The organism is Pseudomonas sp. G(2018) (assembly GCF_005502415.1).
In the GTDB taxonomy this organism is placed as follows: Bacteria; Pseudomonadota; Gammaproteobacteria; order Pseudomonadales; family Pseudomonadaceae; genus Aquipseudomonas.
On sequence record NZ_SCOO01000006.1, the window covers coordinates 227,647 to 269,302 of the forward strand.

Genomic DNA, 41,656 nt, shown 5'->3' on the forward strand with positions numbered 1-41,656 from the left:
GAGTGGGCCAGCAGGATCCCGGTAAACGGGATTGCCCCCAGACCTTCGGTACTGTTGTAGTTGCCTTCCTGGGTGGCGGTCAGCAATGGGTGCAGCACCTTGATGGGCGCCTTGAACATTTCGACGAATTCCATCAGGCCCTGGTTGGCCCGGCACAGTGCGCCCGAGTAGCTGTAGGCGTCGGCGTCGTTCTGCGGGAATTCTTCCAGTTTGCGGATATCGACCTTGCCCACCAGTGCCGAGATGTCCTGGTTGTTTTCATCTCCCGGCTCGGTTTTGGCCACGGCGATCTGGTTGAGGATCGACGGATACAGTTTGACCACGCGGAACTGGCTGATGTCGCCACCGAATTCAGCCAGACGCTTGGTTGCCCAGGGCGACATGATGGTGTTGAGGTAACGCCGTGGAATGCCGAAGTCTTCCTCGAGGATTGCGCCATCTTCAGTGGCGTTGAACAGTCCCAGAGGCGATTCGAAAACCGGCGAGCCCTTGATCGCATAGAAGGGCACTTTTTCCATCAGTTGCTTGAGCTTTTCGGCCAGGGACGATTTACCACCACCGACGGGGCCAAGCAGATAGAGGATCTGTTTCTTCTCTTCCAGACCCTGGGCGGCATGGCGGAAATACGACACGATCTGGTCGATGCATTCTTCCATCCCGTGGAAGTCTTCAAAGGCCGGATAACGGCGGATCACCTTGTTGGAAAAGATTCGCGACAGCCTCGAGTTGGTCGAGGTGTCGAGTAGCTCCGGTTCACCGATGGCCAGGAGCAGACGCTCTGCGGCGGAAACGTAGGCGCTACGGTCCTGTTTGCACAGTTCCAGATACTCTTGCAGCGTGAGTTCTTCCTGGCGTGTGGACTCGAAACGTTGTTGGAAGTGGCTAAAGATACTCATGACGTCACCTCGCTCGATACGTGGAGCCGACGCCGGATCACTCAGTCGATGCTGGCAGCAACCGAACAGGCAGTTGCTGTTTACCCCCCAGAACTCTCTCGGAGCTGACGACTCCGAAAGCTACTCCCGATGATCCGCGCGCCGGTGTACCGGCTCTCCCCTGTTTTGGATGGCCTGCGCTTAAGGATAGTTGGGAATTTGGCAGGTAAAGGCGAGATACGTAATTAGTTGTGGCAGACCGTTCGTCTGCCACCGCGCTAGCCCGCGCATGCCGGGGGCTTGCGCGTTACAAAAAAATTATTCGGAAGAGCCTTGCGCCGTTTCCGAAGGAAAAGTCGTACGCCACAGCTCAAAACCGCCATCCATGCTGTAGACGTCGGAGAAGCCCTGGCTGATCAGGTAAGCGGCAGCGCTCTGGCTGGAGTTGCCGTGGTAGCAGACCACAACGGTCGGTGCCTCCAGGTCGGCAGCGTGGATGAAATCCGAGATCGAATGATTGTCCAGATGCTTCGACCCGCTGATGTGCAGGGCGGCATAGGTGGCAGGATCACGGATATCGACCACTACCGCGCCTTGTTCGCGCAGGGCATGGGCCTGTTCCGGGGGGATGCGTTTGAATTCGCTCATGGCGGGCTCCTGTGGCTCGGATGAAAGCGCAGTCTAGCGCGGGGCGCTGACTGACGATGGTTCGGAATTGAGTGGAGGGGCTGGAGGTTTGGTGGCATGGCCATGCTCATCGCATTTGCAGGACAGGCGTTCGCCGTTGTCGACATTCATCAGGGTCAAGGCACCACCCCAGACGCAGCCGGTATCGAGGGCCGAAATACCTGGCTCGAGGACTTTGCCTTCCAGTGCGGCCCAGTGGCCAAAGATGATTTTCAGGTCCTTGGTCTTGCGCTCCTTATGCAGGAACCAGGGCTTGTATCCCGGTGGCGCGCTGTCGAGACCTTCCTTGCTCTTGAGGTCCAGCTTGCCTTCGGCCGTACAGAAACGCATCCGGGTGAAATAGTTGGTGATCACCCGCAGTCGCGTCACGCCTTTGAGGTCATTGTCCCATTTTGCCGGATCGTTGCCGTACATGCCGTCAAGGTAGGGCGGAAACAGGTTGTCGTCGCGCAGGGCGGTCTCAACCTCGGCGGCGTACTTCAGGGCTTTTCGCAGTGACCACTGCGGCGGGATCCCGGCATGCACCAGCGCGACATTGCGCTGCTCGTCGTAATGCATGAGCTTTTGCTGGCGCAGCCATTCCAATAACTCGGCGCGATCCGGTGCTTCGATGATTTCGCGCAGGGTGTCGGCTTTCTTCAGGCGTTCGATATTTTGCCCGGCGGCCAGTAGGTGCAAGTCGTGGTTGCCGAGTACGCAAACCAGCGATTCGCGGATGCTATAGAGGAAGCGCAGGGTGTCGAGCGATTGCGGACCACGGTTGACCAGGTCGCCGACTAGCCACAAGCGATCTTTTGCGGGATCGAACGCCACTCGTTTGAGCAGGCATTGCAGAGCCTCCAGGCAGCCCTGCAGATCGCCAACGGCATACGTCGCCATCAGTGCAAGGCTCCAGGCACCGCGAGACGGAATGGCGCAATGATGGCGTCGAATTCCTTGCCGTCGTCGGCAATCATCTGATAGCTGCCTTGCATGGTGCCCACCTTGGTGGTCATGACCGTGCCGCTGCTGTAGGTGTGACTCTTGCCAGCCTCGATCAGCGGTTGATGGCCAACCACGCCCGCACCGCGAACCTCTTCGACATGTCCGTCGCCATCGGTGATTACCCAGTGCCGTGACAACAGTTTGGCCGGTATCAGTCCATTGTTTTGCACGGTGATGGTGTAGGCGAAGGCAAAGCGGTCGTGTTCGGGTTGCGATTGTTCTGCCAGATAGCGGGTGACGACGCTGACGTCGACCTGATAACGAGGATCGGACATGCAAGAGGCCTTAAAAACGAAGCGGGACGCGGGGCGTAGCTGATGGAGTTCAGTCTAGGCCAAGTATCGGGTAGTAAACCAGACATGGGCGCTGGTGTCCTACCCGATAACGCTTCGACCCTCTCAGGCGTCCGCAGGCTTGTGCAGGGGTTGTTCGCTGAGTTTGTCTGCCAGGCGCACGAAGGCGGCCAGATCGAGTTGTTCGGGGCGCAAACTGCCGTCGACGCCGGCGGCTTCGATTTCGGCGTTGCTCAGCAGCAACTTGAGGGTATTGCGCAGGGTCTTGCGACGCTGGTTGAAGGCTTCGCGTACGACGCGCTCCAGCAACCGGTGGTCCTTGGCCGGGTGCGGCAACACGGCGTGAGGCACCAGGCGCACGATGGCCGAATCGACTTTCGGCGGCGGGTTGAACGCGCCCGGGCCGACGTTGAACAGATGCTCCACCCGGCAATGGTACTGGACCATTATCGACAAACGGCCCCAGTCACCGCCGCCAGGCCCTGCCGCCAGACGCTCGACCACTTCCTTTTGCAGCATGAAGTGCATGTCGCGAATCAGGTGGGCGTTGTGCAGCAGGTGAAAAATCAGCGGTGTAGAGATGTTGTACGGCAGGTTGCCGACCACGCGCAGGCTGTTCGGCGCGGCGTTCAGGCTATTGAAGTCAAACTTCAGCGCATCACCCTGATGCAGGTTGAAGTTGTCCCTGCCGGCGAATTGCTGATTGAGGATCGGGACCAGGTCTTTGTCCAGCTCCACTACGTCGAGTTGGGCGCCGCTATTGAGCAGGCCTTGAGTCAACGCACCCTGGCCCGGGCCGATCTCCAGCATCCGGTCGTCGGGTTTGGCGTGGATGGAGCGCAGGATGCGGTCGATAACGCCGGCATCGTGCAGAAAGTTCTGGCCGAAGCGCTTGCGCGCACGGTGTTGGTATTGCTCAGTCATAAACGGGTCTCGGCCATCTGGTAGGCAGTTTCCAGGGCGACTTGCAGGCTGCCGGTGTCGATTTTGCCGCTGCCGGCCAGATCGAGAGCGGTGCCGTGGTCGACCGAAGTGCGGATGATCGGCAAGCCAAGGGTCACGTTGACTGCTGCGCCGAAGCCTTTGTACTTCAGCACGGGCAGGCCCTGGTCGTGGTACATCGCCAGCACTGCATCGCAGTGCTCCAGATATTTGGGGGTAAACAGAGTGTCGGCGGGCAGAGGGCCACGCAGGTCCATGCCTTCGCCGCGCAGGCGCTCTAATGTGGGTTCGATGATATCGATTTCTTCATGGCCCAGGTGTCCACCTTCACCGGCATGGGGGTTGAGCCCGCACACCAGGATACGTGGCTGGGCGATGCCGAATTTTTCCTGCAGGTCGGTGTGCAGGATTCGCGTGACCCGCTCCAGGCGCTCTGGCGTGATCGCATCGGCAATTTCGCGCAGGGGCAGGTGGGTGGTCACCAATGCTACGCGCAATCCGCGAGTGGCGAGCATCATCACTACTTGCGCGGTATGGGTCAGGTCGGCGAGAAATTCCGTGTGCCCGGAGAAGGCGATTCCGGATTCATTGATCACACCCTTATGCACCGGGGCAGTGATCATCCCGGCAAAATCTCCGTCCAGGCAGCCTTGGCCGGCGCGAGTCAGGGTTTCCAGAACAAAAGCAGCATTGGCTTTGTCCAGTTGCCCGGCGACGACGCCGGCGTTCAGCGGTGTGTCCCAGACATACAGGCTGTTGGCGGGTGCGGGTACGTCCGGCCAGTTGTCCGGTGTGACCGGCAGCAAGTCGACCGCCACACCCAGCTGCGCGGCCCGCTCAAGGAGCAGGTCGCAGCTGGTAATGGCAATCAGGGGATGTGGCTGGGCTTGCGAGGCGAGCAGCAGGCACAGGTCGGGACCTATGCCGGCCGGTTCGCCGGGTGTCAGCGCAAAACGTTGGGGTTTCACTGCGCTGCCTGGTCGGCGCCAGGGAGTTTGATTTCTACGTACGCTTCGTCACGGATCTGACGCAGCCAGGTTTGCAGCTCTTCGTCGTATTTGCGGTTGCGCAGTACGGTCATCGCTTGTTGCTCGCGAGCCTGGTTGGTGCTGTCGGTGGCACGACGGCCAAGGACTTCCAGAACGTGCCAGCCATATTGCGTCTGGAACGGCTTGGACAGCTGACCTTGCGGGGTGTTGGCCATGACTTCGCGGAACTCGGGGACCAGTGCGTTCGGGTCGATCCAGTTCAGGTCGCCGCCGTTGAGGGCAGAACCCGGATCTTCCGAGAAGCTTTTCGCCAGCTCACCAAAGTCTTCGCCCGCTTCGATGCGGGTGTAGAGCGACTCAGCCAGAGCCTTGGTTTTCGCTTCGTCGCGGATCGGGCTCGGCTTGACCAGGATGTGCCGCACATGCACTTCGTCACGTACCTGGGCTTCACCGCCACGCTTGTCGGTGATCTTCAGGATGATGAAACCACCTGGCGTACGCATCGGCTGGGTGATATCACCGACGGCCATGGTACTCAACAGGCGATCGAACGGTGGTGGCAATTGAGCAGCTTTACGCCAGCCCATGTCACCACCTTCCAGTGCCGTTTCGCTGGCGGACCTGGCGATGGCCAACTGACCGAAGTCGGCGCCTTGCTTGAGCTGCTGGTAAACCGCGTCAGCCTGCTTGGCGGCATTCTGAATTGCGTCGGAGTTGGCGCTTTCCGGCGTAGGAATCAGGATGTTGGCCAGGCGGAACTCTTCGGACAATTGCATCTTGCCAAGGTCGGAAGCCAGGAAGTTTTTCACTTCCTGCTCGGACACCTGGATGCGCTCGGCCACTCGGCGCTGGCGCACACGGCTGATAACCATCTCGCGACGGATCTGGTCACGTGCGTCGTCATAAGACAGGCCGTCACGAGTCAGGGCCTGGCGGAACTGATCGACCGTCATGTTATTGCGCTGGGCGATGGTGCCGACAGCCTGGTTCAGTTCTTCATCGGTAATGCGGATGCCGGAGCGTTCGCCGATCTGCAGTTGCAGGTTCTCGACGATCAGGCGCTCAAGCACCTGTTGCTCCAGTACGCTGGCCGGCGGCACGGCAGTACCGCGCTTGGCGATGGTTTGCTGAACTTCATGAACGCGCTGGTCCAATTGGCTCTGCATGACCACGTCGTTGTCGACGATGGCCACCACTTTATCGATGGACTGTACCGCGGCGTTGGCCGCGGTACCCAGGAACAGCGCGCCCAGCAACAGCGGGCGCAGACAATCAGAAAGCTTGGTCTTCACGTTCACGATAACCTTGGATGCCTTTGTCGAGGAAGCTCTCTACCTTGGCGCCGGTGAGGCCGCCGAGTCCCTTCAGAACAATTTGGAGGAAGACGCCATGGTCGCCTTTTTCGTTTTGCGGTGCTTCCTGACTGAATTCGTCATAGGAAACCCAGTAACGGTTGATCAGGCGCAGTTTCCAGCAGCAGCTGTCGTACTCGAAGCCACCGAAGGCTTCCAGTGTACGGTTGCGGTTGTAGTCGTACTGCCAACGGCTGATGGCGTTCCATTGCGGCACGATCGGCCAGATCACCGAGAAGTCGTGCTGTTGGATCTTGTAGTAATCCTTCACGTAGCCAGGCTGGCCCGGGGTGCCGTAGTCACCGCCGCCCACTTGCCATTGACCGGTGTTCTGGTCGTAGCGGATCTGGTCATTACGATAGCGATAGCCGGCGTTGATGACCTTGTTCGGATTGTCTTCAGGCTGGTAGTGGAACATCGCGCTGCCCGAGCGAGGGCTGCGGCTGTCCGGGTCCCAGTTGTAATCGGCGGTCGCGCGCCAATCGCGGTTCCAGCGGTATTCGTATTCCAGCGCATAAGGGGACACGTCGGAGTGCGCGTCTTCGCGGGTCTTCGCATCGATGCCCGGCAGCTGAACTTCGCGATCCTTGAAGTACAAAGCCTGGCCGACGCTGATGCGTTGACGTTCGAAACCGTTGTCTTCGATCCAGCGGCTGGTCACGCCCAGCGACAGTTTGTTCTCGTCGCCGACACGGTCGGAGCCGGAGAAGCGGTTATCGCGGAACAGCGACGCATAGTTGAAGGTGTATTCGCCGGTATCGAACACTGGAATGTCTTCCTGGTCCTTTTCCGGTACATAGAGATAGAACAGGCGGGGCTCAAGGGTCTGGCGATAGTTCTTGCCGAACCATTGGGTGTTGCGGTCGAAATACAGGCCACTGTCGATGCTGGCAATAGGTACGCCGCGATTCTGGTTCCGGCTATAGGTACCATTCAGGCGGTCACCCTCAGCGCCCTGAATAGCGATGTCGGCTTTGCCTTGGCTATCCAGGTCCAGATCGTATTGAGTGTATTGATACTTGAGCGATGGTTTCAGGAAACCGTACGTCCAGTCCAATGGCAAGCTCACTGCTGGTGCGACATTCAAGCGGTTACCGTTGGCACGCGCCAGACCAAAAATGTTGTTATCGAGGCGTGGCTCAACAGTGCCATCCTCGTTAACGTAATCTCCATCCCTCAGATCTCGCTCGAACCGGACGATTTCAGTCTGGTAGTCGAAATCAAGCCCGCCAGGGTGGTAAGGCAGTTGACCATTGAAGGTGATCTGCGGCAAGCGGTCATACGGCGTGATGTTCGACACGGTCGCCAGTTGATAAGCCTGTGCGTTGATACGCGCGGTGTAGCTGTCGCCGCGATAGCTGACAGAACCTTGCTGGTTCACGTAGTCGGAGCTTGTCACACCGATCTGATCGGTCTGCAAATCCTGGAAGTAGTAAGGATCGCTGATCTTGGTGTAGTCGACTTGCGTGAAGACGCGCGAATCGAGGCCGCCCTTGTGTTGCCAGTTGTACATGTAGCGCGTTTTGTCGTAGTCGCTCTGCAGCTCACGCTCGTTGTCTTCGTCGTTGAGGTACGCCGCGCCGAACTGACCTTCGGTGGACTTGGTCAGGTAGCGGAATTCGCCTTCCATCAACAGGCCGTGCTTGCTCATGTAGCGCGGATACAACGTGGCATCGTAGTTCGGTGCCAGGTTGAAGTAGTACGGCGTGACGAGCAGGAAGCCAGTATCGCTGCCGGTGCCGATGGTCGGCGGCAGGAAACCGGACTGACGGCGGTCGTCGATCGGGAAGTAGATGTACGGCGTATACAGGACCGGGAAGTCCTTGACCCGCAGGGTCACGTTGGTCGCGGTACCGAAGCCGGTGGCCGGGTTCAGGGTGATGTTGTTGCCCTTGAGCTGCCAGGCGTTGCTGTTCGGTTCGCACGTGGTGTACGTACCATCCTTGAGGCGGATGATCGCGTTTTCGGCACGTTTGGCGTATAGCGCGTTACCGCGGATACGGGATTTGTGCATCACGTATTCAGCGTTGTCGACCTTGGCTTCACCGGTATCGAGCTGCACGTCGGCATGGTCGCCGACGATCAGCGCACCGTTGTCGCGAATGCGCACGTTGCCGGCCAGTTCGCCACGGCTCTCTGCCTGGTAAAGGTTGGCTTCGTCGGCTTCGACCTGCATGCTGCCCTGGCGCATGACCACGTCACCGGCCAGGGTGGCGACTTGCTCATCCTGCTTATAGCGAGAAGCTTTTGCGCCGATAAAGGTTGGCGCGTCACTTTTGCTCGTCTTGTCATTCATGCCAGGACGAATCGGTTCGATATAGGAACCGGAGCAGTAAGGGCCGGTTTCGGCCAGCTGTGCTGCAGTGAGTTGTTCGCGGGGAACCCAATCGAGGTGGCTGTAGTCTTCGCTACGCGACTTCAGACCGCGGCCCTTGGACTCGGTAACCAGCACGGGCTTGGCGCCAGTGTCTTCACTGGAACCGCTTTCGGCCGGGGTTTCGCCGGTTGCGGAGACTGCGCTACCGTCATGGACGGGACGCGGAGGCAAGGCTGCGGCCGGTTTTTTAGGTGCACAGTCCCAGGCACCCGAAGCAGAGACTGAGCAGTCATACTGTTCCGCGGCGACCACGAAGGAAGTGGCTAGTGGTTGCAAGGCCAGCAGACTGCCGGTTACCAACAACGGAAATTTTTTACGAAACGCGGGGGATTTCAATGCCATCTTATTAGTCCGGGCTTCCTGCGTGCCATCTGCCCGCGGTGTGGGCCGCACGCCTCTCGATGGTCTGAAAAAGATGCTGGATAATAAAGCATGACCCGCTTGACGGCTAGCGCCGTCGGAGACCCTTGCAATGCCTGACCAAGATGTACGTTTGCAACACCTGAAAGTTTGGCTCGATGAACAATTGGCGATCCTTTTTGCAGAACAGGGTTGGGGTGCCATGCCCCCGGCCACATTGACCGCAGCCAGTAGCGACGCGAGTTTTCGGCGTTATTTTCGGTGGGAGGGCGCGGATAAAAGTTTCATCATTATGGACGCGCCGCCACCCCAGGAAAACTGTAAACCCTTCGTGGATATCGCTTTTTTGCTGGCGAAATCCGGAATAAATGTGCCGAAAATTTATGCCGAAGATCTCGAGCGCGGTTTTCTTTTGCTTAATGACCTGGGCAACAAGACGTATCTGGACGTGATCGACAGCGAAAACGCCGAAGATTTATTCAACGATGCCCTGCAAGCGCTATTGGCTTTTCAGCAGTTGCCGATGGTGGCACCGCTGCCGAGCTATGACGTGGCACTGCTGCGCCGGGAACTGGAACTGTTCCCCGAGTGGTATGTGAAGCGTGAGCTGGGCATCGAGTTCGATGCGGCGCAGCAAGTACTCTGGCAACAGGTCAGCGATCTGCTGATCGACAGTGCCCTGGCCCAACCGAAGGTCCTGGTGCACCGCGACTACATGCCGCGCAACCTGATGCTCAGCCAGCCGAATCCCGGTGTGCTGGATTTCCAGGATGCGGTGTATGGCCCGGTGACTTACGACGTAACCTGCCTGTTCAAGGATGCATTCCTCAGCTGGCCCGAAGAACGCGTACGCGGCTGGCTGGAAAGTTATTGGCAGCAGGCCGCGGCGCTGGATATTCCGGTGCAGCCGGATTTCGAAGACTTCCTGCGCGCCAGTGACCTGATGGGCGTGCAGCGTCACCTGAAAGTAATCGGCATTTTCGCCCGCATCTGCCATCGCGATGGCAAGCCGCGTTACCTGAGCGATGTGCCACGCTTCTTTGATTATATAGAAGCCGTGATAGCACGCCGTCCTGAACTGGCGGAACTGGATGTGTTGCTGGCCAGTCTGCGGGCCGGGGTGAAGGCATGAAGGCGATGATTCTGGCGGCGGGTAAAGGCGAGCGCATGCGCCCGCTGACCCTGACCACGCCAAAACCGCTGGTACGTGCAGGCGGGGTTCCACTGATCGAATACCACCTGCGCGCGCTGGCCGATGCCGGGTTTACCGAGATCGTGATCAACCATGCCTGGCTCGGTCAGCAGATCGAGGACTATCTGGGTGATGGTTCGCGCTATGGCGTGAGCATCCGGTATTCGCCGGAAGGGGAACCGTTGGAAACCGGCGGCGGAATTTTCCGTGCGTTGCCGTTGTTGGGCGATGAGGCTTTTGTCGTGGTCAATGGCGACATCTGGACCGATTACGATTTCAGTGTGCTGCATCAGCCGATCGTCGGCCTTGCTCATCTGGTGCTGGCCAACAACCCGGCCCATCACCCGACCGGGGATTTCCAGTTGATCGACGGCCTGGTCTCTGACGGTGTGCCCGGCGCCGCGAACCTGACGTATAGCGGCATCGCCGTGCTGCATCCGCAGTTGTTCGAAGGGTGCTCTGCCGGGGCTTTCAAGCTGGCACCGTTGCTGCGTACTGCAATGGCGAACGGACAGGTGTCCGGTGAGCGCCTGAACGGGCAGTGGGTCGATGTCGGCACTCACGAGCGTCTGGCTGAAGCGCAAGCCCTGATCGAAGTGAGTCGCTGACATGTTGTGGCCAGGGACTCTGATCGGAGCCGGAGCGGGCTTTGCCATTGCCAGCATTCCGGGGGCCATGCTCGGTGCCTTGTTGGGGCAGGCGCTGGATCGACGCCTGCATTTGCAAAGCTGGGCGCATCTGCGTGAAAAACTCGGTGGTCGCCCTGTACTGCGCAACGATGAATTGCTGTTCGTCTTGCTGGGGCGTTTGGCCAAGTGCGACGGGCGAGTGGTTGATGGTCATATCCAGCAGGCACGTCAGGAAATGCGCGCGTTGGAGATGAACGAGCCGGCTCAGCGTCGGGCGATTGCCGCGTTCAATCGCGGCAAGTCGGGCAACGACCGGTTACGCGGCTACTTGCGTCGCCTGAGTGCCCAGCCCCATGCGGCCGAAGGGGTTTTGCGTGCCTGTTGGCGGATGGTTTGGGCCGATGGCCGGGCAGGCACCAGCGAGCGCGAACTGATCGCTCAGTGGGGCAAATGGCTGGGCTGGACGCCGCATCAGGTACAGGCATTGGCGACGGACTATGAGCCGCATAAGCGTCCACAGGTCAGCAATGCCGTGACTTATCAGGACGCATTGCGCCTCTTGGGTGTGTCCGCAACCAGTGAGCCGTCGCAGATCAAGCGCGCCTATCGGCGTCTGCTCAGCCGTCATCATCCGGACAAGATTGCCGGCAGCGGGGCGACGGCGTCCCAGGTGCGGGAGGCAACCGAGAAGACCCGGGAATTGCATAGTGCCTATACGTTGATTCGTCAGCGGCGGGATTTTCGTTAGCGGGGTAGATTTGTGTCGTTCGTGATGCCGCTTTCGCGAGCAGGCTCGTTCCCACATTTGATCTCCAGTGTCACAAGATCGAATGTGGGAGCGAGCCTGCTCGCGAATGGGGCGGACCCGGTCTATCAATCCGCCACACCCTGCGGATTCAGCCAACCCCGCACCCGGCGAACCAGTTGCTCCTGCTGTGCCTTGTTATCACCCGGCAACGCCTTGAGCGATACCTGGCTGAATGCCGAGGTTTTCAAGCGTTTGCTCGCTTGCAACCGGGCCAGCGCGGCGTTGCGATCCAGCGGTTTGTCCATATAGAAAATGTCTGCGGTTGGCAGTTTCAGGTTCGGCGCGAGTTCGTCCAGTTCCGGTTTTGCCTGAATGGGTGTTTGCGCGGCGACCATGAGGAACCGCTCGACTTGCGACGGTTGCTTTTCGCTCAGGTAGCGCGCGGCCCAATATGCGCCGGTGCCATGCCCCAGTACGACGATGCTGCGAGCGCTTTGCTGTTCGGCGAACGCGATGGCTGCGTCGATACGGGCAAAGATCCGCTCAGCGTCGGCCTTCGACTGTTCTTCGCTGGTTTCGGCGACAGGCTTGTCGACTACGTCTGCTTCACCGCCGGCGGCCTGTTCGATGGGGGCGGCGGTGGTTGAGTCCTTGCTGCCGACGTCCGGCGTTTTGGGCGCAGGCGGCACTTCGACAACGCGTGGTGCAATGGCATCGCTTTGCAAGTCCGGCAAGGTGATACTCAGGCTGCTCCATTCGGCGTTCGGCAAATTGCGCCGCAACGGACCGATTGCTTGCGGCCAGTCAGCGGTTTCGCCAGCGCCCGGGATGATAATGACCGCGCCTTTGGGCTCGGCGGTGTTGGCCGGCTTCCACAAGGCCAGGAAGTTGTCGCTGCCCGCCTGCAGTTGTTGCTGTTGCTGGGCCGGGATTTTTCGCTCAAGTGCTGCTGCTTCTTCCTGACTACGTTCAGGCAGCGGCTGACGTTCCACCGGTTTTTCTTCGGCGGCCTTTTCTGTGGCTTCAGCCGGGGCGGAAGGTGCCAAGTCGGCAGCCTCAACGGAAAAAGCCCATGGCAGAATCAGCGACAGGCACAATGCTGGCAGTGCCAGGCGGTAGACAGGGGGCATCGGATATTCCAGGCCAGAAGTTATTCCGGCAGCCTAATGGGTTGGTCAGTATTTGTCAGTGTGTGAGAGTTCGATGATGCGTTTTCGCTGCCTGTGGGTTATCGGCTGTTTGTGGTTTCCCTTGATGGGCTGGGCGGCGGCCGCGCCCCCGGCGCATGTTGCCGTCTTGTCGCCCAAACAACAGCAGTGGCTGGCGCAGCAGAGCGAGCTACGAGTGGGGCTGGTATTGCAAGCGCCCTACGCGCAATACGATCGCCGTTTGCAGCGTTTGTCAGGGGTCAACGTCGAGCTGATGAAATGGCTGGCCAGGGCGCTTAAGGTCGAGCTGAGCTGGCGCAACTTTCCCGACGTTGAACAATTGGAAGCTGCGGCGCGCGCGGGTGAAATCGACATCGCGCCCGGGCTGACCCAGACCCCCGGCGGATTACGTCTGTGGCAGTTCTCCGATCCGTATATGCGGGTGCCGCAACTGGTGGTCAGCGACCAGAAAAGCACCGGGACGGTGGAGCTGGAAAAACTCGACAGCCAGACCCGTGTCGCCGTGCGCATGCCCAGTGCCACCGCCGATTACCTGCGCGGCAACTATCCACACCTGAACCTCCAGGGCGTTCCGATGGAGCGTCAGGCGTTGCAACTCTTGTTGAGCCAGCAAGCCGGTTACGCGGTGGTCGATGAGGCGCAGCTGGGGCGACTCTCTATCGAGCCGGAGTTCGCCGGATTGGTGGTAGTGGGTGACATCGGCTTGCCGCAATTGCTGAGGGTGGCCACCCGGCGCGACAAGCCGGAGCTGGCGGGTATCGTCGAAAGCGCATTGCGGGCTATTCCGGCCAAGGATCTGGAAAACCTTCACAACCAGTGGCTGCAACCCAAGTACCCAAAACTCACCGAATCTCCAGGTTTTTGGCAAAACCTCTGCCTGCTGCTGTTGGTACTGGCACTGAGCTGCATGGCCATCGTGTTCTGGCAGCGACGCCAACAGCACAGTCTGGAGCAGCGACTGGCGGCGGCGCAGGAAGACATTGCCTTGCGTGCCGCCAGCGAGGAGGCGTTACGACTCACGCAGTTTTCCATCGACCAGAGTACCGTCGGCATCCTTTGGGTCAACTGGGACAGTCACGTGCGCTACGCCAATCGTGCCGCCGAGACCATGCTGGGGTATCCACCGGGCGGGATCATCGACCGGCCTTTGATCGACTTCGAGCCCGGCCTGCACATGGATCGCTGGTTGAACCTGTGGAAACGCGCCCGGGCCAGCGATGAGTCGCCCCAAAGCTTCGAAACCAATTGTCAGCGAGCCGATGGCAGCATCCTGCCGACAGACGTCTCGCTGAGCTTCCTGCGTTTTCGCGGTGGTGAGTATCTGGTGGTCTACCTCACCGACGTCACTGAACGCCGTCGCGCCCTGGCCGCTTTGCAGGAAAGTGAAGCTCGGCTGCAAGGGATCGCAGCGAATGTTCCCGGACTGGTCTTTCGCCTGGAGCGGGCGCCGGTGACAGGTCAAATCGACTTTGCCTACATCAGTGAGGGCAGTGAAACTCTGGTGGGTTATTCGCCGGCCACCTTGGCCCACCGTGACAAAGGCCTGCGCAGCCTGGTGCATCCGGACGACAAGGCCAGTTATCACCAGACTCAGGATCATGCGCTGGACACCGACAGCGATTGGTCGTGGCAAGGGCGAATTCTCACGCGCCAAGGGGAGCAACGCTGGGCGGAAATCAAGGCGATTACCCGGCAGCTTGAGGACGGTGCCTACGTCTGGGACGGAATTGTCTGGGACATCAGCGAAAGCAAGCGCATTGAACTGGAACTGGCCAGCTCCCGGGAGCAACTGCGGGAACTGTCCGCGCACCTGGAAAGCGTGCGCGAAGAGGAAAAGGCCCGCATTGCCCGGGAAGTTCACGACGAACTGGGTCAGATGCTGACCGTGCTCAAGCTGGAAACGTCCATGTGCGAACTGGCCTACGCGCAACTCGACCCCGGGTTGCACGAACGATTGAACAGCATGAAGCGCTTGATCGCCCAGCTGTTCCAGTTGGTGCGTGATGTGGCGACGGCGTTACGTCCGCCGATTCTCGATGCCGGTATTGCATCGGCCATCGAGTGGCAGGCCCGTCGCTTCGAGGCGCGTACGCAGATTCCGTGCCTGGTGCAGGTGCCGGACAATTTGCCGGTACTCAGCGATGCCAAGGCGATTGGTCTGTTTCGAATTCTTCAGGAAGCGCTGACCAATGTCATGCGTCACGCCCAGGCGCATACTGTAGAACTGACGTTGGCCCTTGAAGGCGACGAGTTGTGTCTGACCGTCAGCGATGATGGCGTAGGATTTGTCGCTGCGGCAGGCAGGCCGACATCCTTTGGGGTAGTTGGCATGCGCGAGCGGGTGTTGATCATGGGCGGTGAGTTGTCGCTGGAGAGCGAGCCGGGTGAGGGCACGACGTTGATCGTGCGAGTGCCGTTGGATGAGGCCTGAAAAATTGTGTTGACTGGTCTGACGCCTTCGCGAGCGGGCTCGTTCCCACACTGATTCGGGTGTGACAAATATTTGTGCAGCGACCCAAGACTCTGTGGGAGCGAGCCTGCTCGCGAATGATCTTGAATCTGGAGAAGAACGTGATCCGTGTACTGGTAGCCGAAGACCACACCATCGTCCGCGAAGGCATCAAGCAATTGATCGGCCTGGCCAAGGACTTGCTGGTGGTAGGGGAGGCGAGCAATGGCGAGCAGTTGCTTGAGACCTTGCGGCATGTGCCCTGCGAAGTGGTATTGCTCGATATTTCCATGCCGGGCGTGAACGGCCTGGAGGCAATTCCGCGGATCCGCGCGCTGAACAACCCGCCGGTGATCCTGGTGTTGTCGATGCACGACGAGGCGCAGATGGCGGCACGAGCGTTAAAGGTCGGCGCTGCGGGCTACGCGACCAAGGACAGCGATCCGGCCCTGCTGTTGACAGCCATCCGCAGGGTTGCGGCGGGCGGGCGTTATATCGACCCGGACCTGGCTGACCGCATGGTTTTCGAAGTCGGCTTGACCGATTCGCGGCCATTGCATTCATTGCTCTCGGAACGTGAGTTTTCCGTGTTCGAACGCCTGGCCCAGGGTGCCAATGTCAACGACATCGCCCAGCAATTGGCCTTGAGCAGCAAGACAATCAGCACCCACAAGGCGCGGTTGATGCAGAAGCTCAACATCACCTCTTTGGCTGAACTGGTGAAGTACGCGATGGAGCATAAGCTCCTCTGAAGAACATCGATCTAAAATTGTGGGCTCCCCGCATCGTTGGCGATAGCAGACTTATCCAATAACGACAGTCCTTTCCGACCGCTTTTGCTCATTCCTGCAGCTTGCGGCTATCCGTTTGTCGCTGCATTTACCAAATCCCGCCATCCTTGTAGGGCAATCCCTACCCCCAACCTTCCATCCGGCTGAGGCGATTCTCTCCTGCGTCCCGATTTGCGCGGTCCCCGGCGTCCACTAGGCTTAGTCCACAGCAGTCATCAACAACAAAGGTGTGGGTATGAGCCAGGTCGATTCAAGCGCAGGGGCCAATGATGTTTTGGTCAGCTTTCGTGGAGTGCAGAAGAGCTACGACGGCGAGAACCTGATCGTCAAAGACCTCAACCTGGATATTCGCAAAGGCGAATTCCTCACCTTGCTCGGACCATCCGGTTCCGGCAAGACCACCAGCCTGATGATGCTCGCCGGTTTCGAAACCCCGACTGCGGGCGAAATCCTGCTGGCCGGGCGCTCTATCAACAACGTGCCGCCGCACAAGCGTGACATCGGCATGGTGTTCCAGAACTACGCGTTGTTCCCGCACATGACCGTGGCCGAGAACCTGGCGTTCCCGCTAACCGTGCGCGGCTTGAGCAAGAGCGATGTCAGCGATAAGGTCAAGCGCGTGCTGAGCATGGTGCAGCTCGACGCCTTTGCTCAGCGTTATCCGGCGCAACTGTCCGGCGGTCAGCAACAGCGTGTGGCTCTGGCCCGCGCATTGGTGTTCGAACCGCAACTGGTGCTGATGGACGAACCCCTCGGCGCACTCGACAAGCAATTGCGTGAACACATGCAGATGGAAATCAAACACCTGCACCAGCGACTGGGCGTGACCGTGGTCTACGTGACCCACGACCAGGGAGAAGCCCTGACCATGTCCGACCGGGTAGCAGTGTTCCACCAAGGCGAGATCCAGCAAATCGCCCCACCGCGCACGCTCTATGAAGAGCCGAAAAACACCTTCGTCGCCAACTTCATCGGCGAAAACAACCGTCTCAATGGCCGCCTGCACAGTCAGACCGGCGACCGCTGCGTGGTGGAACTGGGGCGTGGTGAAAAAGTTGAAGCGCTGGCCGTGAATGTCGGCAAGACCGGTGAGCCGGTGACCTTGTCCATTCGACCGGAGCGCGTGAGCCTCAACGGCGCCACCGAGCAGTGCGTCAACCGCTTCTCGGGAAGGGTGGCGGAATTCATCTATCTGGGCGACCACGTCCGGGTTCGCCTGGAAGTCTGTGGCAAGACCGACTTCTTCGTGAAGCAACCGATTGCCGAGCTCGATCCCGGGCTGGCGGTGGGTGATGTGGTACCGCTTGGCTGGCAGGTCGAGCACGTTCGTGCGCTCGACCCACTTCTAGAGGCGCATTGATCGCCCCCTGCTTCAACAACACCAACCCTGCACGTGGAGAGAACAATAAATGTTGAGATCCCTGAAATTCACCGCTCTGGCACTGGGCATGATGGGGGCAGCGAGCGCTATGGCCGCTGGCCCGGACCTGACCGTGGTGTCCTTTGGCGGGGCGAACAAGGCCGCGCAGGTCAAGGCCTTCTATGCACCGTGGGAAGCGGCAGGTAACGGCAAAATCGTGGCAGGCGAGTACAACGGTGAGATGGCCAAGGTCAAAGCCATGGTCGACACCAAGAGCGTGTCCTGGGATCTGGTAGAGGTTGAATCGCCAGAACTGTCCCGTGGTTGCGACGAAGACATGTTCGAACAACTCGATCCTGCGCTGTTCGGCAAAACCGAAGACTACGTCAAAGGCGCTATTCAGCCATGCGGCGTGGGCTTCTTCGTGTGGTCGACCGTGCTGGCCTACAACGCCGATAAGCTGAAAACCGCACCGACCAGCTGGGCGGATTTCTGGGATACCAAGCAATTCCCGGGCAAGCGCGGCCTGCGTAAAGGCGCCAAGTACACCCTGGAATTCGCACTGATGGCTGACGGCGTTGCGCCCAAAGACGTCTACAAAGTACTGGCCGGCAAGGACGGTCAGGACCGCGCGTTCAAGAAACTGGATGAACTCAAGCCAAGCATTCAATGGTGGGAGGCCGGCGCACAACCTCCGCAATACCTTGCTTCCGGTGACGTGGTCATGAGTTCGGCCTACAACGGCCGAATCGCTGCCGTACAGAAAGAAAGCAACCTGAAAGTGGTATGGAACGGCGGCATCTACGACTTCGACGCATGGGCCATCCCGAAAGGTCTGGATAAAGCGCGCGCTGAAGCGGCGAAGAAGTTCATCGCGTTCTCGGTGCAGCCACAGCAGCAGAAGACCTATTCGGAAAACATCGCCTACGGCCCGGCTAACACCCAAGCCGTACCGTTGCTGGCCAAGGATGTCCTCAAAGACATGCCGACCACCCCGGAAAACATCGCCAACCAGGTGCAGATCGACGTCAGCTTCTGGGCTGATAACGGTGAGCAACTGGAACAGCGCTTCAATTCCTGGGCTGCCAAGTAACCAGAGGGCTCGCCCTCTTGTGGGAGCGAGCCTGCTCGCGAAAGCGGTGTATCAGTCAGCATCAGTGTTGAATTTGAAAACGCATTCGCGAGCAGGCTCGCTCCCACATTATCGATTGATCAAAGATTTCCGGAGTACGCCATGGCCATCGCCATTCCCGTGAACGCGGGCACTGACCCCACCTTGAAGCAGCGGCTCAAGCACGCCGAGCGGGTCAACCGCTGGAAGGCCCAGGCCTTGATCGCGCCGCTGGTGCTGTTTCTGTTGCTGGTGTTCCTGGTGCCGATCGTGGCGCTGCTCTACAAAAGCGTCGGTAACCCGGAAGTGGTCGGTGGCATGCCGCGCACCGTGGCCGCCATCGCCAGCTGGGATGGCCGCGGCCTGCCCGCTGAACCGGTTTACAAGGCTGCCAGCGAAGATTTGGCTGAAGCCCGCAAGAATCAGACCTTGGGCGATTTGTCCAAGCGCTTGAACATGGAGTTGGCCGGCTACCGCAGCCTGCTGACCAAAACCGCCCGCGCCTTGCCGTTCGCCACTGAGCCGGCTTCTTATAAAGAAGCACTGGAAGGTCTCGACGAGCGCTGGGGCGACCCCGCCTACTGGCAAGCGGTGCGCCGCAATACCAGCAGCATCACACCGTATTACCTCCTGGCCGCCGTCGATCACCGCATCGACGACCTCGGCGAGCTGGCTCCAGCCACACCCGACCAGGCGATCTACCTCGACATCTTTGCCCGCACCTTCTGGATGGGCCTGATCATTACCGTGATCTGCCTGGTGCTGGCCTATCCATTGGCTTACCTGCTGGCGAACCTGCCGTCGCGGCAAAGCAACTTGCTGATGATTCTGGTGCTGTTGCCGTTCTGGACGTCGATCCTGGTGCGTGTCGCGGCATGGATCGTTCTGCTGCAATCGGGTGGCTTGATCAACAGCGGCCTGATGGCCCTGGGCATCATCGATAAACCGGTGGAGCTGGTGTTCAACCGCATCGGTGTCTACATCTCCATGGTGCACATCCTGCTGCCGTTCATGATCCTGCCGATCTACAGCGTGATGAAAGGCATCTCGCCGACCTACATGCGCGCAGCGATTTCCCTGGGCTGTCACCCATTCGCCAGTTTCTGGCGGGTGTACTTCCCGCAAACCTATGCCGGTGTCGGCGCCGGTTGTCTGTTGGTGTTCATCCTCGCCATCGGCTACTACATCACCCCGGCATTGCTGGGCAGCCCGAACGATCAGATGGTCAGCTATTTCGTCGCCTTCTACACCAACACCAGTATCAACTGGGGTATGGCGACCGCGCTGGGCGGGCTGCTGCTCCTGGCGACCGTGGTGCTTTATCTGATTTACAGCTGGCTGGTGGGCGCGAGCCGCCTGCGCCTGAGCTAAGGGGAGAATGAAATGCTGAGTCCTTATATGTCGCCCATCGAGCGGGTGTGGTTCTACAGCTTGCGGATTCTCTGCGGCCTGATTCTGTTGTTCCTGATCCTGCCGGTACTGGTGATCATTCCGTTGTCGTTCAACTCCGGCAGTTTCCTGGTGTACCCGCTGCAGGGCTTCTCGTTGCAGTGGTACCACGACTTCTTCGCCTCGGCGGAGTGGATGCGGGCACTGAAGAACAGCATCATCGTTGCCCCGGCGGCTACGGTGCTGGCCATGGTGTTCGGAACGTTGGCAGCGATCGGCCTGACCCGCGGCGATTTCCCCGGCAAGGCGCTGGTCATGGCCTTGGTGATTTCACCGATGGTGGTGCCGGTGGTGATCATCGGTGTGGCCAGCTATCTGTTCTTTGCGCCCTTGGGCCTGGGCAACAGCTTCTTCTCGCTGATTGTGGTGCATGCGGTGCTGGGTGTGCCGTTCGTGATCATCACGGTTTCGGCGACCTTGCAGGGCTTTAACTACAATCTGGTGCGTGCTGCTGCGAGTCTCGGTGCCTCGCCGCTGACCACATTCCGTCGAGTCACCTTGCCGCTGATTGCTCCCGGTGTGATCTCCGGAGCGTTGTTCGCCTTCGCCACTTCGTTCGATGAGGTGGTGGTGACGCTGTTCCTCGCTGGCCCAGAGCAAGCAACCCTGCCACGGCAGATGTTCAGCGGTATCCGCGAAAACCTCAGCCCAACCATTGCTGCCGCGGCGACGCTTCTGATCGCCTTCTCGGTGATTCTGCTGCTGACCCTGGAATGGCTGCGTGGCCGTAGCGAGAAACTGCGTACCGCGCAGGTCTGAAATCGCACACCATTTCTCTGTAGGAGCGAGCTTGCTCGCGATGAAGCTGAGAACGACGCGGGCATCCAGAATACCCGTGTCATCGTTCACCTCCATCGCGAGCAAGCTCGCTCCTACAGGTGTTTTATTTGGTTTTGGGGATTACCGGCCATTCACGGCCTGAATACCAGCCAATCCAAAATCCCCAGCTACTATTGTGCCCAGCTCCCCTACCTATAAGAGGCTGCGCACATGAGTCTTTCTTCTTTCAAAATCGCTCACAAACTGATCACCGGCGCAGGGGCTATCGAGCAACTGGCGGCGGAGCTGACCCGTCTGGACATCGACAATCCGCTGATCGTCACCGACGCCGCCCTGGTCAAGTCCGGCACGGTCGAACTGGCGCTGGCGCAGCTCGGGGAGCGCAGCTACGAGATTTTCGACCGGGTACTGCCCGACCCGGAAATCGCCATCGTCGAAGACTGCATGCGGGTTTATCGTGAGGGCGGGCACGACGGATTGATCGGTCTGGGGGGCGGCAGTGCCATCGATATCGCCAAGAGCGTTGCCGCCTATGCCGGATATCACGGGGCGCTGGAGGATTTGTTCGGCATCGACCAGGTCCCGCGCAAAGGCCCGCCACTGATCGCGATTCCAACCACCGCTGGCACCGGTTCGGAAGTGACCAACGTGGCGATCCTCTCCGACAAGGTCGCGCAGTTGAAGAAGGGTATCGTCAGCGACTACCTGTTACCGGATGTGGCGCTGGTCAGCCCGCAAATGACCCTGACCTGTCCGCGCGGTGTCACCGCAGCCAGTGGCGTCGACGCGTTGGTGCATGCCATCGAATCTTACCTGTCGGTCAACGCCTCGCCGATAACCGACGCCCTGGCCATCGGCGCGATCAAGCTGATCGCCAAGGCTTTACCCAAGGCCTACGCCAGCCCGTCCAACCTGCAGGCGCGTGAGGACATGGCCACCGCCAGCCTGATGGCCGGCATGGCGTTCGGCAATGCCGGCGTCGGCGCGGTGCATGCGCTGGCATATCCGCTGGGTGGGCGCTTCAACATTGCCCATGGGGTGAGCAATGCCTTGTTGCTGCCCTATGTCATGACCTGGAACAAGATGGCTTGCATCGAACGCATGCAGGATATTGCCGAAGCCATGGGGGTGAAGACCGCTCATCTGAGTGTTAACGAGGCGGCCGATAAAGCCGTGGAGGCCATGAGCACGTTGTGCGCGGCTGTGGAAATCCCCCCAGGGCTGCGCAGTTTCGGGGTGCCGGAGGACGCCATCCCGGCCATGGCCGTTGAAGCCGCGGGGATCGAGCGTCTGATGCGCAATAATCCGCGCAAACTCAGTGCCGTCGATATCGAGAAGATCTACCGCGCGGCTTATTAGAACCTCTGCCGTTGAAACTGATGGCAAAGCCCAATCATCGCGCTCACGGTGCGCGCGTCAAAGCATGAGGTATACAATGCGCGCCATCGTGATTTAGCTCAGAAAAGGTGCGTCATGCAGCCCTTCGTAATTGCTCCGTCGATTCTCTCCGCCGACTTTGCCCGCCTGGGCGAAGAAGTGGACAACGTCCTGGCCGCTGGCGCCGACTTCGTGCACTTCGATGTCATGGACAACCACTACGTTCCAAACCTGACCATAGGCCCGATGGTGTGTGCGGCGCTGCGCAAGTATGGCGTAACCGCGCCGATCGACGCGCACCTGATGGTCAGCCCGGTGGACCGCATCGTCGGTGATTTCATCGAGGCCGGCGCGACCTACATCACCTTCCACCCGGAAGCCACGCAGCACGTTGACCGTTCCCTGCAACTTATTCGCGAAGGCGGCTGCAAGTCGGGCCTGGTGTTCAACCCGGCAACGCCGCTGGACGTACTCAAGTACGTGATGGACAAGGTCGACATGATCCTGCTGATGAGCGTCAACCCGGGCTTCGGCGGGCAGAAGTTCATTCCCGGCACGCTCGACAAGCTGCGCGAAGCGCGGGCCTTGATCGATGCGTCCGGTCGCGACATCCGCCTGGAAATCGACGGCGGCGTGAACGTGAACAACATTCGTGAAATCGCTGCGGCGGGTGCCGACACCTTTGTCGCCGGCTCGGCGATCTTCAATGCCCCGAACTACCAGGAAGTGATCGAGAAGATGCGCTCCGAACTGGCTCGCCCATGAGTGGTTTCGAGCAGCTGTTCCCGGGAAGTCTGCCAAGGCTGGTGATGTTCGATCTGGATGGCACCTTGATCGACTCGGTCCCGGACCTCGCAGCGGCTGTGGATAACATGCTGCTCAAGCTCGGCCGTGCACCCGCCGGTATCGAATCGGTTCGTGAGTGGGTCGGCAATGGTGCGCCGGTGCTGGTTCGCCGTGCGCTGGCCGGTGGTCTCGACCATTCGGCGGTCGATGACACCGAGGCCGAAAGAGCGTTGGAGATTTTCATGCAGGCGTATGGCGAAAGCCATGAGCTGACCGTGGTCTACCCCGGCGTGCGCGACACCCTGAAATGGCTGCACAAGCAGGGGGTCGAGATGGCGCTGATCACCAACAAGCCGGAGCGCTTCGTCGCACCGTTGCTGGATCAAATGAAGATCGGTCGCTATTTCCGCCTGATCATCGGCGGCGATACCTTGCCACAGAAAAAACCGGACCCGGCCGCGCTGTTTTTCGTAATGAAGATGACCAACATCCCGGCCTCGCAATCCTTGTTCGTCGGCGATTCGCGCAGCGATGTGCTGGCGGCGAAAGCGGCGGGGGTCAAGTGCGTGGCGTTGAGTTATGGCTACAACCATGGGCGGCCGATTGCCGAAGAGTCGCCGACGCTGGTTATCGATGATCTGCGCAAACTAATTCCCGGTTGCCTGGATCCGGCCGCTGAGATAACGTTGCCCGACGCTGTCCAACCCCCTTCTGGAAACGCCATCGTGGTGGTCACTCGCAAACTCTGGATGAAAGTCATCAAGGCCCTGGCCCGCTGGCGTTGGCGCGCCTGACTTGTTCCTGGCCGGTTACCCCGGCGCGTTTGCATACCTGACTGTCAGACCCTCAAGCCACGAGGCACATCATGATCCGCGAAGAATTCCTGCGTTTGGCCGCTGCCGGCTACAACCGCATCCCGCTTGCCTGCGAAACCCTGGCCGACTTCGACACGCCGCTGTCGATCTACCTGAAACTGGCCGACGAGCCCAACTCTTACCTGCTGGAATCGGTACAGGGCGGCGAAAAATGGGGCCGGTACTCGATCATCGGCCTGCCTTGCCGTACCGTGCTGCGGGTTCATGATCATCACGTCAGCGTGACCGTAGACGGCGTTGAAACCGAAAGCCATGACGTCGAAGATCCGCTGGCCTTCGTCGAAGCCTTCAAGGCCCGCTACAACGTGCCGACCATCGCCGGCTTGCCACGTTTCAACGGTGGCCTGGTGGGTTATTTCGGTTACGACTGCGTGCGCTATGTGGAAAAGCGTCTGGGTAAATGCCCGAATCCGGACCCACTGGGCGTGCCGGACATTTTGCTGATGGTTTCCGACGCGGTGGTGGTGTTCGACAACCTCGCCGGCAAGATGCATGCGATCGTCCTGGCCGATCCGGCGCAGGAAGATGCTTTCGAACAAGGTCGCGCGCGTCTGGAAGAGCTGCTGGAGAAGCTTCGTCAGCCGATCACTCCGCGCCGTGGCCTGGATTTCAGCAAGCAGCAATCGGCTGACCCGGTCTTCCGGTCAAGCTTCACACAGGACGATTACGAAAAAGCCGTCGACACCATCAAGGAGTACATCCTGGCCGGTGACTGCATGCAAGTGGTGCCGTCCCAGCGCATGTCGATCGACTTCAAGGCTGCCCCGATCGATCTGTACCGCGCGCTACGTTGCTTCAACCCGACGCCTTACATGTACTTCTTCAACTTCGGCGACTTCCACGTCGTTGGCAGTTCGCCGGAAGTGCTGGTGCGGGTCGAGGATAACTTGATCACCGTGCGCCCGATTGCCGGCACCCGCCCACGCGGGGCCAGCGAAGAGGCTGATCTGGCGCTGGAAAAAGACCTGCTGTCGGACGCCAAGGAAATCGCCGAGCACCTGATGCTGATCGATCTGGGCCGCAACGATACCGGTCGTGTGTCGGAGGTCGGTTCGGTGAAACTCACCGAGAAGATGGTCATCGAGCGCTATTCCAACGTGATGCACATCGTGTCCAACGTCACCGGTCAATTGAAGGCCGGCCTGACGGCAATGGACGCATTGCGGGCGATTCTGCCGGCGGGTACGTTATCCGGCGCGCCGAAAATTCGCGCAATGGAAATCATCGACGAACTGGAACCGGTCAAGCGCGGTGTCTACGGTGGCGCCGTCGGTTACTTCGCCTGGAACGGCAACATGGACACCGCCATTGCGATCCGCACGGCGGTGATCAAGAACGGCGAACTGCATGTGCAGGCCGGTGGCGGCATCGTCGCCGACTCGGTGCCGGCGCTGGAATGGGAAGAAACCCTGAACAAGCGTCGCGCGATGTTCCGCGCTGTAGCGCTGGCTGAACAAACTCCACAAGGCTGACCGATGAGCGTTGCCCGTATGCCGGCCGCCTTGAACGATCAAGCGCTGGACGCTGCGGGCGCTTCATTCGAAGGCTGTATTAGTAGTCAGTGAATTCAAGAGGTTCTTAACGCCATGTTGCTGATGATCGATAACTACGACTCCTTTACGTACAACGTTGTGCAGTACCTTGGTGAGCTCGGCTCCCAGGTCAAAGTCGTGCGCAACGATGAACTCACCATTGCCGAAATCGAAGCCCTCAACCCTGAGCGCATCGTTGTGTCTCCTGGCCCTTGCACCCCGACCGAAGCCGGCGTCTCGATTGACGTGATCAAACACTTTGGCGGCAAACTGCCGATTCTGGGTGTCTGCCTCGGCCACCAGTCCATCGGCCAGGCCTTTGGCGGTGATGTGGTCCGCGCCCGTCAGGTCATGCATGGCAAGACCAGCCCGGTGTTCCACGAGGACAAGGGCGTGTTCGCAGGACTGAACAATCCGCTGACGGTTACCCGCTATCATTCATTGATCGTCAAACGCGAAACCCTGCCCGACTGCCTTGAACTGACCGCCTGGACTCAGCTCGAAGACGGTTCGGTCGACGAGATCATGGGCCTGCGCCATAAAACCCTGAACATCGAGGGGGTGCAATTTCACCCCGAGTCGATCCTCACCGAACAAGGCCACGAACTGTTCGCGAACTTCCTCAAACAAACCGGCGGCACGCGCTAAGGACTTTTCATGAATATCAAGACAGCCCTGAGCCGTATCGTCGACCAGCTCGACCTCACCACCGATGAAATGCGCGATGTGATGCGCGAAATCATGACCGGGCAATGCACGGACGCGCAGATTGGTGCGTTCATGATGGCCATGCGCATGAAGAGCGAAAGCATCGATGAAATCGTCGGTGCCGTGTCAGTGATGCGCGAGCTGGCGGACAAGGTCGAACTCAAGACCCTCGACGGCGTGGTGGATGTAGTCGGCACCGGTGGTGATGGTGCCAACATTTTCAACGTTTCCACCGCGTCTTCTTTTGTCGTGGCAGCGGCAGGATGCACCGTGGCCAAGCACGGTAACCGTGCGGTTTCGGGCAAGAGCGGCAGTGCCGATTTACTCGAAGCAGCCGGGATCTACCTCAACCTGACGCCTGTTCAGGTGGCGCGTTGCATCGACAACGTCGGCATCGGTTTCATGTTTGCCCAGACCCATCACAAAGCCATGAAGTACGCTGCTGCCCCACGCCGCGATCTCGGCCTGCGAACCCTGTTCAATATGCTCGGCCCGCTTACGAATCCGGCTGGCGTGAAACATCAGGTGGTGGGTGTGTTCAATCAGGCGTTGTGCCGGCCATTGGCCGAAGTCCTGCAGCGTCTGGGCAGCAAGCATGTGTTGGTGGTGCATTCGAAAGACGGTCTGGACGAATTCAGCCTGGCGGCGCCGACCTTTGTCGCCGAACTCAAGGATGATCAGATCACCGAGTACTGGGTCGAACCAGAAGATCTGGGCATGAAGAGCCAGAGCCTGCACGGTCTGTCGGTGGATGGCCCGGAAGCTTCGCTGGCGCTGATCCGTGATGCGCTGGGCAAGCGTAAAACCGAGAACGGCCAGAAAGCCGCCGAAATGATTGTACTCAATGCCGGGGCGGCGCTGTACGCCGCTGACCTGGCCAGTAGTTTGAAACAAGGCGTGGAGCTTGCGCACGACGCCCTGCACACCGGTCTGGCTCGGGAAAAACTCGAAGAACTGGGTGCCTTTACCGCGGTATTCAAAGTGGAGAATGAGGGATGAGTGTGCCGACGGTTCTGGAAAACATTCTAGCGCGCAAGGTCGAGGAAGTTGCCGAGCGTAGCGCTCGCGTAAGCCTCGCCGAGCTGGAAAGTCTGGCCAAGGCGGCCGATGCACCCCGTGGTTTTGCCCAGGCGTTGCTGGCTCAGGCCAGGCTGAAACAGCCGGCAGTCATTGCCGAGATCAAGAAAGCTTCGCCGAGCAAAGGTGTGATCCGCGAAAACTTCGTTCCCGCCGACATCGCCAAAAGCTACGAGAAGGGCGGTGCGACCTGTCTGTCCGTGCTGACCGATATCGATTACTTCCAGGGCGCCGATGCGTACCTGCAACAGGCCCGCGCGGCATGCAATCTGCCGGTAATCCGCAAGGACTTCATGATCGATCCATACCAGATCGTCGAAGCCCGTGCCTTGGGCGCCGACTGCGTGCTGTTGATCGTCTCCGCTCTGGATGACGTGAAAATGGCCGAGCTGGCGTCGGTAGCAAAAAGCGTCGGCCTTGATGTGCTGGTGGAAGTCCACGATGGCGACGAACTGGAGCGGGCCTTGAAAACCCTCGACACGCCACTGGTTGGCGTGAACAACCGCAACCTGCACACCTTCGAGGTCAGCCTGGAAACCACTCTGGATCTGTTGCCACGCATCCCGCGTGACCGCCTGGTGATCACCGAAAGCGGCATCCTCAATCGCGCCGATGTCGAACTGATGGAGATCAGCGACGTTTACGCGTTTCTGGTGGGCGAAGCCTTCATGCGTGCCGAGAGCCCGGGTACTGAATTGCAGCGTCTGTTTTTCCCTGAACGTGGCATTCCCGTCAGCGGTTCGACCCTCGACTGATTGTTCATAGACCGAGTCGACCCTTTCGCGAGCAGGCTCGCTCCCACAGTAGATCTCTGGTATCAGCAGGCTCCTTGTGGGAGCGAGCCTGCTCGCGAAGGCGGCATAAGATGCACCACAGACTTCAAGTCCTTTGGATTACCTTATGACCTCACCTCTCTTCCTGACCATCGAAGCCGGCCTTCAAGCCGAACAGGATCTGTTGGCATCGGTCTGTGCCGGTGACGCGGAATTCGGCCTGCTGTTCTGGCAACCGAGTGATCGGGCGCTGGTCATGCCCCGCCGCTTGAATCGCTTGGCGGGTTTCGAGGCCGCGTGCGAAGTCTCGGCAGCGGCAGGCTGGCCAGTGCTGTTACGCGAAACCGGCGGCGAGCCGGTGCCGCAATCGGCCTCGACCCTCAATATCGCACTGGTTTACGCGCCACCGCGCAGCGAAGGCGACCTTAACCGCATTGAATCCGGCTACCGACGCCTGTGCGATCCGATCTGTCAGTTGCTGGATGAGCTGGGTGGCACTTCATCCCTTGGCGAAATCGACGGTGCGTTTTGCGATGGACGCTTCAACGTCAATCTGGACGGGCGCAAGATGGTGGGCACCGCCCAGCGCTGGCGCCAAACTCAGGGTGGTCAGCGCCCGGTAGGACTGGTGCACGGTGCAATGCTGCTGGATAACGAGCGCGAATCGATGGTTGCGGCGGTCAATCGCTTTAACGAGGCTTGCGGTCTGGAGCAACGGGTGCGTGCCGAGAGTCATATCGCCCTGCATGAGAAGTTCACGGCGCCAGTTGCGCTGGCACGTCTCGACGAACTCTACCGGCAAATGCTGACGCAGATGTTCGACGCCTGAGCTTTTGAGCTTAGCGCGTACCGAAGACCACCATGGTCTTGCCTTTGACATCCACCAGGTTGCGTTCCTCCAGATCCTTGAGTACGCGACCAACCATCTCCCGCGAACAACCGACAATCCTCCCGATTTCCTGACGGGTCACCTTGATTTGCATACCGTCGGGGTGGGTCATTGCGTCTGGCTGCTTGCACAGTTCCAGCAGGCAGCGGGCGACGCGACCGGTCACGTCAAAAAACGCCAGGTCACCGACCTTACGAGTAGTGTTGCGTAGGCGTTGTGCGATTTGTCCGCTTAACACGTAAAGAATGTCTGGATCCTGCTGCGACAGTTCACGGAATTTCGCATAGCTGATTTCCGCGACTTCGCATTCGACCTTGGCGCGTACCCAGGCGCTGCGTTCCTGTTCCAGGCCCGCTTGTTCAAACAGACCCAGTTCCCCAAAAAAGTCCCCGGCGTTCAGGTAGGCGATGATCATTTCCCGGCCGTCGTCATCCTCGATCAGGATCGTGACCGAACCTTTAATGATGAAGAACAGCGTTTCCGAGCGATCGCCGGCACATATGATGTTGCTCTTGGCTTGATAGCGACGGCGCTGGCAATGCATTAACAGCTTGTCGAGGTTCTTGATCTTGGGTGTAGGGGCAATAGCAACCATGGTTGTATCCCGAAATGACTGCACGGTATGTTGGTTTTTTAGGAGTTGCGGCAACTGCGGCGTGGCTGGCTATGCGCCAGCGAATTGGCGTCAGCTTAACAGACACTTCCTGCATTATTCGAGAATTTACCTATAAGCTGGATGGACATGTCCTAGGAAGGCGAACGCTGTCAATCAAGGGGCCTGTGCTAAGCTGGCGACCCTTTTTTAGACAGTGGAGTCTTGGCGATGAAGGCACGCATCCAATGGGCTGGCGAAGCCATGTTCCTCGGAGAATCCGGCAGCGGTCATGTCGTGGTCATGGACGGTCCGCCCGATGCCGGCGGTCGTAACCTGGGTGTCCGGCCGATGGAAATGCTCCTGCTGGGTGTTGGCGGTTGCAGCAATTTCGACGTGGTCAGCATCCTCAAGAAATCCCGCCAGGCGGTCGAGAGCTGCGAAGCCTTCCTCGAAGCCGAGCGCGCAACCGAAGATCCGAAAGTATTCACCAAGATCCACATGCACTTCGTGGTCAAGGGCCGCGGACTGAAAGAAGCCCAGGTCAAGCGCGCCATTGAGCTGTCCGCCGAGAAGTATTGCTCGGCGTCGATCATGCTGGGCGCTGCCGGTGTCGAGATCACTCACGACTACGAAATCATCGAGCTTGGCTGAATCGACATTCAACTATCATAAAGTCTGTGCAGACTCTGGCGATCCCCTGCTGACGTCTGCATAATGCGCCACTTTTTTCAGGGTAGTGGCTTGTCAGCCGACAGGCCGCACACCCGAACAGACAACCAAAATCGCCATCGCGAAGAGGTGTTAACCGTCCTACGCAGGTGCGTCGTTCGCATCTGACGGGCATGCTTGATCACGCGGCCGGGCCGCAATACATAGAGAGTTTTTAACGGTGAAAAGCAAACTCAAGCTCCACGGGTTCAATAACCTGACAAAGACCTTGAGCTTCAACATCTATGACATCTGCTACGCGGAGACCCCGCAAGACCAACAGGCTTACGTCGAGTACATCAATAAAGAGTACAACGCCAAGCGCCTGACGCAGATCCTCACAGAAGTTGTCGATATCATTGGTGCCAACATCCTGAACATTGCCAGTCAGGACTACGAACCGCAGGGCGCCAGCGTCACGATTCTGATCTCTGAAGAGCCGGTGACCCCGACCGACAGTCAGATCGAAGAATCCCCAGGTCCATTGCCCGAGATCATCCTGGCCCACCTCGACAAGAGCCACATCACGGTGCACACCTACCCGGAAATCCATCCGGATGACGGTATTGCCACTTTCCGTGTGGATATCGACGTGTCGACGTGCGGGGTCATTTCACCGCTCAAAGCGCTCAACTTCCTGATTCACCAGTTCGATTCGGACATCGTGACCGTGGATTATCGTGTGCGCGGCTTTACCCGTGATGTTGAAGGCAAGAAGCACTTCATCGACCACGAGATCAACTCGATTCAGAACTACCTCTCCGAAGACACCCGCGACGCGTACCAGATGACCGACGTGAACGTGTACCAGGAAAACCTGTTCCACACCAAAATGCTGCTGAAGAACTTCGAACTGGATAACTACCTGTTCGGCGACGCCACCAGCAACCTGTCACCTGAGCAACGTACTCAGGTTACCGAACGTGTGAAACACGAAATGCTCGAAATCTTCTACGCGCGCAATATGCCGAACTAAGATCTTCGAACACAAAAAAGGCGACTACCTCACGGCAGTCGCCTTTTTCATGTCTTTAATAAAAACTGTGGGAGCGGGTTTGCCCGCGATGAGGGCCGCACTGCCCCTACAATGCTCAGATCCGATAAGTACTCTTGGTCATCACCTTCGCCATCAAGCTCATCCCGAACTTCACCGGTGCAGGAAAGCGGAAACCGCCGGCCTCAAGTGCACTTTCGGCATGCTGCTCTTCATCAATGCGCATCTGCTCAAGAATCGCCCGGGACTTTTCATCCTCCGCCGGTAGCTGCTCAAGGTGTTCGTTCAGGTGTTTGCACACCTGATCTTCCGTCGCCGCGACGAAACCCAGGCTGACTTTGTCGCTGATCAGCCCCGCGACCGCGCCAATCCCGAACGACATGCCGTAGAACAGCGGATTGAGAATGCTGGTGTGGCTGCCCAACTGCTTGATGCGTTGCTCGCACCAGACCAAATGGTCGATTTCTTCTTCGGCGGCATGTTCCATGGCTTCACGCACTTGCGGCAGCTTGGCGGTCAGGGCCTGCCCCTGGTACAGCGCCTGGGCGCAGACTTCACCGGTATGGTTGATGCGCATCAGGCCGGCAACGTGCCGGGTGTCTTCGTCGCTCAGTTTTGCATCCGGCTGCACGATGGCGGGCGATGGACGGTACGGCTGGCCACTGAAGGGCAACAAGGTACGCATCGCGGCATCGGCTTGCAGCAGAAGGCGGTCAATCGGCGAGTAGTGACGTTGGGTAGTCATGCTGACCTCCGGAGGAATCTCGGCGGCCAGTTTAACCCAATCGGCCGGGGAAGGTTTGCGCTGGGTCATTGTGCTGCAGTGGCCATTACAATGCTGTGATGCATTTGTGGGAGCAGCGGTGCGCCGCTCCCACAAGGTTTGTTGCAATCAGCCCGGCGGCCAGTGCATCTGGCGCTGTCCCAGCACGTGCATATGAATGTGATAGACGGTCTGTCCACCCTCTTCATTGCAGTTCATGACGACGCGGAAACCTTTTTCGCAACCCAGTTCCAGGGCCAGGCGCTGGGCTGTGAACAGGATATGCCCAGCCAATGCCTTATCGTCCTCGGTGAGGTCATTCAAGGTGCGTACCGGCTTTTTCGGTACCACCAGAAAGTGCACCGGGGCCTGTGGGGCGATGTCGTGGAAGGCCAGTACCTGGTCGTCCTCATAAATGATCTTCGCCGGGATTTCCCGGTTGATGATCTTGGTGAACAGAGTATCCACAGCTGTTTTCTCCGTTGTTTGAGCTGGCCTGAGTGTACCCATGGGGAATGCACCAGCCCAGTGTTTTACCGTAGGACAGTTCAGCGCGGGCAGTAAGCCTTGTTGACCATGCCGGTGATTGTCCGGATCAGCCATCGCGAGCCGAACCGGGGCAGGGCGGCAAACCAGCGGTTGCGTCGACCGGGAATAATGATTGCGCGATTTTTCTCCAGGGCTCGAACGGTATAGAGCGCGACTTCCTCCGGGCTCATCAGCAGCTTGCTGTCGGCCAGCTTGTCCGCGTTCAACTGCGCGGTGCGGAAAAACGACGTGCGAGTCGGGCCGGGGCAGAGCACCGAGACCTTGACCGCACATTTTTTCAACTCGACGCGCAGTCCTTCGGAAAAGTGCAGCACATACGCCTTGCTCGCGTAATAAGTGCTCATCCACGGGCCGGGATGAAAGGCTGCGACCGAGGCGACGTTCAGGATCTGCCCGCCACCCTGCAGCGCCATGCTGTTGCCGATGGCATGGCACAGGCGAGTGAGCGCCAGAATGTTGACTTCGATCAGATCCTGCTCGGTCATCCAGTCCTGAGCCAGGAATGGTCCGCAGGTGCCAATACCGGCGCAGTTGACCAACAGGTCGATCTGCCGGTCACCTTCCTCGAGTTCCAGCAGAAAACCGGACAGCCGCAACGGTTCACCCAAGTCGCAGGCACGGAACAACACTTCCACGCCAAACCGTTGAGTCAGTTCGATTGCAATACTTTCCAGCTGATCACGTTGTCGGGCCACCAAAATCAGACTGCGGCCGCGCCGGGCCAGCGCTTCGGCCATGGCTAGGCCGATGCCGCTGGAAGCGCCAGTGATCAGAGCGTAACGAGTCATGCAGTTCTCCATCGCAACAGCTCCGCGCTGCGACGCAGGTGTCACGAGCAGGGAGCGCTGTTCATTCTTGCGCAGAGTCTACAGGGGGCTGGGCTGCTTCGGCTGCATCGTCCGTTGAAATTGCGGGTGATTGGGTCTCAACGTCGATTTCATCGGTGATCACCGAGCCACTTTCGTAGCTGCTTTCCAGGCTGCTTTCGTATTCCTGCTGGATCGCGGAGATCCCACCGAGCATTGCGCCGACGAAAAACAGACCAACGAATACAATCCACAATGAACACAGCACTTTCACCGCTGTGCTGTTGGGTGGGGGAGGCGGGCCATAACGGTTGGCTCCAGTGTTGCCTGGCACGACCATGATCACCAGCGGGAAGAAACTGCCCACGAAGGGTACGAGGTTCAGCAACCAGAGCCAGCCTGACCAGCCGATATCGTGCAGGCGCTGAACGCTGAACAGAATGCTGACAATCACGAACGCGAGGAACAGGAAAAACGCAAAGATGCCGCCGATGATCAGGCCTGTGGTGGAGTCTCCACTGACCAGTCCGAGGCCGATGAGTGCGAACACGCCCACGATGGGCAAGGTCACCAGGCTAAGGACCATGGTCCAGGCCAGAAAACGCAGGCGGCCTATCCGCCCTTCGACGCTGAACGGCTTGAGTGTGGCGAATTCGGGAAGGTTGTCGCCGACGTTGGCCCGGGGCGGCGCATAGGGGGAATCGGGTTCCTGTGTGGTATCGACGTGTTCATGAACGTCCGACAGATTCAACTCGATCGGCGTCTCGGTTTCGATCCGGGCGTCGATGCCGGTTTTGCTCAGCGCCTGTAGATAAGTTTGTGCGTCACTGTGAGACAAATCACGCTTGAGTGCGACGGCGCGCCCACTGAACAGGCGCTCGATAGCGGTGACATCGCTTTTGAACAGACCGGCCAGGTTGAGCTTGGCCGTGGTGATTTCGACACCGGGCTGTAGAGCACCGTCGAAAACGATCTTGTAACGGGGTTCACTCATGGCCGAGGCATCCTTGTCGAGCGTGTTGAAGCGGTGAGTGTAAGGCCAGCCTGGCGTCGCTGGCCCGGGTTTCTTTCAGCGCGGCCAGCGCTTGGGCAGTTGCGCCGCGTGTTCCAGTGCCTTGCGGTACTCGGCGTCGAGACGCGCCACCAGTTGATCGACGCTTGGCAGGTCATCGATTTCACCGACACCCTGGCCCGCCGACCAAACGGTTTTCCAGGCCTTGGCTTCGTCGCTCAACGGCTTGAGCTTCGAGCCGAAATTGACTTCGCCCTTGTTTTGCAGCGCGGCCATGTCGAAACCGGCAGCCTCCAGGCTCTGGCGCATGAAACTCGCCGGTACGCCCGACACTGCGGGAGTATGGATGATGTCTGCGGCCCTGGAAGTCAGCAACATCTCTTTGTAGGCCTCAGGCGCATGGCTTTCGGTGGTACCGATAAAACGCGTACCGAAGTAGGCGAGGTCCGCACCGAGCAGTTGCGCGGCGAGAATTTCGTGACCGTGGTTTAGGCAGCCAGCCAACAGCAAAGTCTTGTCGAAGAACTGGCGGATTTCGGCGATCAGCGAAAACGGACTCCAGGTCCCGGCATGCCCGCCGGCACCCGCAGCGACAGCGATCAAGCCATCCACGCCGGCCTCGGCCGCTTTCTCCGCATGGCGTCGCGTCGTCACATCATGGAATACCAGGCCGCCATAGCTGTGGACTGCATCGACCACCTCTTTCACGGCTCCGAGGCTGGTGATCACGATCGGCACTTTGTGCTCGATGCAGATTTCCAGGTCCGCCTGCAGTCGTGGGTTGCTGTTGTGGACGATCAGGTTCACTGCGTACGGCGCGGGGTTTTCCAGTGTTGCCAACCCTGCTTCGATTTCCTCCAGCCAAGCCTTGAAACCGCTACTCTCGCGCTGGTTCAGTGCTGGAAAACTGCCGACCACGCCATTGCGGCAGCAGGCGAGTACCAGTTGTGGATTGGAAATCAGGAACATTGGCGCTGCCACCACGGGCAGACGCAAACGTTGTTCGAGCAGAGCGGGCAGTGCCATTGGAAGTACCCCGGTGAGTTATACCTGTTGGATTTAGAACGGCCGAACGACGACCAGAATTACGACTGCCAGCAATATCAGAACAGGCACTTCATTGAACCAGCGATAAAAGACATGGCTGCGGGTGTTTTCGCCACGGGCAAAGCGTTTCACCTGAGCGCCGCACATGTGGTGGTAGCCGATCAGCAATACCACCAGGGTCAGCTTGGCGTGCATCCAGCCACCCTGGCTGAAATAAGCACCTGGATTAAGACTGATCAGCCAGCCTCCGAAAATCAGTGTAGCGATCATCGCCGGACCCATGATGCCGCGATACAGCTTGCGTTCCATGACGCTGAAGCGCTCCTTGCTGACGGTATCTTCGCTTTGCGCGTGGTAAACGAACAGGCGCGGCAGATAAAACAGGCCGGCAAACCAGCACACGACGCTGATGATGTGAAAAGCTTTGAGCCATAGATAAAGCATTTTTAGTTGTTCCCAGGTTCACGGTAGCCCGGATAGTAGAGGCTTGACGCTCCGCACGTCACCTTGCAGGTTGTCGCAGGCGCGCGCGGCCCCTATTATCGACGGCTTTCCAGTGGGTTCGTTGAGGGCAGGTTTATGGTCAAGGTCGGTATCGTCGGCGGCACGGGTTACACCGGTGTCGAGCTGCTGCGTCTATTGGCGCAACATCCGCAAGCAGAAGTGGTTGTTATCACTTCCCGATCCGAGGCCGGCCTGGCCGTGGCCGACATGTACCCGAACCTGCGAGGCCACTACGACGGCCTGGCGTTCAGCGTTCCGGACATCAAGACCCTGGGTGCCTGCGACGTGGTGTTCTTCGCAACGCCTCACGGTGTTGCGCACGCCTTGGCGGGTGAACTGTTGGCGGCCGGGACCAAGGTCATCGACCTGTCTGCGGACTTCCGTCTGCAAGATGCCGATGAATGGGCCAAATGGTACGGCCAGCCGCATGGTGCGCCTGAACTGTTGGAGGAGGCGGTCTACGGTCTGCCGGAGGTCAATCGCGAGCAGATCAAGCAGGCACGCCTGATCGCTGTTCCGGGTTGCTATCCGACCGCTACGCAGTTGGGGTTCCTGCCACTGCTTGAAGCGGGGTTGGCCGATGCCTCGCGCCTGATCGCCGACTGCAAATCCGGTGTCAGTGGTGCTGGTCGTGGCGCAGCTGTAGGTTCGTTGTACTCAGAGACGTCGGAAAGCATGAAGGCCTACGCCGTCAAAGGGCACCGTCATTTGCCGGAAATCCGCCAGGGTCTGCGTCGTGCGGCGGGCAAGGACGTTGGCCTGACTTTCGTTCCACACCTGACGCCGATGATCCGTGGCATTCACTCGACGCTTTACGCCACCGTGGTGGATCGCTCGGTAGATCTGCAGGTGTTGTTCGAAAAGCGTTATGCCAACGAGCCGTTCGTCGATGTCATGCCGGCCGGCAGCCATCCGGAAACCCGCAGCGTGCGCGGTGCCAACGTTTGCCGTATCGCGGTGCATCGTCCACAGGACGGTGATCTGGTGGTGGTGTTGTCGGTGATCGATAACCTGGTCAAAGGTGCATCGGGCCAGGCGGTACAGAACATGAACATCCTGTTTGGGCTGGATGAGCGTCTGGGTCTTTCCCACGCGGGCATGTTGCCGTAAGGCTTTACCACTCAAAGTGAAAAGGCCCGTTGAACGGGCCTTTTTGCATTCCGGGCTGACGATTGAGATGGTTGATATACCATAACAATAGTTGACCGATTTTCTAGGACAAGCGGATAATGCGCGTCATCACGCATTATGGCGGCGTAACGCCGGGAGATAGTCAGCATGAGCGTCGAATCCTTCACCCCCACGGCTTTGCAATTCACACACGGTGCCGCGCACAAGGTGAAGAGCCTGGTCGATGAAGAGGGGAATGATCGCTTGAAGCTGCGCGTATTCGTTACGGGCGGCGGTTGTTCAGGTTTTCAGTACGGCTTCACCTTCGATGAAGAAGTGGCCGATGACGACACCATCGTCGAGCGCGAAGGTGTAAGTCTGGTTGTCGATCCGATGAGCTTCCAGTACCTGGCAGGTGCCGAGGTGGATTACCAGGAAGGTCTGGAAGGTTCACGTTTCGTTATCAAGAACCCGAACGCGACCACTACCTGTGGTTGTGGCTCATCGTTCTCGATCTGATCAGCGCGCCTGTATTAATAAAACGCCGCATGGCCTCACGGTCCTGCGGCGTTTTGTTGTCTGGCGTTTATGCGGGGTAGATAGCGCCCAATACGCGCAAGCCTCGGGCGCCAGTGACGCTCGGGCGATTGGCTGCGATGCCCTCGAGGCAGCAGTGGGCCAGCCAGGCAAAGGCCATGGCTTCGACCCAGTCTGGATCTACACCGTATGCGGATGTGCTGCTGACTTTTGCCTTCGGCAGCAGGCTGGCGAGGCGACTCATCAGTGTGGCGTTATGCGCGCCCCCGCCGCAGACCAGCAACTCCTGTGTGTCCGATTGGGCACTTTGCAGTGATTCGACGATGGTCAGTGCGGTGAGCTCGAGCAGCGTTGCCTGTACATCTTCTGCAGCGAAGGTTGGCAGCAGTGCCAGGTGCTGCATCAACCAGGGCAGGTTGAACACTTCCCGGCCGGTGCTTTTCGGACCCTTGGTCACGAAAAACGAATCGCTGAGCAACGCCTTCAGCAGCACCGGTTCAACCTTGCCACTGGCGGCCCATCGACCGTCACGGTCAAAGTTGTCTCCGCGTTGCTGGTGAATCCAAGCATCCAGCAGCACATTCCCGGGGCCGCAGTCGAAGCCGGCCACAGGTTTGCCTGGCTCTATAAGACTGAGGTTGCTGAAGCCGCCAACATTCAGTACAGCGCGGTTACCGACCCGCTCTTCGAACAAGGCTTCATGAAAGGCAGGAACCAGCGGCGCGCCTTGTCCCCCTGCAGCAACGTCGCGACTGCGGAAGTCGCCGACGACGGTGATGCCTGTCAGTTCGGTCAGCAGGGCCGGGTTGCCGATCTGCACCGTGAAGCCTCGCGCCGGTTCGTGGCGAATGGTCTGCCCGTGGCTGCCAATCGCGCGAATGTCGTCAGGTTTGAGGTGCTGTTGAGCAAGTAGGGTGTGAATGCCCTGTGCGGCCAGTTTTACCCAGTTCTGTTGGGCAATGGCGGAGCGGGCAATCTCGTCCGGGCCGCTGGCGCACAAGCCAAGCAGCTCGGCGCGCAGGGATTCAGGCATGGGGATGTAATGCGTGGCGATCAGTTTGATCGCCGGGGCTAGCTCGACCAGCGCAATGTCCAGGCCATCAAGGCTGGTTCCGGACATCACACCTATATAGAGCGCCATGGCTTAGCGTTTACTCGAAGCCAGTTGAGTGGCTTTCTCTTGGTCCATGCGAGCCATCAACGGCTGGCTCTGAGCGAGGAAGCGTGCGCGTTCTGCTTTGGAGATCGGATCAGCCATTGCCACTTTCTGACCCAGCGGGTCGACGTGCATGCCATTGACCTGGAACTCATAGTGCAGGTGCGGGCCGGTAGACAACCCGGTGGTGCCGATGTAGCCAATCACCTGCCCCTGTTTGACATTGCTGCCCGTCTGAACGCCTTTGGCAAAGCCCTGCATGTGGCCGTACAGGGTTCGGTAGGTATTGCCATGCTGGATGATCACGGTGTTGCCGTAACCGCCACGGCGGCCGGCCAGCAATACTTTGCCATCGCCGGCGGCCTTGATTGGCGTGCCGCGCGGGGCTGCGTAGTCGACGCCTTTATGGGCGCGGATCTTGTTCAGGATCGGATGCTTGCGGCCCATGGAGAACTTCGAGCTGATGCGGGCGAAGTCTACCGGGGTACGGATGAAGGCCTTGCGCATACTGTTGCCGTCAGCGGTGTAGTAGCTGCTGTTGCCTTGTTTATTGGTGTAACGCACGGCGGTGTAAGTCTTGCCGCGGTTGGTGAAGCGCGCGGACAGGATCGGGCCATTGCCGACGGCTTTGCCATTGACGACTTTCTGTTCGTAGATCACGTCGAACTCGTCTCCCTGGCGAATGTCCTGGGCGAAGTCGACGTCATAGCCAAACACACTGGCCATGTCCATGGTCAGGCTATGGGACAGACCGGCGCGAGCGCCAGACTGCGACAGCGAGCTGTTGATCACGCCATGAACATAGGCGGAGCGTACGGTTGGCTTGGCGGTGATGCGGTTGAACGCGTAGCCCTTGTCGTTCTTGGTCAGGGTGATGGTTTCGAGATCGCTGACCTTGCTGTGCAAGTTGGTCAGCTGGCCATCCGGGTTCAGTTCGAATTCTAGTTTCTGTCCGTGCTTGAGTTGGCTGAACTGCTTGGCCTGTTTGTCGCTGGCCAGCACTTCATGCACCGAAGTGGCTGGAAGACCAACCTTCTCGAATAGAGTGGAGAGAGTATCGCCCTTGGCGACGATCACTTCCCTGTGGTTTGGCGCCTTCTTTTCTTCGACAGCCGGTGCGGGTGCGGCTTGGGCGGTTTCCTGAGTGTCTTGCGCGCTGTTATCGATCTGCGCGAATGGAGAAGCTGCTGGCTCATTTGTGGCTTGGATGGCCTCGGCAGCGTCTTGATCTTGTGTCAGTTGTTCAGCAGGGCTTTCCAGTTCAAGACTCAGGGTCGTCTTTTTTGCTTCGACATCACTGGAAGGAAACACCAGAAGCGCCAGGCTCAGAAGAGCGGCGATGCCACTTGCTGCGAGCAGGTGGGTCTTCGGGTAAAGCGGTGGCGCTTTAGACGATTCTTTGGTCATAGGTAATTTTGACTTTGAAAAAGATGAATTGGAAAAGATGAATGACATGATGAAGATGAAATAACTGTATAAAATATAACCAAATCATCTCTTAAGCAAGCTCGCGGACTCTCTGTCCACGGATTGGCGTCCGTGCGCCGGGCAAACCTTGTATTTGACGCGCGTTCTTGTATGGTTGGTTCCCTTTGAATCTGAGCCTTGCGGGTCTGTTATGAAGTCGGTTGAAGAGCAGCTAGCGCTGATCAAACGTGGTGCGGAAGAACTGTTGGTCGAGTCCGAGCTGATTGAAAAGCTCAAGCGCGGCCAGCCGCTGCGTATTAAGGCGGGCTTCGATCCGACTGCGCCGGATTTGCACCTGGGTCACACGGTGCTTATTAATAAGCTGCGCCAGTTCCAGGAGTTGGGTCACCAGGTGATCTTCCTGATTGGCGACTTCACCGGAATGATTGGCGATCCGAGCGGCAAGAGTGCGACGCGCCCTCCGCTGACTCGCGAGCAGGTTCTCGAGAACGCAGAGACCTACAAGACTCAGGTCTTCAAGATTCTCGATCCAGCCAAGACCGAAGTGGCATTCAACTCCACCTGGATGGATCAGATGGGGCCGGCTGATTTCATTCGCCTGACTTCGCAGTACACCGTCGCGCGTATGCTTGAGCGCGATGACTTTGACAAGCGCTACACAACCAATCAGCCAATCGCCATTCACGAGTTCCTCTATCCGCTGGTTCAGGGGTATGACTCTGTCGCTTTGCGTGCTGATGTCGAGTTGGGCGGTACCGATCAGAAGTTCAACCTGCTGATGGGGCGCGAGTTGCAGCGCGGTTATGGTCAGGAGGCTCAATGCATTCTGACCATGCCATTGCTCGAAGGTCTGGATGGCGTGAAGAAGATGTCCAAATCCTTGGGCAACTATGTAGGTATCCAGGAAGCGCCGGGCGTGATGTATGGCAAGCTGGTTTCCATTCCTGATGCGCTGATGTGGCGTTACTTCGAGTTGCTCAGCTTCCGCTCCATGGATGAGATAAATGCTTTCCGTACTGATGTAGAGGCGGGTGCTAATCCGCGTGATATCAAGATCAAGCTTGCTGAAGAAATTGTTGCGCGCTTCCACGGTGAGGAGGCTGCGGCCAATGCTCATCGTGCGGCGGGTAATCGTATGAAGGATGGCGAGCTGCCGGATGATTTGCCCGAGATCGAATTGACCGCCGCCGAAGATATGCCTATCGCTGCCGTTCTTAACAAGGCGGGTCTGGTGAAGAACTCTGCTGTTGCGCGGGACCTCCTCGGTTCTGGTGGTGTGCGTATAGATGGCGAGGTTGTTGATCGCTCCTTTATATACGTGCTGGGCGCGACCCATGTTTGCCAGGCAGGGAAGAAGGCATTTGCGCGTATTACGCTCAAATCCGAATAAACCTGAAATAAAGGGTTGACGGCGAATTTTAGAAGCCTATAATTCGCCCCACTTCCGGCGCAGTCGAAACGGAAAACTCCTTGGTAAACAATGAGTTACGCAGTTTTCGGCAGCAGGTTGCTTCAGGTCATCGAAGCCGAAAGGGAGTTGAAAAAGAGGTGTTGACAGCAGCGAGTAACGCTGTAGAATTCGCCTCCCGCTGACGAGAGATCGAAGGCGCAAGTGGTTGAAGTTGTTAAGGAAATCCTTGAAAGCTTCGAAAAATAATCACTTGACAGCAAATGAGGCTGCTGTAGAATGCGCGCCTCGGTTGAGACGAAAGCTCTTAACCAACCGCTCTTTAACAACTGAATCAAGCAATTCGTGTGGGTGCTTGTGGTATCAGACTGTTAGTCAACAGATTATCAGCATCACAAGTTACTCCGCGAGAAATCAAAGATGTAACCAACGATTGCTGAGCCAAGTTTAGGGTTTTCTCAAAACCCAAAGATGTTTGAACTGAA

At 58.8% G+C, this 41,656-nt stretch carries 40 protein-coding genes (1 of these 40 cut by a window edge); 22 read left to right on the plus strand and 18 right to left on the minus strand.

Annotated features, from left to right (window positions below; translation table 11 throughout):
- The 8 genes from FFS64_RS08865 to FFS64_RS08900 form a co-directional block, all read right to left on the minus strand.
- Positions 1-896: the 5' portion of a PrkA family serine protein kinase gene (locus tag FFS64_RS08865; RefSeq protein ID WP_095195852.1), read on the minus strand. It extends 1,027 nt beyond the left edge of the window; 896 of the gene's 1,923 nt are visible here — the first part of the coding sequence; its start codon is at positions 894-896; its stop codon lies beyond the left edge, outside the window.
- 297 nt (positions 897-1,193) lie between these two features.
- On the minus strand, positions 1,194-1,523 hold the full coding sequence (gene glpE, locus FFS64_RS08870) for a thiosulfate sulfurtransferase GlpE (protein ID WP_137805051.1): 330 nt from the start codon (positions 1,521-1,523) through the stop codon (positions 1,194-1,196).
- Between the two features lie 33 nt (positions 1,524-1,556).
- Positions 1,557-2,441 (minus strand): symmetrical bis(5'-nucleosyl)-tetraphosphatase, encoded by an 885-nt coding sequence (locus FFS64_RS08875; protein WP_137805052.1) that lies wholly within the window; start codon positions 2,439-2,441, stop codon positions 1,557-1,559.
- The gene (apaG, locus tag FFS64_RS08880; RefSeq protein ID WP_137805053.1) at positions 2,441-2,821 is read right to left on the minus strand and encodes a Co2+/Mg2+ efflux protein ApaG; all 381 of its coding nucleotides are present in this window, start codon (positions 2,819-2,821) and stop codon (positions 2,441-2,443) included. The genes FFS64_RS08875 and apaG overlap by 1 nt, the downstream gene beginning before the upstream one ends.
- Positions 2,822-2,944: 123 nt before the next feature.
- Complete coding sequence (gene rsmA, locus FFS64_RS08885; RefSeq protein WP_095195848.1) at positions 2,945-3,763, minus strand: 16S rRNA (adenine(1518)-N(6)/adenine(1519)-N(6))-dimethyltransferase RsmA; 819 nt, start codon at positions 3,761-3,763, stop codon at positions 2,945-2,947.
- Positions 3,760-4,749, minus strand: coding sequence for a 4-hydroxythreonine-4-phosphate dehydrogenase PdxA (gene pdxA, locus FFS64_RS08890; protein WP_137805054.1), 990 nt, complete (start codon positions 4,747-4,749; stop codon positions 3,760-3,762). The genes rsmA and pdxA overlap by 4 nt, the downstream gene beginning before the upstream one ends.
- Positions 4,746-6,062 carry a peptidylprolyl isomerase SurA gene (surA, locus tag FFS64_RS08895; protein WP_137805055.1) on the minus strand — a complete coding sequence of 439 codons (1,317 nt, stop codon included), beginning with the start codon at positions 6,060-6,062 and terminating at the stop codon, positions 4,746-4,748. The genes pdxA and surA overlap by 4 nt, the downstream gene beginning before the upstream one ends.
- Positions 6,043-8,841, minus strand: coding sequence for an LPS-assembly protein LptD (locus tag FFS64_RS08900; RefSeq protein WP_137805056.1), 2,799 nt, complete (start codon positions 8,839-8,841; stop codon positions 6,043-6,045). Before FFS64_RS08900 ends, surA begins: the two co-directional genes overlap by 20 nt.
- 130 nt (positions 8,842-8,971) lie before the next feature.
- On the opposite strand from FFS64_RS08900, the gene FFS64_RS08905 reads away from it, so the two are divergent.
- The 3 genes from FFS64_RS08905 to FFS64_RS08915 are packed head-to-tail and all read left to right on the plus strand — an operon-like array spanning position 8,972 to position 11,428.
- Complete coding sequence (locus FFS64_RS08905) at positions 8,972-9,991, plus strand: aminoglycoside phosphotransferase family protein (protein WP_137805057.1); 1,020 nt, start codon at positions 8,972-8,974, stop codon at positions 9,989-9,991.
- The gene (gene murU, locus FFS64_RS08910) at positions 9,988-10,659 is read left to right on the plus strand and encodes an N-acetylmuramate alpha-1-phosphate uridylyltransferase MurU (protein WP_137805058.1); all 672 of its coding nucleotides are present in this window, start codon (positions 9,988-9,990) and stop codon (positions 10,657-10,659) included. Before FFS64_RS08905 ends, murU begins: the two co-directional genes overlap by 4 nt.
- Before the next feature lies 1 nt (position 10,660).
- The gene (locus FFS64_RS08915; RefSeq protein ID WP_137805059.1) at positions 10,661-11,428 is read left to right on the plus strand and encodes a TerB family tellurite resistance protein; all 768 of its coding nucleotides are present in this window, start codon (positions 10,661-10,663) and stop codon (positions 11,426-11,428) included.
- A 125-nt stretch (positions 11,429-11,553) separates the two neighbouring features.
- Here FFS64_RS08915 and FFS64_RS08920 read toward each other — a convergent pair whose 3' ends face one another.
- Positions 11,554-12,558, minus strand: a complete 1,005-nt coding sequence (locus FFS64_RS08920; protein ID WP_137805060.1) for an alpha/beta hydrolase family protein — start codon at positions 12,556-12,558, stop codon at positions 11,554-11,556.
- A 73-nt stretch (positions 12,559-12,631) separates the two neighbouring features.
- Between FFS64_RS08920 and FFS64_RS08925 the strand changes: the two genes are divergently transcribed.
- From FFS64_RS08925 to FFS64_RS08990, 14 genes are all read left to right on the plus strand, one after another.
- The gene (locus FFS64_RS08925) at positions 12,632-15,028 is read left to right on the plus strand and encodes a PAS domain S-box protein (RefSeq protein WP_137805061.1); all 2,397 of its coding nucleotides are present in this window, start codon (positions 12,632-12,634) and stop codon (positions 15,026-15,028) included.
- Positions 15,029-15,144: 116 nt separating this feature from the next.
- Complete coding sequence (locus FFS64_RS08930; RefSeq protein ID WP_170948700.1) at positions 15,145-15,798, plus strand: response regulator transcription factor; 654 nt, start codon at positions 15,145-15,147, stop codon at positions 15,796-15,798.
- A gap of 274 nt (positions 15,799-16,072) precedes the next feature.
- Positions 16,073-17,197: an ABC transporter ATP-binding protein gene (locus FFS64_RS08935; protein ID WP_137805062.1), complete on the plus strand. Its 1,125-nt coding sequence runs from the start codon at positions 16,073-16,075 to the stop codon at positions 17,195-17,197.
- Between the two features lie 49 nt (positions 17,198-17,246).
- Positions 17,247-18,290 carry an ABC transporter substrate-binding protein gene (locus tag FFS64_RS08940; protein ID WP_095195838.1) on the plus strand — a complete coding sequence of 348 codons (1,044 nt, stop codon included), beginning with the start codon at positions 17,247-17,249 and terminating at the stop codon, positions 18,288-18,290.
- Between the two features lie 141 nt (positions 18,291-18,431).
- Entirely contained in the window at positions 18,432-19,679 is a 1,248-nt protein-coding gene (locus FFS64_RS08945) for an ABC transporter permease (protein ID WP_095195837.1), read from the plus strand.
- A gap of 12 nt (positions 19,680-19,691) precedes the next feature.
- On the plus strand, positions 19,692-20,516 hold the full coding sequence (locus tag FFS64_RS08950; RefSeq protein WP_095195836.1) for an ABC transporter permease: 825 nt from the start codon (positions 19,692-19,694) through the stop codon (positions 20,514-20,516).
- A gap of 231 nt (positions 20,517-20,747) precedes the next feature.
- Positions 20,748-21,896 carry an iron-containing alcohol dehydrogenase gene (locus FFS64_RS08955; protein ID WP_137805063.1) on the plus strand — a complete coding sequence of 383 codons (1,149 nt, stop codon included), beginning with the start codon at positions 20,748-20,750 and terminating at the stop codon, positions 21,894-21,896.
- A gap of 114 nt (positions 21,897-22,010) precedes the next feature.
- On the plus strand, positions 22,011-22,679 hold the full coding sequence (gene rpe / locus FFS64_RS08960; RefSeq protein ID WP_137805064.1) for a ribulose-phosphate 3-epimerase: 669 nt from the start codon (positions 22,011-22,013) through the stop codon (positions 22,677-22,679).
- Positions 22,676-23,494, plus strand: a complete 819-nt coding sequence (locus FFS64_RS08965) for a phosphoglycolate phosphatase (protein ID WP_095195834.1) — start codon at positions 22,676-22,678, stop codon at positions 23,492-23,494. Before rpe ends, FFS64_RS08965 begins: the two co-directional genes overlap by 4 nt.
- A gap of 71 nt (positions 23,495-23,565) precedes the next feature.
- Positions 23,566-25,047, plus strand: coding sequence for an anthranilate synthase component I (gene trpE / locus FFS64_RS08970; RefSeq protein WP_137805065.1), 1,482 nt, complete (start codon positions 23,566-23,568; stop codon positions 25,045-25,047).
- Positions 25,048-25,161: 114 nt separating this feature from the next.
- On the plus strand, positions 25,162-25,755 hold the full coding sequence (locus FFS64_RS08975) for an aminodeoxychorismate/anthranilate synthase component II (protein WP_137805066.1): 594 nt from the start codon (positions 25,162-25,164) through the stop codon (positions 25,753-25,755).
- Positions 25,756-25,764: 9 nt separating this feature from the next.
- On the plus strand, positions 25,765-26,814 hold the full coding sequence (trpD, locus tag FFS64_RS08980; protein WP_137805067.1) for an anthranilate phosphoribosyltransferase: 1,050 nt from the start codon (positions 25,765-25,767) through the stop codon (positions 26,812-26,814).
- On the plus strand, positions 26,811-27,647 hold the full coding sequence (trpC, locus tag FFS64_RS08985; protein ID WP_137805068.1) for an indole-3-glycerol phosphate synthase TrpC: 837 nt from the start codon (positions 26,811-26,813) through the stop codon (positions 27,645-27,647). Before trpD ends, trpC begins: the two co-directional genes overlap by 4 nt.
- Positions 27,648-27,792: 145 nt before the next feature.
- Positions 27,793-28,494 (plus strand): lipoate--protein ligase family protein, encoded by a 702-nt coding sequence (locus tag FFS64_RS08990; RefSeq protein ID WP_137805069.1) that lies wholly within the window; start codon positions 27,793-27,795, stop codon positions 28,492-28,494.
- A 10-nt stretch (positions 28,495-28,504) separates the two neighbouring features.
- Here the strand turns inward: FFS64_RS08990 and crp are convergent, their stop codons facing one another.
- Complete coding sequence (crp, locus tag FFS64_RS08995) at positions 28,505-29,149, minus strand: cAMP-activated global transcriptional regulator CRP (protein ID WP_137805070.1); 645 nt, start codon at positions 29,147-29,149, stop codon at positions 28,505-28,507.
- 228 nt (positions 29,150-29,377) lie between these two features.
- On the opposite strand from crp, the gene FFS64_RS09000 reads away from it, so the two are divergent.
- On the plus strand, positions 29,378-29,800 hold the full coding sequence (locus tag FFS64_RS09000; RefSeq protein WP_008061600.1) for an OsmC family protein: 423 nt from the start codon (positions 29,378-29,380) through the stop codon (positions 29,798-29,800).
- Positions 29,801-30,038: 238 nt separating this feature from the next.
- Positions 30,039-30,833 carry an adenosylmethionine decarboxylase gene (gene speD, locus FFS64_RS09005; protein ID WP_095195826.1) on the plus strand — a complete coding sequence of 265 codons (795 nt, stop codon included), beginning with the start codon at positions 30,039-30,041 and terminating at the stop codon, positions 30,831-30,833.
- A 115-nt stretch (positions 30,834-30,948) separates the two neighbouring features.
- On the opposite strand, the gene coq7 is transcribed toward speD, so the two are convergent.
- The 6 genes from coq7 to hemJ form a co-directional block, all read right to left on the minus strand.
- A complete protein-coding gene (coq7, locus tag FFS64_RS09010; protein ID WP_137805071.1) occupies positions 30,949-31,596 on the minus strand; it encodes a 2-polyprenyl-3-methyl-6-methoxy-1,4-benzoquinone monooxygenase in 648 nt (215 codons plus the stop codon).
- Positions 31,597-31,743: 147 nt separating this feature from the next.
- Positions 31,744-32,082 (minus strand): histidine triad nucleotide-binding protein, encoded by a 339-nt coding sequence (locus FFS64_RS09015; protein ID WP_007986008.1) that lies wholly within the window; start codon positions 32,080-32,082, stop codon positions 31,744-31,746.
- Positions 32,083-32,162: 80 nt separating this feature from the next.
- A complete protein-coding gene (locus FFS64_RS09020; protein ID WP_137805072.1) occupies positions 32,163-32,951 on the minus strand; it encodes an SDR family oxidoreductase in 789 nt (262 codons plus the stop codon).
- A gap of 61 nt (positions 32,952-33,012) precedes the next feature.
- Positions 33,013-33,963 (minus strand): DUF805 domain-containing protein, encoded by a 951-nt coding sequence (locus tag FFS64_RS09025; protein WP_137805073.1) that lies wholly within the window; start codon positions 33,961-33,963, stop codon positions 33,013-33,015.
- A gap of 75 nt (positions 33,964-34,038) precedes the next feature.
- Positions 34,039-35,007, minus strand: coding sequence for a nitronate monooxygenase family protein (locus FFS64_RS09030; protein WP_137805074.1), 969 nt, complete (start codon positions 35,005-35,007; stop codon positions 34,039-34,041).
- Positions 35,008-35,040: 33 nt separating this feature from the next.
- Positions 35,041-35,472: a protoporphyrinogen oxidase HemJ gene (gene hemJ, locus FFS64_RS09035; RefSeq protein ID WP_137805075.1), complete on the minus strand. Its 432-nt coding sequence runs from the start codon at positions 35,470-35,472 to the stop codon at positions 35,041-35,043.
- A gap of 135 nt (positions 35,473-35,607) precedes the next feature.
- Between hemJ and argC the strand changes: the two genes are divergently transcribed.
- Complete coding sequence (argC, locus tag FFS64_RS09040; RefSeq protein ID WP_137805076.1) at positions 35,608-36,642, plus strand: N-acetyl-gamma-glutamyl-phosphate reductase; 1,035 nt, start codon at positions 35,608-35,610, stop codon at positions 36,640-36,642.
- Between the two features lie 168 nt (positions 36,643-36,810).
- A complete protein-coding gene (gene erpA / locus FFS64_RS09045) occupies positions 36,811-37,161 on the plus strand; it encodes an iron-sulfur cluster insertion protein ErpA (RefSeq protein WP_007906865.1) in 351 nt (116 codons plus the stop codon).
- A gap of 67 nt (positions 37,162-37,228) precedes the next feature.
- Here the strand turns inward: erpA and FFS64_RS09050 are convergent, their stop codons facing one another.
- Both FFS64_RS09050 and FFS64_RS09055 read right to left on the minus strand, forming a co-directional pair.
- Positions 37,229-38,320, minus strand: a complete 1,092-nt coding sequence (locus FFS64_RS09050; RefSeq protein ID WP_137805077.1) for an anhydro-N-acetylmuramic acid kinase — start codon at positions 38,318-38,320, stop codon at positions 37,229-37,231.
- A 3-nt stretch (positions 38,321-38,323) separates the two neighbouring features.
- Positions 38,324-39,742 carry a peptidoglycan DD-metalloendopeptidase family protein gene (locus FFS64_RS09055; RefSeq protein ID WP_137805078.1) on the minus strand — a complete coding sequence of 473 codons (1,419 nt, stop codon included), beginning with the start codon at positions 39,740-39,742 and terminating at the stop codon, positions 38,324-38,326.
- Positions 39,743-39,953: 211 nt separating this feature from the next.
- Here FFS64_RS09055 and tyrS point away from each other — a divergent pair, with 211 nt between their 5' ends.
- Positions 39,954-41,153: a tyrosine--tRNA ligase gene (gene tyrS / locus FFS64_RS09060; RefSeq protein ID WP_137805079.1), complete on the plus strand. Its 1,200-nt coding sequence runs from the start codon at positions 39,954-39,956 to the stop codon at positions 41,151-41,153.
- Positions 41,154-41,656 lie beyond the last annotated feature (503 nt).

Excerpts from the sequence above, each read along its gene's own strand:
- FFS64_RS08920 (WP_137805060.1), bottom strand. The coding sequence starts at position 12,558 with ATGCCCCCTGTCTACCGCCTGGCACTGCCAGCATTGTGCCTGTCGCTG.
- trpE (WP_137805065.1), top strand. The coding sequence starts at position 23,566 with ATGATCCGCGAAGAATTCCTGCGTTTGGCCGCTGCCGGCTACAACCGC.
- FFS64_RS09055 (WP_137805078.1), bottom strand. The coding sequence starts at position 39,742 with ATGACCAAAGAATCGTCTAAAGCGCCACCGCTTTACCCGAAGACCCAC.
- FFS64_RS09025 (WP_137805073.1), bottom strand. The coding sequence starts at position 33,963 with ATGAGTGAACCCCGTTACAAGATCGTTTTCGACGGTGCTCTACAGCCC.
- FFS64_RS08990 (WP_137805069.1), top strand. The coding sequence starts at position 27,793 with ATGACCTCACCTCTCTTCCTGACCATCGAAGCCGGCCTTCAAGCCGAA.
- FFS64_RS08965 (WP_095195834.1), top strand. The coding sequence starts at position 22,676 with ATGAGTGGTTTCGAGCAGCTGTTCCCGGGAAGTCTGCCAAGGCTGGTG.
- murU (WP_137805058.1), top strand. The coding sequence starts at position 9,988 with ATGAAGGCGATGATTCTGGCGGCGGGTAAAGGCGAGCGCATGCGCCCG.
- FFS64_RS08900 (WP_137805056.1), bottom strand. The coding sequence starts at position 8,841 with ATGGCATTGAAATCCCCCGCGTTTCGTAAAAAATTTCCGTTGTTGGTA.
- coq7 (WP_137805071.1), bottom strand. The coding sequence starts at position 31,596 with ATGACTACCCAACGTCACTACTCGCCGATTGACCGCCTTCTGCTGCAA.
- FFS64_RS08905 (WP_137805057.1), top strand. The coding sequence starts at position 8,972 with ATGCCTGACCAAGATGTACGTTTGCAACACCTGAAAGTTTGGCTCGAT.
- FFS64_RS08975 (WP_137805066.1), top strand. The coding sequence starts at position 25,162 with ATGTTGCTGATGATCGATAACTACGACTCCTTTACGTACAACGTTGTG.
- FFS64_RS08955 (WP_137805063.1), top strand. The coding sequence starts at position 20,748 with ATGAGTCTTTCTTCTTTCAAAATCGCTCACAAACTGATCACCGGCGCA.
- FFS64_RS08915 (WP_137805059.1), top strand. The coding sequence starts at position 10,661 with ATGTTGTGGCCAGGGACTCTGATCGGAGCCGGAGCGGGCTTTGCCATT.
- trpD (WP_137805067.1), top strand. The coding sequence starts at position 25,765 with ATGAATATCAAGACAGCCCTGAGCCGTATCGTCGACCAGCTCGACCTC.
- trpC (WP_137805068.1), top strand. The coding sequence starts at position 26,811 with ATGAGTGTGCCGACGGTTCTGGAAAACATTCTAGCGCGCAAGGTCGAG.
- glpE (WP_137805051.1), bottom strand. The coding sequence starts at position 1,523 with ATGAGCGAATTCAAACGCATCCCCCCGGAACAGGCCCATGCCCTGCGC.
- FFS64_RS08940 (WP_095195838.1), top strand. The coding sequence starts at position 17,247 with ATGTTGAGATCCCTGAAATTCACCGCTCTGGCACTGGGCATGATGGGG.
- rpe (WP_137805064.1), top strand. The coding sequence starts at position 22,011 with ATGCAGCCCTTCGTAATTGCTCCGTCGATTCTCTCCGCCGACTTTGCC.
- hemJ (WP_137805075.1), bottom strand. The coding sequence starts at position 35,472 with ATGCTTTATCTATGGCTCAAAGCTTTTCACATCATCAGCGTCGTGTGC.
- FFS64_RS08925 (WP_137805061.1), top strand. The coding sequence starts at position 12,632 with ATGATGCGTTTTCGCTGCCTGTGGGTTATCGGCTGTTTGTGGTTTCCC.
- erpA (WP_007906865.1), top strand. The coding sequence starts at position 36,811 with ATGAGCGTCGAATCCTTCACCCCCACGGCTTTGCAATTCACACACGGT.
- FFS64_RS08950 (WP_095195836.1), top strand. The coding sequence starts at position 19,692 with ATGCTGAGTCCTTATATGTCGCCCATCGAGCGGGTGTGGTTCTACAGC.
- apaG (WP_137805053.1), bottom strand. The coding sequence starts at position 2,821 with ATGTCCGATCCTCGTTATCAGGTCGACGTCAGCGTCGTCACCCGCTAT.
- crp (WP_137805070.1), bottom strand. The coding sequence starts at position 29,149 with ATGGTTGCTATTGCCCCTACACCCAAGATCAAGAACCTCGACAAGCTG.
- FFS64_RS09020 (WP_137805072.1), bottom strand. The coding sequence starts at position 32,951 with ATGACTCGTTACGCTCTGATCACTGGCGCTTCCAGCGGCATCGGCCTA.
- FFS64_RS09050 (WP_137805077.1), bottom strand. The coding sequence starts at position 38,320 with ATGGCGCTCTATATAGGTGTGATGTCCGGAACCAGCCTTGATGGCCTG.
- FFS64_RS09000 (WP_008061600.1), top strand. The coding sequence starts at position 29,378 with ATGAAGGCACGCATCCAATGGGCTGGCGAAGCCATGTTCCTCGGAGAA.
- FFS64_RS09030 (WP_137805074.1), bottom strand. The coding sequence starts at position 35,007 with ATGGCACTGCCCGCTCTGCTCGAACAACGTTTGCGTCTGCCCGTGGTG.
- FFS64_RS08875 (WP_137805052.1), bottom strand. The coding sequence starts at position 2,441 with ATGGCGACGTATGCCGTTGGCGATCTGCAGGGCTGCCTGGAGGCTCTG.
- FFS64_RS08935 (WP_137805062.1), top strand. The coding sequence starts at position 16,073 with ATGAGCCAGGTCGATTCAAGCGCAGGGGCCAATGATGTTTTGGTCAGC.
- FFS64_RS08930 (WP_170948700.1), top strand. The coding sequence starts at position 15,145 with ATGATCTTGAATCTGGAGAAGAACGTGATCCGTGTACTGGTAGCCGAA.
- rsmA (WP_095195848.1), bottom strand. The coding sequence starts at position 3,763 with ATGACTGAGCAATACCAACACCGTGCGCGCAAGCGCTTCGGCCAGAAC.
- tyrS (WP_137805079.1), top strand. The coding sequence starts at position 39,954 with ATGAAGTCGGTTGAAGAGCAGCTAGCGCTGATCAAACGTGGTGCGGAA.
- FFS64_RS08945 (WP_095195837.1), top strand. The coding sequence starts at position 18,432 with ATGGCCATCGCCATTCCCGTGAACGCGGGCACTGACCCCACCTTGAAG.
- argC (WP_137805076.1), top strand. The coding sequence starts at position 35,608 with ATGGTCAAGGTCGGTATCGTCGGCGGCACGGGTTACACCGGTGTCGAG.